At 56.1% G+C, this 55,529-nt stretch carries 61 protein-coding genes and 1 other annotated feature (2 of these 62 only partly in view); of the genes, 36 read left to right on the top strand and 25 right to left on the bottom strand.

Features of this window, described 5'->3' with window-relative positions; translation table 11 throughout:
* Positions 1-1,038 carry the 3' portion of a DNA topoisomerase III gene (locus ACOTY5_RS04715; RefSeq protein WP_421631848.1) on the top strand. 885 nt of this gene lie to the left of the window's left edge, so 1,038 of the gene's 1,923 nt are visible here — the last part of the coding sequence; the start codon falls outside the window, past its left edge; its stop codon occupies positions 1,036-1,038.
* Between the two features lie 113 nt (positions 1,039-1,151).
* Here ACOTY5_RS04715 and gdhA read toward each other — a convergent pair whose 3' ends face one another.
* On the bottom strand, positions 1,152-2,495 hold the full coding sequence (gene gdhA / locus ACOTY5_RS04720; RefSeq protein WP_015570765.1) for an NADP-specific glutamate dehydrogenase: 1,344 nt from the start codon (positions 2,493-2,495) through the stop codon (positions 1,152-1,154).
* A gap of 225 nt (positions 2,496-2,720) precedes the next feature.
* Here gdhA and ACOTY5_RS04725 point away from each other — a divergent pair, with 225 nt between their 5' ends.
* On the top strand, positions 2,721-2,993 hold the full coding sequence (locus ACOTY5_RS04725) for a YnjH family protein (RefSeq protein WP_045141480.1): 273 nt from the start codon (positions 2,721-2,723) through the stop codon (positions 2,991-2,993).
* Here the strand turns inward: ACOTY5_RS04725 and ACOTY5_RS04730 are convergent.
* A complete protein-coding gene (locus ACOTY5_RS04730; protein ID WP_045141481.1) occupies positions 2,953-3,369 on the bottom strand; it encodes a pyrimidine (deoxy)nucleoside triphosphate diphosphatase in 417 nt (138 codons plus the stop codon). The two genes, ACOTY5_RS04725 and ACOTY5_RS04730, sit on opposite strands and share 41 nt — an antisense overlap.
* Before the next feature lie 75 nt (positions 3,370-3,444).
* Between ACOTY5_RS04730 and ACOTY5_RS04735 the strand changes: the two genes are divergently transcribed.
* Positions 3,445-4,017: a carboxymuconolactone decarboxylase family protein gene (locus ACOTY5_RS04735; protein ID WP_062934099.1), complete on the top strand. Its 573-nt coding sequence runs from the start codon at positions 3,445-3,447 to the stop codon at positions 4,015-4,017.
* On the top strand, positions 4,007-4,624 hold the full coding sequence (locus ACOTY5_RS04740) for a CDP-alcohol phosphatidyltransferase family protein (RefSeq protein WP_045141483.1): 618 nt from the start codon (positions 4,007-4,009) through the stop codon (positions 4,622-4,624). Before ACOTY5_RS04735 ends, ACOTY5_RS04740 begins: the two co-directional genes overlap by 11 nt.
* Here ACOTY5_RS04740 and ACOTY5_RS04745 read toward each other — a convergent pair.
* From ACOTY5_RS04745 to xthA, 6 genes are all read right to left on the bottom strand, one after another.
* Entirely contained in the window at positions 4,621-5,928 is a 1,308-nt protein-coding gene (locus tag ACOTY5_RS04745; RefSeq protein WP_045141510.1) for a sulfurtransferase, read from the bottom strand. The genes ACOTY5_RS04740 and ACOTY5_RS04745 overlap by 4 nt on opposite strands.
* 73 nt (positions 5,929-6,001) lie before the next feature.
* Positions 6,002-6,622, bottom strand: coding sequence for an ATP-binding cassette domain-containing protein (locus ACOTY5_RS04750; protein WP_045141484.1), 621 nt, complete (start codon positions 6,620-6,622; stop codon positions 6,002-6,004).
* Positions 6,622-8,151 (bottom strand): thiamine ABC transporter permease, encoded by a 1,530-nt coding sequence (locus ACOTY5_RS04755; RefSeq protein ID WP_421631849.1) that lies wholly within the window; start codon positions 8,149-8,151, stop codon positions 6,622-6,624. Before ACOTY5_RS04755 ends, ACOTY5_RS04750 begins: the two co-directional genes overlap by 1 nt.
* Positions 8,124-9,293 (bottom strand): ABC transporter substrate-binding protein, encoded by a 1,170-nt coding sequence (locus tag ACOTY5_RS04760; RefSeq protein WP_072201891.1) that lies wholly within the window; start codon positions 9,291-9,293, stop codon positions 8,124-8,126. Before ACOTY5_RS04760 ends, ACOTY5_RS04755 begins: the two co-directional genes overlap by 28 nt.
* A gap of 6 nt (positions 9,294-9,299) precedes the next feature.
* The gene (locus ACOTY5_RS04765) at positions 9,300-9,983 is read right to left on the bottom strand and encodes a TVP38/TMEM64 family protein (protein ID WP_039271056.1); all 684 of its coding nucleotides are present in this window, start codon (positions 9,981-9,983) and stop codon (positions 9,300-9,302) included.
* A 6-nt stretch (positions 9,984-9,989) separates the two neighbouring features.
* Complete coding sequence (gene xthA, locus ACOTY5_RS04770) at positions 9,990-10,796, bottom strand: exodeoxyribonuclease III (protein ID WP_015570756.1); 807 nt, start codon at positions 10,794-10,796, stop codon at positions 9,990-9,992.
* Positions 10,797-11,229: 433 nt separating this feature from the next.
* On the opposite strand from xthA, the gene astC reads away from it, so the two are divergent.
* The 7 genes from astC (at position 11,230) to ves (ending at position 18,809) form a co-directional block, all read left to right on the top strand.
* Positions 11,230-12,450 (top strand): succinylornithine/acetylornithine transaminase, encoded by a 1,221-nt coding sequence (gene astC, locus ACOTY5_RS04775; protein ID WP_045141487.1) that lies wholly within the window; start codon positions 11,230-11,232, stop codon positions 12,448-12,450.
* Complete coding sequence (gene astA, locus ACOTY5_RS04780; RefSeq protein ID WP_022650887.1) at positions 12,447-13,481, top strand: arginine N-succinyltransferase; 1,035 nt, start codon at positions 12,447-12,449, stop codon at positions 13,479-13,481. The genes astC and astA overlap by 4 nt, the downstream gene beginning before the upstream one ends.
* A complete protein-coding gene (astD, locus tag ACOTY5_RS04785) occupies positions 13,478-14,965 on the top strand; it encodes a succinylglutamate-semialdehyde dehydrogenase (RefSeq protein ID WP_045141488.1) in 1,488 nt (495 codons plus the stop codon). The genes astA and astD overlap by 4 nt, the downstream gene beginning before the upstream one ends.
* Positions 14,952-16,277 carry an N-succinylarginine dihydrolase gene (astB, locus tag ACOTY5_RS04790; protein WP_032104259.1) on the top strand — a complete coding sequence of 442 codons (1,326 nt, stop codon included), beginning with the start codon at positions 14,952-14,954 and terminating at the stop codon, positions 16,275-16,277. The genes astD and astB overlap by 14 nt, the downstream gene beginning before the upstream one ends.
* Before the next feature lie 9 nt (positions 16,278-16,286).
* The gene (gene astE / locus ACOTY5_RS04795) at positions 16,287-17,252 is read left to right on the top strand and encodes a succinylglutamate desuccinylase (RefSeq protein WP_045141489.1); all 966 of its coding nucleotides are present in this window, start codon (positions 16,287-16,289) and stop codon (positions 17,250-17,252) included.
* Between the two features lie 337 nt (positions 17,253-17,589).
* Positions 17,590-18,084 (top strand): ATP-independent periplasmic protein-refolding chaperone Spy, encoded by a 495-nt coding sequence (spy, locus tag ACOTY5_RS04800; protein ID WP_015570753.1) that lies wholly within the window; start codon positions 17,590-17,592, stop codon positions 18,082-18,084.
* A gap of 167 nt (positions 18,085-18,251) precedes the next feature.
* Entirely contained in the window at positions 18,252-18,809 is a 558-nt protein-coding gene (gene ves / locus ACOTY5_RS04805) for an environmental stress-induced protein Ves (RefSeq protein ID WP_017384666.1), read from the top strand.
* Here the strand turns inward: ves and cho are convergent.
* A complete protein-coding gene (gene cho, locus ACOTY5_RS04810; protein WP_063136382.1) occupies positions 18,787-19,665 on the bottom strand; it encodes an excinuclease Cho in 879 nt (292 codons plus the stop codon). The two genes, ves and cho, sit on opposite strands and share 23 nt — an antisense overlap.
* A 115-nt stretch (positions 19,666-19,780) precedes the next feature.
* Positions 19,781-20,608 carry an ammonia-dependent NAD(+) synthetase gene (gene nadE / locus ACOTY5_RS04815; RefSeq protein ID WP_003857837.1) on the bottom strand — a complete coding sequence of 276 codons (828 nt, stop codon included), beginning with the start codon at positions 20,606-20,608 and terminating at the stop codon, positions 19,781-19,783.
* Between the two features lie 231 nt (positions 20,609-20,839).
* Here nadE and osmE point away from each other — a divergent pair, with 231 nt between their 5' ends.
* The 7 genes from osmE to chbG all read left to right on the top strand — a co-directional run bounded on the left by osmE (position 20,840) and on the right by chbG (position 26,691).
* Complete coding sequence (osmE, locus tag ACOTY5_RS04820; protein WP_003857836.1) at positions 20,840-21,184, top strand: osmotically-inducible lipoprotein OsmE; 345 nt, start codon at positions 20,840-20,842, stop codon at positions 21,182-21,184.
* 281 nt (positions 21,185-21,465) lie between these two features.
* Entirely contained in the window at positions 21,466-21,783 is a 318-nt protein-coding gene (gene chbB / locus ACOTY5_RS04825; RefSeq protein ID WP_015570750.1) for a PTS N,N'-diacetylchitobiose transporter subunit IIB, read from the top strand.
* Positions 21,784-21,863: 80 nt separating this feature from the next.
* Positions 21,864-23,222, top strand: coding sequence for a PTS N,N'-diacetylchitobiose transporter subunit IIC (gene chbC / locus ACOTY5_RS04830; protein WP_017384664.1), 1,359 nt, complete (start codon positions 21,864-21,866; stop codon positions 23,220-23,222).
* A 47-nt stretch (positions 23,223-23,269) separates the two neighbouring features.
* Positions 23,270-23,617 (top strand): PTS N,N'-diacetylchitobiose transporter subunit IIA, encoded by a 348-nt coding sequence (chbA, locus tag ACOTY5_RS04835; RefSeq protein ID WP_003857835.1) that lies wholly within the window; start codon positions 23,270-23,272, stop codon positions 23,615-23,617.
* Positions 23,618-23,646: 29 nt separating this feature from the next.
* Positions 23,647-24,465 carry a transcriptional regulator ChbR gene (gene chbR / locus ACOTY5_RS04840; RefSeq protein WP_017384663.1) on the top strand — a complete coding sequence of 273 codons (819 nt, stop codon included), beginning with the start codon at positions 23,647-23,649 and terminating at the stop codon, positions 24,463-24,465.
* Between the two features lie 109 nt (positions 24,466-24,574).
* Complete coding sequence (locus tag ACOTY5_RS04845) at positions 24,575-25,930, top strand: 6-phospho-beta-glucosidase (protein ID WP_045141490.1); 1,356 nt, start codon at positions 24,575-24,577, stop codon at positions 25,928-25,930.
* Between the two features lie 11 nt (positions 25,931-25,941).
* Positions 25,942-26,691 (top strand): chitin disaccharide deacetylase, encoded by a 750-nt coding sequence (chbG, locus tag ACOTY5_RS04850; protein WP_062934101.1) that lies wholly within the window; start codon positions 25,942-25,944, stop codon positions 26,689-26,691.
* A gap of 89 nt (positions 26,692-26,780) precedes the next feature.
* Here the strand turns inward: chbG and katE are convergent, their stop codons facing one another.
* Positions 26,781-29,030 carry a catalase HPII gene (katE, locus tag ACOTY5_RS04855; RefSeq protein ID WP_421631851.1) on the bottom strand — a complete coding sequence of 750 codons (2,250 nt, stop codon included), beginning with the start codon at positions 29,028-29,030 and terminating at the stop codon, positions 26,781-26,783.
* Positions 29,031-29,216: 186 nt separating this feature from the next.
* Between katE and cedA the strand changes: the two genes are divergently transcribed.
* Positions 29,217-29,471, top strand: coding sequence for a cell division activator CedA (gene cedA / locus ACOTY5_RS04860; RefSeq protein ID WP_071524159.1), 255 nt, complete (start codon positions 29,217-29,219; stop codon positions 29,469-29,471).
* Between the two features lie 48 nt (positions 29,472-29,519).
* Here cedA and tcyP read toward each other — a convergent pair whose 3' ends face one another.
* The 4 genes from tcyP to hxpB form a co-directional block, all read right to left on the bottom strand.
* Positions 29,520-30,911: a cystine/sulfocysteine:cation symporter gene (gene tcyP, locus ACOTY5_RS04865; protein ID WP_015570743.1), complete on the bottom strand. Its 1,392-nt coding sequence runs from the start codon at positions 30,909-30,911 to the stop codon at positions 29,520-29,522.
* 127 nt (positions 30,912-31,038) lie between these two features.
* Entirely contained in the window at positions 31,039-31,629 is a 591-nt protein-coding gene (locus tag ACOTY5_RS04870) for a metal-dependent hydrolase (protein ID WP_015570742.1), read from the bottom strand.
* 95 nt (positions 31,630-31,724) lie between these two features.
* Complete coding sequence (kduD, locus tag ACOTY5_RS04875; RefSeq protein ID WP_058689448.1) at positions 31,725-32,486, bottom strand: 2-dehydro-3-deoxy-D-gluconate 5-dehydrogenase KduD; 762 nt, start codon at positions 32,484-32,486, stop codon at positions 31,725-31,727.
* Between the two features lie 128 nt (positions 32,487-32,614).
* On the bottom strand, positions 32,615-33,286 hold the full coding sequence (gene hxpB / locus ACOTY5_RS04880; protein ID WP_003857825.1) for a hexitol phosphatase HxpB: 672 nt from the start codon (positions 33,284-33,286) through the stop codon (positions 32,615-32,617).
* 141 nt (positions 33,287-33,427) lie between these two features.
* On the opposite strand from hxpB, the gene ACOTY5_RS04885 reads away from it, so the two are divergent.
* Positions 33,428-33,964: a YniB family protein gene (locus ACOTY5_RS04885; protein ID WP_015570741.1), complete on the top strand. Its 537-nt coding sequence runs from the start codon at positions 33,428-33,430 to the stop codon at positions 33,962-33,964.
* A 36-nt stretch (positions 33,965-34,000) separates the two neighbouring features.
* Here the strand turns inward: ACOTY5_RS04885 and ACOTY5_RS04890 are convergent, their stop codons facing one another.
* The 3 genes from ACOTY5_RS04890 to pfkB all read right to left on the bottom strand — a co-directional run bounded on the left by ACOTY5_RS04890 (position 34,001) and on the right by pfkB (position 36,281).
* Positions 34,001-34,861 carry a fructosamine kinase family protein gene (locus ACOTY5_RS04890; protein ID WP_045141493.1) on the bottom strand — a complete coding sequence of 287 codons (861 nt, stop codon included), beginning with the start codon at positions 34,859-34,861 and terminating at the stop codon, positions 34,001-34,003.
* A gap of 105 nt (positions 34,862-34,966) precedes the next feature.
* The gene (ghoS, locus tag ACOTY5_RS04895; protein WP_003857822.1) at positions 34,967-35,257 is read right to left on the bottom strand and encodes a type V toxin-antitoxin system endoribonuclease antitoxin GhoS; all 291 of its coding nucleotides are present in this window, start codon (positions 35,255-35,257) and stop codon (positions 34,967-34,969) included.
* 91 nt (positions 35,258-35,348) lie between these two features.
* On the bottom strand, positions 35,349-36,281 hold the full coding sequence (gene pfkB / locus ACOTY5_RS04900; RefSeq protein ID WP_017693589.1) for a 6-phosphofructokinase II: 933 nt from the start codon (positions 36,279-36,281) through the stop codon (positions 35,349-35,351).
* A 296-nt stretch (positions 36,282-36,577) separates the two neighbouring features.
* On the opposite strand from pfkB, the gene ACOTY5_RS04905 reads away from it, so the two are divergent.
* Positions 36,578-37,336, top strand: a complete 759-nt coding sequence (locus ACOTY5_RS04905) for a DUF481 domain-containing protein (protein ID WP_026080717.1) — start codon at positions 36,578-36,580, stop codon at positions 37,334-37,336.
* Between the two features lie 263 nt (positions 37,337-37,599).
* A complete protein-coding gene (locus ACOTY5_RS04910) occupies positions 37,600-37,833 on the top strand; it encodes a hypothetical protein (protein WP_015570736.1) in 234 nt (77 codons plus the stop codon).
* A 149-nt stretch (positions 37,834-37,982) separates the two neighbouring features.
* On the opposite strand, the gene yniD is transcribed toward ACOTY5_RS04910, so the two are convergent.
* Entirely contained in the window at positions 37,983-38,090 is a 108-nt protein-coding gene (gene yniD, locus ACOTY5_RS04915; RefSeq protein ID WP_003857815.1) for a small membrane protein YniD, read from the bottom strand.
* Positions 38,091-38,188: 98 nt separating this feature from the next.
* A complete protein-coding gene (gene yncL, locus ACOTY5_RS04920) occupies positions 38,189-38,281 on the bottom strand; it encodes a stress response membrane protein YncL (protein WP_071842885.1) in 93 nt (30 codons plus the stop codon).
* 321 nt (positions 38,282-38,602) lie between these two features.
* Between yncL and thrS the strand changes: the two genes are divergently transcribed.
* From thrS to selO, 14 genes are all read left to right on the top strand, one after another.
* Positions 38,603-40,531, top strand: coding sequence for a threonine--tRNA ligase (gene thrS / locus ACOTY5_RS04925; protein ID WP_003857814.1), 1,929 nt, complete (start codon positions 38,603-38,605; stop codon positions 40,529-40,531).
* Between the two features lie 3 nt (positions 40,532-40,534).
* A complete protein-coding gene (gene infC / locus ACOTY5_RS04930; RefSeq protein ID WP_023616141.1) occupies positions 40,535-41,077 on the top strand; it encodes a translation initiation factor IF-3 in 543 nt (180 codons plus the stop codon).
* A gap of 97 nt (positions 41,078-41,174) precedes the next feature.
* Positions 41,175-41,372 carry a 50S ribosomal protein L35 gene (gene rpmI / locus ACOTY5_RS04935; RefSeq protein WP_001124225.1) on the top strand — a complete coding sequence of 66 codons (198 nt, stop codon included), beginning with the start codon at positions 41,175-41,177 and terminating at the stop codon, positions 41,370-41,372.
* A gap of 50 nt (positions 41,373-41,422) precedes the next feature.
* On the top strand, positions 41,423-41,779 hold the full coding sequence (rplT, locus tag ACOTY5_RS04940; RefSeq protein WP_000124850.1) for a 50S ribosomal protein L20: 357 nt from the start codon (positions 41,423-41,425) through the stop codon (positions 41,777-41,779).
* A 117-nt stretch (positions 41,780-41,896) separates the two neighbouring features.
* Positions 41,897-42,021: a sequence feature (Phe leader region), on the top strand.
* Positions 41,902-41,946, top strand: coding sequence for a pheST operon leader peptide PheM (gene pheM, locus ACOTY5_RS04945; RefSeq protein WP_154299526.1), 45 nt, complete (start codon positions 41,902-41,904; stop codon positions 41,944-41,946). Its footprint overlaps the feature before it by 45 nt.
* A gap of 62 nt (positions 42,022-42,083) precedes the next feature.
* Positions 42,084-43,067, top strand: a complete 984-nt coding sequence (gene pheS, locus ACOTY5_RS04950; RefSeq protein WP_003857809.1) for a phenylalanine--tRNA ligase subunit alpha — start codon at positions 42,084-42,086, stop codon at positions 43,065-43,067.
* A gap of 15 nt (positions 43,068-43,082) precedes the next feature.
* Entirely contained in the window at positions 43,083-45,470 is a 2,388-nt protein-coding gene (pheT, locus tag ACOTY5_RS04955) for a phenylalanine--tRNA ligase subunit beta (RefSeq protein ID WP_032648054.1), read from the top strand.
* Positions 45,471-45,474: 4 nt separating this feature from the next.
* Positions 45,475-45,774: an integration host factor subunit alpha gene (gene ihfA / locus ACOTY5_RS04960; protein ID WP_003857805.1), complete on the top strand. Its 300-nt coding sequence runs from the start codon at positions 45,475-45,477 to the stop codon at positions 45,772-45,774.
* 103 nt (positions 45,775-45,877) lie between these two features.
* A complete protein-coding gene (gene btuC, locus ACOTY5_RS04965) occupies positions 45,878-46,858 on the top strand; it encodes a vitamin B12 ABC transporter permease BtuC (protein WP_017693588.1) in 981 nt (326 codons plus the stop codon).
* A gap of 33 nt (positions 46,859-46,891) precedes the next feature.
* On the top strand, positions 46,892-47,443 hold the full coding sequence (locus ACOTY5_RS04970) for a glutathione peroxidase (protein WP_017384653.1): 552 nt from the start codon (positions 46,892-46,894) through the stop codon (positions 47,441-47,443).
* Entirely contained in the window at positions 47,443-48,198 is a 756-nt protein-coding gene (gene btuD / locus ACOTY5_RS04975; RefSeq protein ID WP_045141494.1) for a vitamin B12 ABC transporter ATP-binding protein BtuD, read from the top strand. The genes ACOTY5_RS04970 and btuD overlap by 1 nt, the downstream gene beginning before the upstream one ends.
* A gap of 72 nt (positions 48,199-48,270) precedes the next feature.
* Positions 48,271-48,735: an NlpC/P60 family protein gene (locus ACOTY5_RS04980; RefSeq protein ID WP_015570730.1), complete on the top strand. Its 465-nt coding sequence runs from the start codon at positions 48,271-48,273 to the stop codon at positions 48,733-48,735.
* Positions 48,736-49,027: 292 nt separating this feature from the next.
* Positions 49,028-49,741, top strand: coding sequence for an EAL domain-containing protein (locus tag ACOTY5_RS04985; protein WP_023303526.1), 714 nt, complete (start codon positions 49,028-49,030; stop codon positions 49,739-49,741).
* Between the two features lie 61 nt (positions 49,742-49,802).
* On the top strand, positions 49,803-51,245 hold the full coding sequence (gene selO, locus ACOTY5_RS04990) for a protein adenylyltransferase SelO (RefSeq protein ID WP_045141495.1): 1,443 nt from the start codon (positions 49,803-49,805) through the stop codon (positions 51,243-51,245).
* Here the strand turns inward: selO and ACOTY5_RS04995 are convergent.
* The 5 genes in view from ACOTY5_RS04995 to ACOTY5_RS05015 are tightly spaced (at most 35 nt apart) and all read right to left on the bottom strand, a layout consistent with a single transcriptional unit that may run on beyond the window.
* Positions 51,242-52,021 (bottom strand): heme ABC transporter ATP-binding protein, encoded by a 780-nt coding sequence (locus ACOTY5_RS04995; RefSeq protein ID WP_045141496.1) that lies wholly within the window; start codon positions 52,019-52,021, stop codon positions 51,242-51,244. The two genes, selO and ACOTY5_RS04995, sit on opposite strands and share 4 nt — an antisense overlap.
* Entirely contained in the window at positions 52,014-53,006 is a 993-nt protein-coding gene (locus ACOTY5_RS05000; protein ID WP_045141497.1) for a FecCD family ABC transporter permease, read from the bottom strand. Before ACOTY5_RS05000 ends, ACOTY5_RS04995 begins: the two co-directional genes overlap by 8 nt.
* The gene (locus ACOTY5_RS05005; RefSeq protein WP_017384647.1) at positions 53,006-53,824 is read right to left on the bottom strand and encodes a heme/hemin ABC transporter substrate-binding protein; all 819 of its coding nucleotides are present in this window, start codon (positions 53,822-53,824) and stop codon (positions 53,006-53,008) included. The genes ACOTY5_RS05000 and ACOTY5_RS05005 overlap by 1 nt, the downstream gene beginning before the upstream one ends.
* A complete protein-coding gene (gene chuS / locus ACOTY5_RS05010) occupies positions 53,821-54,849 on the bottom strand; it encodes a hematinate-forming heme oxygenase ChuS (protein ID WP_023296351.1) in 1,029 nt (342 codons plus the stop codon). Before chuS ends, ACOTY5_RS05005 begins: the two co-directional genes overlap by 4 nt.
* A 35-nt stretch (positions 54,850-54,884) precedes the next feature.
* Positions 54,885-55,529 carry the 3' end of a TonB-dependent hemoglobin/transferrin/lactoferrin family receptor gene (locus ACOTY5_RS05015; protein ID WP_017693583.1) on the bottom strand. Its footprint extends 1,338 nt past the window's final position, so 645 of the gene's 1,983 nt are visible here — the last part of the coding sequence; its start codon lies off the right edge, out of view; it ends in the stop codon at positions 54,885-54,887.

Raw genomic sequence — 55,529 nt, forward strand, 5'->3', positions numbered from 1 at the left:
GCGTTGCAGATTGAGGCGGCTAAGCGCTTTGGTCTTAGCGCACAGAACGTGCTCGATATCTGCCAGAAGCTCTACGAAACCCACAAGCTGATCACCTATCCGCGTTCGGACAGCCGCTATCTGCCGGAAGAACACTTCGCCGGACGCCACTCGGTGATGAATGCCATTGGCGTCCATGCGCCGGATCTGTTGCCGCAACCGGCGGTAAACCCGGATACCCATAACCGCTGCTGGGACGATAAAAAAGTCGATGCTCACCACGCGATAATCCCGACGGCGCGCACCAGCAACGTCAACCTGACCGACAACGAAGCAAAGGTCTATAACCTGATCGCACGTCAGTATCTGATGCAGTTCTGCCCGGACGCGGTGTTCCGCAAGTGCGTTATTGAACTGGAGATTGCCAAAGGCAAATTTATCGCCAAAGCGCGTTTCCTCGCGGAAGCGGGCTGGCGCACGCTGCTCGGCAACAAAGAGCGTGACGAAGAGAACGACGGCACGCCGCTGCCGGTCGTGGCCAAAGGCGACGAACTGCTGTGCGAGAAGGGCGAAGTGGTTGAACGACAAACCCAGCCGCCGCGCCATTTCACCGACGCGACGCTGCTGTCGGCCATGACCGGCATCGCCCGTTTTGTGCAGGATAAAGATCTGAAGAAGATCCTGCGCGCCACCGACGGTCTGGGGACGGAGGCGACCCGCGCGGGGATCATCGAACTGCTCTTTAAGCGCGGCTTCCTGGAGAAAAAGGGACGTTACATCCATTCAACAGAACCGGGCCGGGCGCTAATTCATTCGCTGCCGGAGCTGGCCGCCAGGCCGGACATGACCGCGCACTGGGAGTCGGTGCTGACGCAGATCAGCGAAAAGCAGTGCCGTTATCAGGACTTTATGCAGCCGCTGGTAGGGACGCTTTATCAGCTGATTGACCAGGCGCGCAGTACGCCAGTGAAGCGATTCCGGGGAATGGTCGCCCCGGGCGGCGGGGCGAAGAAACCGTTCAAAAAGAAGAAAAGCGCAGCCAAAAATACAACCGCTTAAACCGTAGGCCGGGTAAGGCGAAGCCGCCACCCGGCGAAAGCCCCTCTGCGGCCTGAAAAAAGCCCGGTGGCGCTAACGCTTACCGGGCCTACAAGGGCGAGAATGCAGCGAAACTAAATCACACCCTGTCCGATCATCGCATCGGCCACCTTCACGAACCCGGCGATATTCGCCCCGCGCACGTAGTTAGTTTGCGAGGCCTCGCCGCCGTACTCCACGCAGGCGTGATGAATATCGAGCATGATGTGGTGCAGACGGGCATCCACTTTCTCTGCCTTCCAGCCCATTCTCGCGGCGTTTTGCGCCATTTCCAGACCGGATGTTGCCACGCCGCCAGCGTTCGCCGCCTTGCCTGGCGCAAACAGCACGCCCGCGTCCAGGAACAGGTCGGTCGCTTCAATAGTGGTGGGCATATTTGCCCCTTCCGCTACCGCTTTCACGCCATTGCTAATCAGCGTCCGGGCGGCATCCACGTCCAGTTCGTTTTGCGTCGCGCACGGCAGGGCGATATCCACCGGCACGCCCCACGGCTGTTTACCTTCCAGATAGGTCAGGCCAAATTCACGGGCATAATCCGCTACCCGACCGTCACGGCTGGCTTTGATTTCGCACAGACGCGCCAGTTTTTCTGCCGTAAAGCCAGCTTCATCCACCACGGTACCGCTGGAATCGGAGGCGGTCACCACGCGCGCGCCAAACGCCATCGCTTTCTCGATAGCGTACTGCGCCACGTTGCCGGAGCCGGAGACCGCCACGCGCATCCCCTCGAAGCTCAGCCCGTGACGCTTAAGCATCGCTTCGGTGAAATAGACCAGACCATAACCCGTCGCTTCCGGGCGAATCAGGCTACCGCCAAACGACAGACCTTTGCCGGTAAAGACGCAGGCGCTGTTGTTGGAGAGCTTTTTCATCATCCCGGCCATAAAGCCCACTTCACGCCCCCCCACGCCGATATCCCCGGCAGGAACGTCGGTGTCCGGCCCAAGGTGGCGATAGAGCTCAGTGACCAGCGCCTGGCAGAAACGCATCACTTCGCCTTCGCTCTTGCCTTTCGGATCGAAATCACTCCCGCCTTTACCGCCGCCCATCGGCAGGGTAGTGAGCGCATTTTTAAAGGTCTGCTCGAAGCCGAGGAATTTCAGAATCGACAGGTTCACCGAGGGGTGGAAGCGCATCCCGCCCTTAAACGGCCCAATGGCGGAGTTAAACTGCACGCGCCACGCGCGGTTGACCTGCACCTGATTGCGGTCGTCCACCCACGCCACGCGGAACTGGATGACGCGCTCCGGCTCTACCAGACGTTCAAGCAGCGCCATCTGACGGTAACGCGGATTTTCCTCAAGGAAGGGCCACAGGGTGGTCATGACTTCACGAACGGCCTGGGCAAACTCGCTTTGGTGCGGGTCGCGCTGCTGAACATGGGCAAGAAAGCTTTCCAGAGAGCGTGTCTGATCCATAGATATAAGAACCTCTTATAATAATTGATGCGTGTGGCGTAGATGTTTTGTGTCGTTTTTTTGACTATACCACCCGCACCGCTTTGAGAGGCAAGCAGAAATTTATGCCGCAAGGGAAATTAATGACAGGGCGCGCGTCATAACCAAAAGCGATGACGAGATAAATTAAAGATCCCGTCCGGATCGACCGTTATAGATATAAACGATGCAAAGGAAATAAAGTCTATGAACCGTTACGCAATGGCCGCGTTATGTTTGATGGTGTCCGCCGGGGCACAGGCTGACCGAATGCGCCCGGATGTCGAGGTCAACGTGCCGCCAGAGGTCTTTAGCGCTGGCGGCCAGCGTGCGCAGCCATGTAATCAGTGCTGTATCTATCAGGATCAAAACTTTTCCGAAGGCGCAGTGGTCAGGGCAGATGGCGTGCTGTTGCAGTGCCAGCGTGATGAACGCACCCTCAGTACAAACCCGCTGGTCTGGCGTCGCGTAAAAGAATAAACGCTTCCAGCAGCGGTATATCCGCCGGGGCTAAAGCATACGTGAACGCGTCTTCTGGCGTGCACCATACCAGCGCCGAGTGATAATGCGCCTTCAGCTGACCGCTAAATTCAGGCACATGCCAGGCGTGGAGGTGAATCAGCCGCTGCGACACCTCCCGCTGGTGGCTTGCCACATACTGCGCGGGCACGGCCTCAATGCCGAGCTCTTCGCGCAGTTCGCGGATCAGCGCTTCCGGCTGGGTCTCACCGGCTTCAACCTTCCCGCCTGCAAATTCCCACATTCCTGGCTGAACGGCATGTTCGGGACGCTGCGCCAGCAAAATCTTGCCCTCTTTTTCGAGGATGGCCGCAACCACATCGAGTGTTTTCAGCATGTTCGTCAATAATTAATAGCGAAAAACGACATATTATCGTGCCCTTCCAAAGAGTCCAGTCATCAGGAGAATCAGGTGAAAGAGACATCCGCCTGGGTTGCGCCCATGGAAACCCTTCCCGTCAGTCTCAGCCCCATCGCCGCCATGCAGAAAAAACACTTCGGCGCGGTGCTGAACCCCACGCGCTGGTGGGGGCGTATGCCGCGTCTTTTCTGGCTGGTGGCGCTGTTTGTCGGCTATCTGGAGCGGCGCAAGGCGCGTTTGACGCCGGTTCTGCGATCGCTACTAATGACGCGGGTCTCGCAGATCTGCCACTGCGCATTTTGTATTGATGCCAACAGCCTGCTTCTGGCCGAGCGGAGCGGGGCGCTGGATAAAGTGCAGGCCGTCAGCGACTGGCAAAATTCCACCCTGTTCAGCGAAGAGGAGCGCGCGGCGCTGGCCTATGCGGAAGCGGTCACCGCCACGCCACCTCAGGTGGATGAAAATATCAAAAGTCTGCTGAAGCGCCACTTTACGGAAGAGACCATCACCGAAATGACGGCTCTGATTGCCTTTCAGAATCTTTCCGCCCGCTTTAACGCCGCGCTGGATATCCCGGCTCAGGGGCTGTGCGCCACGTTTAAAGGTAAACCGCATGCTGGATAAACATCTGCACCCCCGACTGAAACCCGGGTTAAATCAGCTGGCCGCCGCGCTGGATAGACCGTTTATCACGCCTGATGGCTTAACGCTCGCCGGGTTTGCGATTGGCGTGCTGGCGTTACCGTTTCTGGCGCTGGGCTGGTATCCGGCGGCGCTGATCGCCATTGTGCTGAACCGGCTGCTGGATGGTCTGGACGGCGCGCTGGCGCGTCGCCGTGGCCTGACGGACGCGGGAGGTTTTCTTGATATCGCCCTCGACTTCCTGTTTTACGCCCTGGTGCCGTTTGGCTTTGCGCTGGCCGCTCCGGCTGATAACGCGATCGCCGCCGCCTGGCTGCTGTTCGCTTTTATGGGGACGGGCAGCAGTTTTCTGGCCTTTGCCGCGCTGGCGGGGAAGCATGATATCGACAACCCCGGCTATGCGCACAAGTCGCTTTATTACATTGGGGGTTTAACGGAAGGAACGGAGACCATCGCGCTGTTTGCGCTGTGCTGCCTGTTTCCGGCGCATTTCGCGCTGTTTGCCTGGACGTTTGGCGCGTTGTGCTGGCTGACCACCACAACGCGCATCTGGAGCGGTTATATCACGCTGAAATCACTTCCCCGCTAGCGTGCGCTCTCCGGTCCGCGCTCCCCGGTGGAGACCGGGTTCTGCGGATGGCTGCTCCATTCGTACCAGCCGCCGTCGTAGACGGCAACGTTCTGCCAGCCCATGGCGCGGGCGTACATAAAGGCTTCAGACGCGCGCCAGCCGGTACCACAGTAAAACGCAACGTGCTGCTCCGGCAGGATATTCCACGTTTTCCACATGGCGGCAATATCATCGGCGCTGCGCATGGTGCCATCCGGATTGTGGAAATCTTCCATGTGGGTCGCGTCGCTGCCCGCATGGCCCCAGCGCGCACCGGCAATTTCACCTTTTGGCTTGATATAGCTGTAGCCGCTGGTTAAACCGATAAACTCTGGCCAGGAACGAATGCTCACCAGCGAGGCGTCCTGACGGTGCAGCATTCCCCGGGCCTGCTCCATATCCACCATCAGCCGGGGCTGGCCCGGGATCGGCGCGCCAAAATCAGGGGCTGGCTTCACCTTTGCAGGCGTTCCGCGCTCAACGGGCAGGCTGGCGTCGGACCACGCCTTCCAGCCGCCATCCAGAATTCGCACATCCTTCACGCCCGCGTAGAGCATGATCTGCGCCACGCGCGCGGCGGCATACACGTCGCGACCGTACAGAATGACGGTGGTATCGTGACGAATCCCGTGCTTCGCCAGCATCGCTTTCAGCTTTTCGTCAGAGACCTTATTCCACAGCGGTTCGCTTTCCACTTCATTGGTGTCGATATAGCCCGCACCGGGAATGTGGCTCAGGAGATAAAGCTTCGGCGCACCCCAGCCAGCCTCGATCACCTCCCATTCTCCGGCTGGTGCGGCGGTAACGGGTTTGCCCTGCTGCAACTGGCGGATCCACTGCGGATAAACCAGCTGTTCGAAATGCGCCAGACGTTGCAGACGGTCGGATTGTTGCAGGGCATCGCTCAGGGTGGAGACGTGGGTAAAGCCCGCTTTCTCCAGCCGCGCTTTGACGGTCTGGTTGCCATCATCGTTGCCATAGAGCGCAACCGGCATGTCTGGCGTAAGCCGATGTTGTTTTGCCCAGCCGCTGAGCTGTTCATCGCTCATTGCCCCAAGCCAGCTGGCAGAGAGATTAAGCGCGGCGGGTTCATGCCCGGACGTTCCGCTCAGGGTCTGCGGCCAGCCGTTAAAGAACGCACTGACGCGCGTATCAATTACCGCGCCGTTTTGCGCCTGGAGCTGGTCCAGCGTGAGGGAGTGGGGCATATCAGCCGCCGTGGAGGAGAGTGAGGCGAGGCCGCAGAGCAGGGCCAGCGCGGTCAGTTGAGAAACACGTTTCATCGAAAAACCTGACGTCATTAAAAGAGGGGGGCATTGTCGTCTCTCCTGAAGCCAAAAACATTGCGTTAGCACATTATTGCCAGCGAGAAATCTCAATCACCTCGCCGCCGGGCGGAATATCGTCCTCATCATGCGTGACCAGCACCACCGGGATCCTGCGCTGGCGAGTAACCTCGAATACCCACGCCCGGAATGAGGCGCGCAGCGTTTTATCCAGTCGACTGAACGGCTCGTCGAGCAGCAATGCCTGCGGCTGGGCGAGAAGAGCGCGCAACAGGCTGACCCGGGCGCGCTCGCCGCCGGACAGGGTCGCCGGATCGCTGGCGTAGTGGTTTGCCAGCCCGGCAGTGTCCAGGGCCTGTTCTACCGCGTTGCGGCGGGCGCGCCCGACGATGTGCGCCGGCAGCGCCAGCATCAGGTTTTGCCCCACGCTGAAGGCGTCAAACAGCAGGGCATCCTGAAACAGAATGCCGATCCCGCGCGTTTCCACGGGGAGCATATCGCAGCGGCGATCGTTCAGCCATAGCTCGCCGTGCGCCTTAAAATCAGCGGATAACGCCCCCACCATCCAGGCGAAAAGGGTCGATTTTCCGCTCCCGGAGGGCCCCATCAGCGTGACAATCTCCCCCGCCGGGACGCGGAAGTTGACCTCACGGAAGAGTGGCGCAATGGTGAGATTTTTCACGTACAGCATTAACGTAATCCTTGTCTGTGACGGCCCACGAGCCGGGAGAGCAGCGCGGCAAGGGCAAATACGCTGCTGGTCAACAGCAACAGACCCAGCGCCCGGCTGGCGAGGATCGGAATGCTGCCGCCGCTGCTGAGGGCGACCGCCTCCGTCGTCAGGGTGGTGAAACGTCCCGCTCCCAGCCAGAGGGTCGGCATGTACTGGGCCATGCTCACGGAAAAGCCGGTGGCAAAGGCCAGCAGGGCCGGACGAATCATAAGGGGGCATTTCACCAACCAGAAAATTTTCGCCTGTCGCCAGCCCAGCGTTGTGGCGGTGAGGATAAGCCGTGGATCGAGCCTGCGCCAGGCCGGTTGCAGCACCAGGAGCATCCACGGGAGAACCCAGAGCATATGGCTCCAGAGCACCGCAGCGTACTGGCCGTCGATGCCCAGCCACAGCGCCACGGCATATTGCCCGGACACGAGGGGCAGCGCCGGGAGGGCGAGCGGCAGCCAGACCCACACCGCGCCGCGCTGGGGTCCCCACTCAAGCCAGAGCATGAGGATGGCCAGCGCTGTCAGGCTGGACAGCAGTCCCAGTGAAAGGCTGTCGCTGACGGGGCCGATGTCGTCCCGGCGTGCCAGCATCAGCAGAACCAGCGCACAGAGCACGCCGCACAGCGGCAGTAACCCGCCCAGCGTCCGTGCGGGCAGCGCAGTATGCGAAGCGCGACGAACTCCGGAGGGGTCACGCTGGGCGCGCCGCCATGCCGTCCAGAAGCCGTATCCCACCGCGGCAAGCGCCGCCAGCAGCAGGAGCAACACCAGACACAGCAGCGTTCCCTTTGTTTGCTGTTGTGCATCGCCCTGGGCGAGCCACTGCCAGGACAGTACCGCCAGCGTAGGCGGGTTGCCTGGCCCGAGCACGATCGCCACATCCACCACGGAAAGCGACCAGGCCAGCACCGCCAGCATGACTGCGCCCAGCGCGGGGGCGATTGCCGGGAGGACGAGCCAGTTGAGCGCCTGCATTCGTCCGTAGCCGAAGGTATGCAGGACGATTTTCTGCTGTGCGAGACGCTTTTCAGGCAGCGCGGCGTAGATTGCCCACAGAACGAACGCGCTCTCTTTGACCGCAAGCGTCAGGCCAAGCCCGATACCGTAGCGGTCAAGCTGCGGCGAACAGACCGTACAGATCCGGTAAAACTGCCCCCCTTCCGCAAACAGCAGCAGCGCGCTGGTGGCGAAGGCGACGTGCGGCACGGCTAACAGCCACGGCAGACGGGTGCTAAGGCGCTGCCAGCCATCACCCGGCCAGAGAAGCGCAAGCAGGATCAGAGCGATAAACAGAGAGCCCAGCGTCGCGATAAGCGTGGAAACCAGCGTGGCGGCCAGCGCCCGCGGCAGCTGCGGATCGGCAAACAGCGTCGCCCAGTTACTGAGTGAAAACGCCGGGGCCAGCAGCATGCCGCTGGCGGGAAGCAGGGGCAGATAGATGACCGCCATTGCCGCCCAGACCAGCCCGCTTAGCGGGTTCCGTAGCGGCGAAGCCATTCCTGCTCCAGGGCGTTAACCCAGGCGGCGTGCGGTTCGGGAAGTACATCAGGCGTGCCTGAGGGGGTAAAGGCGCGAAGCTGTTTTGCCGCTTTCGCAGGCAGTTTTTCGCCATCCAGCACGCTCGGGTCACCCCAGACGGCAGGATTAGCTTTGCGGATCTGCGCCTGCGGTGACAGCAGGAAATTCGCCACCACTTTCGCGCCTGCGCTCGCGCTGGCGTTTGCCGGGATGGCGACAAAATGGACGTTGCCGATCATGCCTTTGAGAAAGCCGAAACTGTAGCTGTCGGCAGGCAGTTCACCGCTCGCCACCTTTTGCATCGCATGGGCGGGGTTAAAGGTGAGCGACAGGTTCAGGCTGCCGCTGGCCAGCAGCGTATCCATGCGCGCAGGCGACGGAGGAAAATCGTTCCCTTCGCGCCACAGCAGGGGGTGCAGCGTATCAAGGTAATCCCACAGCGGCGCGGTGACCTGCGCAAAGGTTCTGTCTGGCGCGTTTTTTAACGCCTCCGGATGGGCGGTCAGCGCCAGCAGTAGCTGCTCAAGAAACGCCGTGCCGGTAAAATCCGGCGGTCGCGGATAGCTCACCTTGCCAGGGTGCTGTCGGGCGTATACCAGCAGCGCGTGGGGATCTGCCGGTGGTGTCGGCGTACTCGCTTTACGGGCGATAAAGGTTAATTGCGCGCCGCCCCACGGGGATTCTGCCCCATCGGTCGGGATGGCAAAATCTTCCGTTACCGGTTTACGGGTATCGACGTAGCGCCAGTTGGGCAGGGTTTGCGCCCAGCCGGTGAGCAGCAGGTTTGCCGCTTTCAGGTTGCGGAAGTTTTCCCCGTTTACCCAGAGCAGATCCACCGACCCGTTACTGCTGCGTCCTGCGGCATGTTCCGTCTGGATCCGCTTCACCGCGTCGGCGGCATCGGCCAGATGAACGATCTTCAGGTTGACGGCGTAGTGCGTTTTCATCTCGCCGCTTACCCAGTCGAGGTAGCGGTTAACGGCCTCGTCACCGCCCCAGGCGTTAAACCAGACGGTCTGCCCGGTGGCCTGTTGCTGAATGGATTGCCAGCTCTCTGCGGCGAAGGCAGAGGTTGCCAGCAGCAGACTCGTCAGAAACGCGCAAAAACGCACCCGGCGCATAATGCCTCACTTTTTAATCGAAGGGATGTAACGGGAAAACAGCCAGCGAGTGACCAGCGGTAATAACCCTAATAGTGTAAAGGCGAACAGCAGTCCCGGCGACAGAATATCGCGCAGCGAGGTGAGTTTCCCCAGCTCGCGTCCGGCGTTCAGATAAATGACGGTGGCAGGTAGCATTGCAAGCTGGCTGACCCACCAGTAGTGACGCACCCTGAGACGGGTTAGCCCCATCAGCAAATTGACCAGAAAGAACGGGAACAACGGCATCAGGCGCAGGGCAAAAAGGTAGCGTGCGCCGTCGCGATCCATCCCCGCATCTATCGTGCTCATCTGTGCGGCAAAGCGCCGTTGCACCCAGTCGCGCAGCAGATAACGGCTGACGAGCATGGCAAGCGTGGCGCCGAGCGTCGAGGCAAATGACACCAACAGCGTCGCCTCCCACAGGCTGAAAAGCGCCCCGCCGAGCAGCGTCAGAAGCGCGGCTCCGGGGATCGACAGCGCGGAGAGCAGAACGTAAACCGCAAAATAGATCAGCGCGCTCTGAAGAGGCGCCTGCTCCACACGATCGATCAACGTTTGCTGGTGCATTTTTAGCGTGTCGAGGGAGAGCATGCCTGGAGGAAGCAAAACAACGGTCAAAACAAATGCGCCCAAAAGGGCGCACAGGAGACTGATTTTTTTAATATTCACTGAAGTTTACAGCTTAAACGTTGCCCATACCGGCGCATGGTCGGACGGTTTTTCCATGCTGCGGATGTCATAGTCGATACCGGTTTCGATGCAGCGTTCGGCCAGGGGGGCGCTCGCCAGCAGCAGATCAATACGCAGGCCCCGGTTGTCATCGAAGCCTTTAGAGCGATAATCAAACCACGAGAAGCGATCCTGCGTCGCCGGGTTAGCCGTGCGGAAAGTATCCACCAGCCCCCAACCCAGCAGGCGCTCCATCCACTCGCGCTCCTCCGGCAGGAAAGAGCATTTGCCGGTGCGCAGCCAGCGCTTACGGTTCTCTTCGCCAATACCGATATCCAGATCCGTCGGGCTGATATTCATGTCGCCCATGATCAGCACCGGGTTTTCTTTTTTGAGTTCGGTTGTCAGGTAGTTTTGCAGATCCTGATAAAACTTCGCTTTGGCCGGGAATTTGGTTTCATGATCGCGGCTTTCACCCTGCGGGAAATAGCCGTTGATGACGGTCACATTGCCGAGCGCGGAAGGAATTTCCGCCATGATGATGCGGCGTTGCGCCTCTTCATCGTCACCCGGGAAGCCACGACGCACCGACACCGGCGTATCTTTGGTCAGCAGCGCAACGCCGTAGTGGCCTTTCTGACCGTGGTAAAAAACGTTATAGCCCAGCTTCGCTACCTCTTCGAGCGGGAACATATCGTCGTGAACTTTTGTCTCCTGCAAGCCGATCACATCTGGCTGATGTTGCTCAACAATCGCTTCAAGCTGGTGAGGGCGGGCACGCAGGCCGTTGATATTAAAAGAGACAAATTTCATAGTCGCTGCCAATGCAAGGTGAATAGTGCAAGGATGGTAGCAGAATTTACGTCGTCTGTTATCCGCTTCGCCCAATTACTGCGACAGATAATGCCGACGGTGCAATATTTGCACCATTTCGGCGCGTTTTGCCCTCGAACAGGGCATAAAGGATCGATAAATTTCGCGAGCGATCACAATTCCAGAATTATATTTGGCCTCTGCATACTCTTTCTTGTTTTCATGCGGCAAAGCGCCGCTTGTCGTAAAAATATTCACTATTTATGCATTAACAGTGAATAACTCCATATTGTAACTCATTGATATTGTGTTACCCCAACCCGTTTATGCATTTTTATCGCTGGCTGGCACGAAGGCTGCAATCTACATTCACAGTGCAAACACTCAATTATTTAACATTTAAACAACCTTTTATTTACCGGATGAGGTCGCTATGTCTCTGTCAGTTACGCGTGAAAATTTCGATGAATGGATGATGCCGGTATACGCTCCGGCGGCTTTTATTCCGGTACGTGGGGAAGGCTCTCGCCTGTGGGATCAGCAGGGCAAAGAGTATATCGACTTTGCGGGTGGGATTGCGGTGAATGCGCTGGGGCATGCAAACCCGGCGCTGCGGCAGGCGCTGAATGACCAGGCAGCGAAATTCTGGCATACCGGCAACGGTTATACCAACGAACCGGCATTGCGTCTGGCGAAGAAGCTGATCGACGCCACTTTCGCAGACAAAGTCTTTTTCTGTAACTCCGGCGCGGAAGCGAACGAAGCGGCGCTAAAGCTGGCGCGAAAATATGCGCACGATAAATTCGGCGCGCACAAGAGCGGCATCGTAGCCTTTAAAAATGCCTTCCATGGCCGCACGCTGTTTACCGTCAGCGCGGGTGGTCAGCCCTCATATTCTCAGGATTTTGCGCCGCTGCCGCCGGATATCCGGCATGCGGCGTATAACGATTTACACTCTGCCAGCGAGCTGATTGACGACACCACCTGTGCGGTGATTGTCGAGCCCATGCAGGGGGAAGGCGGCGTCATGCCCGCCCAGAAAGCGTTCCTGCAAGGGCTGCGCGAGCTGTGCGATCGGCATAACGCGGTCCTGATTTTTGACGAAGTCCAGACCGGCGTGGGCCGCACGGGTGAGCTGTACGCCTACATGCACTATGGCGTGACCCCGGATGTGCTCTCAACAGCCAAAGCGCTCGGCGGCGGTTTCCCGGTGGGGGCGATGCTGACCACCGATAAATTCGCCAGCGTGATGACCGTGGGCACCCATGGCACCACATACGGCGGCAACCCGCTGGCAACCGCTGTCGCCGGACAGGTGCTGGATATCATCAACACCCCTGAGGTGCTGAACGGCGTGAAGCAGCGTCACCAGTGGTTTGTTGAGCGCCTTACTGCCATCAATAACCAGACCGGCTTGTTCAAAGAGATCCGCGGTCTGGGGCTGTTAATAGGCTGTGAGCTTGCCCCTGAGTTTGCCGGCAAAGCGAAGCTGATTTCACAGGAAGCGGCAAAGCAGGGCGTAATGGTGCTGATTGCCGGTGCTAACGTGGTGCGGTTTGCCCCTGCGCTGATCGTCAGCGAGGAAGAGGTCAGAACTGGCTTAGATCGTTTTGCGCTGGCCTGCGAACAGGTGAAGTCCGGGGTGTCATCATGATGGTCATCCGTCCCGTTGCGCACGGCGATCTCGCCGGGCTTATGCAGCTTGCCGGTAAGACAGGGGGCGGGCTGACCTCGCTGCCTGCCGATGAAAAAACGCTGTCGGCGCGCATTGAGCGCGCCCTGCAAACCTGGCAGGGGACGTTGCCAAAAAGCGAACAGGGCTATGTGTTCGTGCTGGAAGATACTGACACGGGAACCGTGGCGGGGATTTGCGCTATCGAGGTGGCCGTCGGGCTTAACGATCCGTGGTACAACTACCGCGTCGGCACGATGGTCCACGCCTCGAAAGAGCTGAACGTTTACAACGCGCTGCCGACGCTCTTCCTCTGTAATGACCATACCGGCGCCAGCGAACTCTGCACCCTGTTTCTCGATCCGGACTGGCGCAAAGAGGGCAACGGTTATCTGCTCTCCAAATCGCGCTTTATGTTTATGGCCGCCTTTCGCGACCGCTTCAACGAAAAAGTGGTCGCGGAGATGCGCGGCGTGATTGATGAGACGGGCTATTCGCCGTTCTGGGAGAGTCTGGGCGAACGCTTCTTCTCCATGGAATTTAGCCGGGCGGATTACCTGTGCGGTACCGGTCAGAAGGCATTTATCGCCGAGCTGATGCCGAAGCATCCTATTTATACCCATTTCTTAACGCCTGAAGCGCAGGCGGTGATCGGCGAAGTTCACCCGCAAACCGCCCCGGCCCGCGCAGTGCTGGAGAAAGAGGGATTTCGCTACCGTAACTACGTCGACATCTTCGACGGCGGCCCGACGCTGGAATGCGACATTGACCGCGTTCGCGCCATCCGTAAAAGCCGCCTGGTTGAGGTTTCAGAAGGCCAGCCCGCGCCGGGCGAGTGGCCAGCCTGCCTGGTCTCGAACGAGAATTACACCAACTTCCGCGCCATGCTGGTGCGAACCAACCCGTCATGCGAGCGTCTGGTACTGACGGCTGCGCAACTGGATGCCCTGAAATGTAACGCTGGCGACACGGTTCGCCTGGTGCGGCTCTGCCCTGAGGAGAAAACAGCATGACTCTATGGATTAACGGTGACTGGGTAACGGGCGAAGGTGACGCGCGGACAAAAACTAACCCGGTCGGCCTGGAGGTGCTCTGGTCGGGGAACGACGCCAGCGCCGGGCAGGTTGAGCAGGCCTGCCAGGCTGCACGGCGCGCGTTTCCGGCATGGGCGAAACGGCCATTCTCCGAGCGCCAGGCGCTGGTTGAGAAATTTGCTGCGCTGCTGGAGGCCAATAAAGCCGAGCTGACCCGCATCATTGCCTGCGAAACCAGTAAGCCGCGCTGGGAGGCAACAACCGAAGTCACGGCAATGATCAACAAAATCGCGATATCGGTGAAGGCGTACCATACCCGCACCGGCGAGCAGCATACCGAGATGCCAGACGGTGCCGCCACGCTGCGCCACCGTCCGCACGGGGTGCTGGCGGTGTTTGGCCCGTATAACTTCCCCGGACATCTGCCGAACGGGCACATTGTGCCTGCGCTGCTGGCGGGGAATACCGTCATCTTCAAGCCGAGTGAGTTAACCCCCTTAACCGGAGAAGCAGTCATAAAACTCTGGGAGCAGGCGGGGCTGCCGCCGGGGGTGGTGAATCTGGTGCAGGGCGGGCGTGAAACAGGTCAGGCGCTGAGTGCGCTGAGCGACATTGACGGTCTGCTGTTCACCGGCAGTGCCGGAACGGGCTATCAGCTGCATCGTCAGCTGGCGGGGCAGCCGGAAAAAATTCTGGCGCTGGAGATGGGCGGCAACAACCCGCTGATTGTGGAAGATCCGGATGATATCGATGCCGCGGTCCATCTGACCATTCAGTCGGCGTTCATTACCGCCGGACAGCGCTGTACCTGCGCCCGCCGCCTGCTGGTTAAACGCGGCGCGCAGGGGGATGCGTTCCTGAAGCGTCTGGTGGAGGTGAGCGCGCGTCTGGTTCCCGCGAAATGGGATGCCGAGCCGCAGCCGTTTATCGGCGGGCTGATCTCCGCGCAGGCGGCGCTGAACGTGCTGAAAGCGTGGCAGGAGCACGTGGCGCGCGGGGCGAAAACCCTGCTGGAGCCGAAGCTGGTTCAGCCGGGCACGTCGCTGCTGACGCCGGGGATTATTGAGATGAGTGCGACGAGCAACGTGCCGGATGAAGAGGTCTTTGGCCCGCTGCTGTGCGTCTGGCGCTATGACGATTTTGAGTCGGCGATCGAGATGGCCAACAACACCCGCTACGGCCTGTCGAGCGGCCTGATATCGCCGCATCGCGAGAAATTCGAACAGCTGCTGCTGGAAGCGCGCGCCGGGATCGTGAACTGGAACAAACCGCTGACCGGTGCGGCGAGCACCGCGCCGTTTGGTGGCGTAGGGGCGTCGGGCAACCATCGCGCCAGCGCCTGGTATGCCGCCGATTACTGCGCGTGGCCGATGGCAAGCCTGGAAACCCCGGCGCTGACGCTGCCGGAGACGCTGAATCCGGGGCTGGATTTTACAGAGGGTGACGCCCATGAAAGCGCGTGAGGTTAACTTTGACGGCCTCGTGGGGCTGACGCACCACTATGCCGGGCTGTCGTTCGGTAATGAAGCCTCGACGAAGCACCGTTTCCAGGTCTCGAACCCGAAGCTGGCGGCGAAGCAGGGTCTGTTGAAAATGAAGGCGCTGTCCGATGCCGGTTTCCCGCAGGCAGTGATCCCGCCTCAGGAGCGACCAAACGTGGACGTGCTGCGCCAGCTGGGGTTCAGCGGTACGGATGAACAGGTGGTGGAAAAAGCAGGCACGCAGACGCCACACCTGCTTTCGGCGGCCAGTTCAGCCTCCTCGATGTGGGTGGCGAATGCCGCCACCGTTGCGCCGTCGGCGGATACGCTGGACGGCAAAGTGCATCTGACCGTTGCTAACCTGAACAACAAATTCCACCGCGCCAGCGAAGCGGAGACCACCGGGCGCGTGCTGCGCGCCATTTTTAATCATGAAGCGCATTTCGAGGTGCATTCGGCGCTGCCGCAGGTCGCGATGTTTGGCGATGAAGGGGCGGCAAACCACAACCGTCTGGGCGGCGACTATGGCGAGCCGGGTTTGCAGCTGTTTATCTATGGACGGGAAGAGGGCGGCCACGCCGCGCCGGTTCGTTATCCGGCGAGACAAACTTTAGCCGCAAGCCAGGCGGTTGCGCGGCTGAACCAGGTTAATCCTTCTCAGGTGATTTTTGCCCAGCAAAATCCGCAGGTGATCGACCAGGGCGTGTTTCATAACGACGTCATTGCCGTTTCCAACCGTCAGGTGCTGTTCTGCCACGAGCAGGCGTTTGCCCATCAGGAAAAGTTGCTGGCCACGCTGCGCGAACGCGTGCCGGGATTTATGCCGATTCAGGTGCCCACGCAGGCGGTAAGCGTACAGGATGCGGTCGAAACGTATCTGTTCAACAGCCAGCTGCTGAGCCGGGATGATGGCAGCATGATGCTGGTGCTGCCGCAGGAGTCCCGCAACCATCAGGGCGTCTGGCGCTATCTCAGCGAACTGGTGCAGGCGGATAACCCGATTGATGAACTGCGCGTGTTTGATCTGCGGGAAAGTATGGCCAACGGCGGGGGACCGGCGTGCCTGCGACTGCGCGTGGTGTTAACGCCGGAGGAGATGCAGGCCGTGAATCCGGCGGTGATGATGAACGACACGCTGTTCAATACCCTCAATGACTGGGTGGACCGCTATTATCGCGACCGTCTGGTTCAGGCCGATCTGGTTGATCCGCAGCTGCTGCGCGAAGGCCGCGAGGCGCTGGATGCATTATCGACCATCCTGCAACTGGGATCGGTTTATCCGTTCCAGCGCTAAGGAGATGATATGGAAAACTTACTGGCGCTGACGCTGGCCGAAGAGACACCGGAGCGGCAAGAGGGGGAAGGCCCCTCGTTCCACTGGCGATGGCTGGGGCGGGGCGTGCTTGAACTGACGCCGACGGGGGAATATGACCTGTCGCTGCTGCTTTCGACCGGCATTCACGGAAACGAAACCGCGCCCGTGGAGATTGTCGATCTTTTGCTGCGCGCGCTGTTTCGCGCAGAGATCACGCTGCACTGCCGTCTGCTGGTAGTGCTGGGAAATCCGCCTGCGCTGGCGCAAAATAAACGGTATCTCGTGAGCGACATCAACCGCATGTTTGGTGGTCGCTGGGCGCAGTTTCCACAGAGTGTTGAGACGACACGCGCGCAATGGCTGGAGAAGGTGGTCACGGCGTTTTTTGCCGGGGCGGGGGAAACACGCTGGCACCTCGATCTGCATACGGCCATTCGCGCCTCGTACCACGTGCGTTTTGGCGTGTTACCGCAGCGTCATCAGCCGTGGGATGAGGCGTTTCTGACCTGGCTTGGCGACGCGGGGCTGGAGGCGCTGGTTTTCCACCAGACGCCAGGCGGCACGTTTACCCACTTCACCTGCGAGAATGTTGGCGCGTTATCCTGCACCCTGGAGCTGGGAAAAGCGCTGCCGTTCGGGCAAAACGACCTGACGCGTTTTGCCCCTACGCATCAGGCGCTTCGGGCGTTGCTCGCCGGGGTTGCGCCGGAACCCTCCCGGGAACCCGTTGTGCGCTATCGGGTCGTGCAGCAGATCACGCGTCAAAGCGAGGCTTTCCAGCTACATATGGCGCCCCATACGCTGAACTTTACGCCGTTTCGCCAGGGCGTCCTGCTGGCGGAAGATGGTGAGACGCGCTATGCGGTACAGAAATCCACGGAATATGTTTTATTTCCTAATCCGTCGGTCGCGTTTGGTTTGCGAGCAGGCCTGATGCTGGAAAAAATGCCCTGATCGTCTCCCCTCGCGCAGACCGGAGGGGAAATGAAGAATAAATTTCTTAGCGTTAAAAGCGCTCTGGTATTGTTTGCGGAATATTCCTGGAGAATTGCTTTATTATTAAACGGCACTTCGCTATACTTCTCCATAATCTCTTTAAAATCATCCTGTTGAATATTTTTGTTTCATCTCTCCACGCTTTTTCCTTAATTTCTCCACAATTGGCGAAAAGTTGTTTTTTACACTTTCATTGTTTTACCGTTGCTCTGACTAATTGACGATAAACCCCGTAAAGTTAATCTCGTCAACACGGCATAGCGCCGAAGAATAACTGAAAGTAAGGAAAGACATTATGCGTAAATTAACTGCACTGTTTGTTGCCTCTACCCTGGCTCTGGGCGCTACCAGCATGGCGTTCGCCGCCGATACCGCGACCACTACCGCCGCGCCGACGGAAGGCAAAATGATGATGCATCATAAAGGCAAGCCGGGTATGCACCATGAGATGATGATGTTTAAAGATCTGAACCTCACCGATGCGCAGAAGCAGCAGATCCGCGACATCATGAAAAGCCAGCGTGACCAGATGAAACGTCCTCCGCTGGAAGAGCGCCGCGCAATGCATGACATCATTGCCAGCGACAGCTTCGATAAAGCAAAAGCGGAAGCGCAGATCGACAAAATGGCCGAGCAGCATAAAGCGCGCATGCTGGCCCACATGGAAACCCAGAACAAGATTTACAACATTCTGACGCCGGAACAGAAAAAGCAATTTAATGCCAATTTTGAGAAGCGTCTGACAGAACGTGCAGCGCCGGAAGGTAAAATGCCTGCACCAACCGAATAATCGGTTCACTCTCTTAAGACCGCCGGGCTCCTGTCTACAAAAGCGAAAACGCTGTGGACAGGACCGGCGGTTTTTCTTTTATCCCATGCCTAAGGTCTGGCCTGACTGCTGCCGATAATACGTCTGTGAAAATGCCCTGGCGCACGGTGCGTCCTTCAGGAGTGGTCATGGAATTCTTTGATATCCGTAAAATGCCGGTCAGTCTCTGGCGTAATGGTGCGGGTGAGACGCGTGAGATTTGCTGTTTTCCTCCCGCGACGCGGGATTTTTTCTGGCGGGCCAGTATTGCCTCCATCGCCAGTAACGGCGAATTTTCCGCGTTCCCGGGCGTTGACCGGGTGATTACGCTGCTGGAGGGCGGCGAGGTGACCCTGGATGCAGGCAGGGCGTTTTGTCATACCCTGAAGCATCATCAGCCTTACCGATTTGCGGGCGATCTGGCGGTGAAAGCCGTGCTCACAGAGGGGCAGATGTCGATGGACTTCAACATCATGACCCGACGGGATTGCTGCCAGGCAAAGGTGCGCGTTGCTACCCGGACGTTCACTACCTTCGCATCACGCGGTGGGGTGGCATTCGTATTAAGCGGCGCCTGGCAACTGGGCGACAAATTACTGACCGCCGATCAGGGCGCCAGCTGGGAAGCGGGCAGTCATACCCTCCGTTTACTGGAAACGAAGGGGTCGCTGCTGTTCAGTGAAATTACCTGGCTGCCGGGTCATTGAGGACGATGATCTCATATTTTCCGGTTAACAGTGGCTTGCAGAGAATTTTGTAACCATCCTGATCGAAACCGGCAGGGGTGCGCAGCAGAGCGGTAGCGTCATCCAGATTTTCAACGGCGCCAAGCCAGAGCCAGTTGCGGATGATGTGATAGTGCGTCATCCCATCGCGGGTTTCTTTCAGCGCCACCGCGCCTTCCCACGGCCAGCAGTTAACGCTGATAGAGGCAAGGCCAGCCATAAACCGGGCATGATGTTCTTCAACGCTCTCTTTTCCACAGCACGCCCCGGCGCAGCGTTTCAGCGCTGAGCGGAAACAGGCGCGACCACGGGTGGTGGCTTCCAGTCCTAACAGGCCGTAACAAAGCTGTAATTCATCAGCCAGGGATTGCAGGGTTTGCAGTGCGGCACGTTTGTTGGCAAACAGACCGTAAAGATTGGGTTCATGCGAAAAATCCACTTCCCGGGCATAAACGACCTGCGGTTTTCCTGCGTTAATCTGCAAGGAACACAGCTGGCGGTTGCGGCGCAGGCGTTTGTTAAACAGCGGCTGCTGTTCCTTGATGAGCCGGGCTTCGAGCAGAAGCGCGCCCAGTTCGCCTGCCGTCTCGATCCAGGTGATCCGCCGGGACTGCCTGAGCATCGATGCTTCATCCGGCGTACGCAGGTGCGACATCACCCGGCTGCGGATATTCACGCTTTTGCCGATATAGAGCGGCATGGTGTCGCTGTCGCCGTGGAAGAAATAGACGCCAGGCTGTTTAGGCAGTGCCTCAAGCCAGGGGCGAAGATGCTCGGGATATTCGTAGATAGCCGCCGCTTCAAACTCAAGACGCGGGGCGGATTGACGCCTGCTCACATACTGCTCCATATACTGTTCAGGCATACAGTGTAGCAGGTGTTCGGTGGTTAAAAAAGAGCCGGGTGGCGGCTACGCCTTACCCGGCCTGCAAAGCGGAGTTACCGTTTTGCTTTTACTTTTTCCAGAAATCATCAAACACCGTAATGGGCGGACGGCGCTTATGCTCGGTTTTCAGATACCAGCCTTCGATAATTTTAGCGGTACCTTCGTCGAGCGTTTTGCCTTCCAGATAATCATCGATGTTGTCATACGTAACGCCCAGCGCCGCTTCATCCGGCAGGGAAGGGCGATCGTCCTCCAGGTCCGCCGTTGGCGCCTTCTTATACAGGTGCTCCGGGCAGCCCAACGCCGCCAGCAGTTGCTTGCCCTGACGCTTGTTCAGACGGAAGAGGGGGTTAATATCCGTGCCGCCATCGCCGTATTTGGTGAAGAAGCCGGTGATGGCTTCCGCGGCGTGGTCGGTGCCGACGACGACCCCTTTGGTCATCCCTGCGATACTGTACTGCGCTTTCATGCGCTCACGGGCTTTCTCGTTGCCGCGGACAAAATCGCTCAGTTCAATACCGGCTTCACGCAGGGCCTGCTCGCTGGCCAGTACCGAACCTTTGATGTTTACGGTAAGAACACGGTCCGGCTGAATAAACGCAATCGCATCCTGACAGTCCTGCTCGTCGGCCTGCACGCCATACGGCAGACGTACGGCAATAAATTGCAGCGCGGTGTCACCGGTCTCGTCACGCAGCTCGGAGATGGCCATCTGGCTCAGCTTACCGGCCAGAGTGGAATCCTGACCGCCGCTGATACCCAGCACCAGCGTCTTCAGGAAAGGGTGTGCAGACAGGTAAGCTTTCAAAAAATCAACGCTACGACGGATCTCTTCATTGGCATCAATCGCAGGTTTCGCGCCCAGCGCCTGAATAATTTCTTGTTGCAGAGCCATTACGCCCTCCCTATGCAGAACCAAACAGAAAGTGTGATCTGTTAAAACTAACCCTTTGTCGGGGAAACGACAAGGATCACAGTTTTGAGTGTACTGTTTTACAGCGATTTAGCAGCTTACCGTTGTTTTATTAGAATTTTCCGAAATTCGTCTGGCGTAACTCGCAAAGTTGAACAATAGTAATTTTTATCCCATGCTTAGTTAACACGCTGATAAACAAGAGGACGGAATATGAACAAGAACGTAGCAGGAATTTTAAGCGCAGCGGCGGTACTGACTATGCTGGCAGGGTGTACAGCTTACGATCGCACTAAAGATCAGTTCACACAGCCAGTGGTAAAAGACGTCAAAAAAGGCATGACGCGTTCCCAGGTTGCAGCCATTGCCGGTAAACCTTCTTCAGAAGTCACTATGATCCACGCGCGTGGTACCTGCCAGACCTATATTCTGGGTCAACGTGATGGTAAGGCAGAGACCTATTTTGTCGCCCTGGATGATACGGGTCACGTGATCAATTCTGGTTACCAGACCTGTGCCGAATACGACACCGACCCACAGGCACCTAAGGCACAGTAAGCCTGCTTGCCTGAGAGCGTTAACAAACCGGCCGGAAGGCCGGTTTTTTTATGCATACGTGAATCTTATTTCTTGGCGCGAATTATTTGCCTGAAATGTGAAGGTAGTCAACAAGCCAGGTCAATGAGAGACAATTTCAGTCTATCCAGAATTATCCCCTCCCTGTACCATTGCGTATACTCACTTCAACGACAAACAATGTTCAGCACACTGCCCGTCAGCCAGGATAGCGAGTCGAGTGATAGCGCGACGGCGGGTAGCCAAACAAGAGGGAAGTTATCATGGAAAAGAAACATATCTATCTGTTTTGCTCTGCGGGCATGTCCACTTCGCTGCTGGTTTCCAAAATGCGCGCGCAGGCCGAAAAATATGAAGTCCCTGTGGTGATTGAGGCGTTTCCGGAAACGCTGGCGGGCGAGAAGGGTCAGACAGCCGACGTTATTTTACTCGGGCCACAAATCGCTTATATGCTGCCAGAAATTCAGCGTCTGCTACCCAATAAGCCGGTCGAAGTGATCGATTCCGTTTTATACGGCAAGATTGATGGTTTAGGTGTATTAAAAGCTGCCGTTGCGGCGATTAAAAAAGCTGCTAATTAATTTTTTATTTTTCCCGTCAAAGAGTTATTTCACACACAATACGCCGTAACGGTCGTTGCGGCATTTAAGGGTATTTTCCTATGAGTAAAGTCATCGCTTCACTTGAAAAGGTACTCCTTCCTTTTGCTGTTAAAATAGGAAAGCAGCCTCACGTTAATGCCATTAAGAACGGCTTTATTAAATTAATGCCGTTGACATTAGCCGGGGCAATGTTCGTTTTAATTAACAACGTTTTTCTGAGCTTTGGAGAAGGTTCCTTTTTTTATTCATTAGGAATTAGGTTAGATGCTTCAACTATTGAAACCCTTAATGGTTTAAAAGCCATTGGCGGCAACGTATACAACGGTACGTTGGGTATTATGTCGCTAATGGCGCCTTTCTTTATCGGAATGGCGCTGGCGGAAGAGCGTAAAGTGGATCCGCTGGCGGCAGGCTTACTGTCCATTGCCGCGTTCATGACCGTCACACCGTACAGCGTGGGTGACGCTTACGCCGTTGGCGCCAACTGGCTGGGTGGGGCAAACATCATTTCCGGTATTATTATCGGACTGGTGGTGGCCGAAATGTTCACCTTCATTATTCGCCGTAACTGGGTTATCCGCTTGCCGGATAGCGTTCCGGCCTCCGTTTCTCGTTCATTTTCCGCGTTGATTCCGGGCTTCATTATTCTCTCCATCATGGGGATTATTGCCTGGGCGCTCTCTCACTGGGGCACAAACTTCCACCAGATCATTATGGACTCTATCTCAACGCCGCTGGCGTCGATGGGTAGCGTGGTCGGTTGGGCGTATGTCATCTTTACCTCCCTGCTGTGGTTCTTTGGCGTGCATGGTTCACTGGCACTGGCGGCGCTGGACAGCGGTATTATGACCCCATGGGCACTGGAAAACGTCGCGCTTTACCAGCAGTACGGCTCCGTCGATGCGGCGCTGGCGGCCGGTAAAACCTTCCATGTGTGGGCGAAGCCGATGCTTGACTCCTATATCTTCCTGGGCGGTACCGGGGCGACGTTGGGTCTGATCATCGCGGTCTTTATTGTCTCTCGCCGCGCCGACCATCGTCAGGTTGCGAAGCTGGCCCTGCCATCAGGCATCTTCCAGATTAACGAGCCGATCCTGTTTGGTCTGCCAATTATCATGAACCCGGTGATGTTCATTCCCTTCATCCTGGTTCAGCCGCTGCTGGCCGCGATTACGCTGACGGCGTACTACCTGGGCATTATCCCGCCGGTGACCAACATTGCGCCGTGGACGATGCCGGCTGGTCTGGGCGCGTTCTTCAACACCAACGGTAGCGTGGCGGCCTTCCTGCTGGCGATATTCAACCTCGGGATTGCAACCCTGCTCTACATGCCGTTCGTGGCGATTGCGAACAAGGCCGCAACGGTTATCGATGAAGAAGAGAGCGAAGAGGATATCGCCCTCGCACTGAAATTCTAAAATTGCACGGCGCGGGGCAACCCGCGCCAGCGGAAAGGAGCTTAAAGATGTTAGATTTAGAGAGTATCGTTGCCGAAGAAACCGCAGAGAACGATCTGGAAGAGGTGGTGATGGGCCTCATCATCAACTCCGGGCAGGCACGCAGCCTGGCGTATGCGGCGCTTAAGCAGGCTAAGCAGGGCGACTTCGTTGCCGCGAAAACCATGATGGAGCAGTCCCGTACAGCGTTAAACGAAGCGCATCTGGTGCAGACGAAGCTCATCGAAAGCGACCAGGGCGAAGGGAAGATGAAAGTGAGTCTGGTGCTGGTACATGCGCAGGATCATCTGATGACCTCCATGCTGGCACGCGAGCTGGTCGCGGAGCTCATCGAGCTTCACGAGAAGATGCAATAAGTCAGTTGAAGTAGCAGGAGGTCAGCACGATGGAAATCAAAACCGCACATGAGCAACAGCTGTTTAATGGCAAAAATTTTCACGTGGTGATTTACAACAAAACGGAGAGCGCCAGCGGTCTGCACCAGCATGACTACTACGAGTTCACGATTGTTCTGACCGGCCGCTACTATCAGGAGATCAACGGTAAGCGCGTCCTGCTTGAGCGTGGCGATTTCGTCTTCCTGCCAATGGGATCTTATCACCAGAGCTTTTATGAGTTTGGTGCGACACGCATTCTGAACGTAGGGGTGAGCAGGCGTTTCTTCGAGAAGCACTATCTGCCGCTGGTGCCGTTCTGCTTTGTGGCGTCACAGGTGTATCGCGTTAAAAATGAGTTTATGACCTGGATTGAAACGGTTATCGCATCGCTGAATTTCCGCGACAATGAATTTGATGAATTTATTGAAACCGTGACGTTCTACGTCATGAATCGCCTCCGCCATCACCGTGAAGAACAGCAGGTGGTGGATGATATTCCTCAGTGGCTGCGCAGTACCGTGGAGCTGATGCACGATAAAGGACAGTTCAGCGATAACGCCCTGGAGAATATGGTGGCGCTGTCGGGTAAATCGCAGGAATATTTGACGCGCGCCACGCAGCGTTATTACCGTAAAACGCCTGTGCAAATCATTAATGAAATCCGCATTAACTTTGCCAAAAAACAGCTGGAAATTACTAATTACTCTGTCACCGATATCGCTTACGAATCGGGTTACAGCAGCCCCAGCCTGTTTATTAAAACCTTTAAAAAATTGACTTCATTCACACCGAACAGTTACCGCAAAAATTTAACGGTAATTAATTAACTTTCGGCGGTTTATCCGCCAGGAACAGTGACGTAATGGCTTGCCCAAATAGCGGGAAGAGTACGCTATACCTTGCAGGCGATTAACCTGATATGCTAAGGGAGATATTATGCAACAGAAATTAAAAGTCGTAACCATTGGTGGCGGCAGCAGCTATACCCCGGAATTACTTGAAGGTTTCCTGAAACGGTATCATGAATTACCGGTCAGCGAATTATGGCTGGTGGATGTTGAAGAAGGTCAGGAGAAGCTGAATATTATTTTTGAACTGTGCAAACGCATGGTTGAAAAAGCGGGCGTGCCCTTAACCGTGCATAAAACGCTGGATCGCCGCCTGGCACTGAAAGATGCTGACTTCGTGACCACGCAGCTGCGCGTCGGCCAGCTGAAGGCGCGTGAGCTGGACGAGCGCATTCCGCTGAGCCACGGTTATCTGGGCCAGGAAACCAATGGGGCAGGTGGCCTGTTTAAAGGCCTGCGTACTATTCCGGTCATTTTTGACATCATTAAAGACGTGGAGGAGATCTGCCCGAACGCCTGGGTGATCAACTTTACCAACCCGGCCGGGATGGTCACCGAGGCAGTCTATCGCCACACCGGTTTCAAACGCTTTATCGGCGTCTGCAATATTCCGATTGGCATGAAGATGTTCATCCGCGATGTACTGGAACTGACCGATAACGATGATCTCTCCATTGATCTGTTCGGCCTGAATCACATGGTCTTTATCAAAGATGTGATAGTGAACGGGCAATCGCGCTTTGCGGAACTGCTCGACGGCGTCGCCTCTGGTCGCCTGACCGCGGCCTCGGTGAAAAACATTTTCGATCTGCCGTTCAGCGAAGGGCTGATCCGCTCCCTGAATCTGCTGCCGTGCTCGTATCTGCTCTACTACTTTAAGCAGAAAGAGATGCTGGCCATTGAAATGGGCGAATACTACAAAGGTGGCGCACGCGCTCAGGTTGTACAGAAAGTAGAGAAGCAGCTTTTTGATTTGTATAAAGATCCGAACCTGAACGTCAAACCGAAAGAGCTGGAGCAGCGCGGCGGGGCATACTATTCGGATGCCGCGTGTGAAGTGATTAACGCCATTTACAATGACAAGCAGGCCGAGCACTATGTAAACGTTCCCCATCACGGGCACATCGACAATATCCCGGCAGACTGGGCCGTTGAGATGACCTGCATCCTTGGGCGCGAGGGTGCAAAACCGCATCGCCGCATTACCCACTTCGACGATAAGGTGATGGGTCTGATTCACACCATCAAAGGCTTTGAAGTGGCGGCGAGCAATGCGGCCCTGAGCGGCGAACTGAATGACGTGCTGCTGGCGCTGAACCTCAGCCCGCTGGTGCATTCTGACCGTGACGCTGAAAAACTCGCGAGTGAGATGATCCTGGCGCATGAAAAATGGCTGCCAAACTTTGCTGCAACGGTTGAGAAACTGAAACTCACACACCGTTAAGAGGAGGCGCGATGGAAAACCTGCTGATCGTCAATGCCGATGATTTTGGCCTGTCAAAAGGGCAGAACTACGGCATTATTGAAGCCTGTCGCCGGGGCGTCGCGACCTCTACAACAGCGCTCATCAACGGTGAGGCGGTGGAACATGCGGCGCAGTTAAGCCGTGAGCTGCCCGAGCTGGGCGTGGGCATGCACTTTGTGCTGACGCTTGGGTTGCCCCTTTCGCCAATGCCGGGCCTGACGCGCGACGGCCAGCTGGGGAAATGGATTTGGGAAATGGCGGAGCAGGGCGCTCTGCCGCTCGATGAGATTGCCCGCGAGCTGGATTGCCAGTTTAACCGCTTTGTGGATGTGTTTGGCCGCGAGCCTACCCATATTGACAGCCATCATCATGTGCATATGATCCCGGCGATTTTCCCGCTTGTGGCAGAGTTTGCGCAACGTAAAGGCGTGGCGATGCGCGTGGATCGTGAGGTGCGCGGGCTGCCGGACGTCGCGGTGACGTCAACGGAGGGGTTCAGCAGCGCATTTTATGGCGACGAGATCGACGAAGCGCTGTTCCTGAAGGTGCTGGATGAGTCCGCCGCGAAAGGGGAGCGCTCGCTTGAGGTAATGGCGCACCCGGCGTTTGTCGATAACATCGTACGTAAGAGCGCCTACTGCTGGCCGCGTCTGGCAGAACTGGATGTGCTGACGTCGGCGTCGTTAAAGTACGCGATTGCCGAGCGTGGGTATCGTCTGGGGACGTTCAGGGATCTTTGAGTTAAAGCCCGGTGGCGGCTTCGCCTTACCGGGCCTACAAAAGCAATCGAAATGTAGGCCGGGTAAGCGCAGCGCCACCCGGCTTTTTTTTACGCCGGTATCTGGTCAATCTTACTGCTGCGCGACCACACGCGGTGCGCAGCAAGCAGGTCAAACAACCGGGTCATAAACGCATCGTCAATGTTATCACCTTCGACAATGCCTTCTTCCCCTTGATCCGGTACCTTCAGCAGAGATTTAAACTTTCGCGCATCGCCTGCCAGGGCGATTGGCTTCAGGTGCTTATAGGCTTCCAGCAGATAATAGGCGGCATCACCGTTACCGAGCAGGCTCTCAACGTCGCCGCACGGCATAATCACCGCGTCAACCGTCAGCGACGGTGCCCCGGCGAAGGTCGCGGCAATTGGCAGGACAGAGCCATCGTCGGCTGTCACTTCACCCATGCGGGAGTAAAGCAGTTTGGCATGTACGCCCTGGGTTTTGAGCGCCTTCATGATCCCCAGCACGTCGCTGGCGCGCGGTTTATCATTCAGCAGGATAGCCACTACGCGGCCTTTAATTGACCCGCCAGGTACCGCGTACAGGCTCAGGGACGGATCCTTCTTCAGCCCGTTCACGTCTTTTGGCGGTGCGGCATGGCATTGCTCGTCAGTCAGCGTGATGCCGAGATTATTCGCCACGCCCTGAGCAAGCTGGATATCAATATGCGCCAGATGGTCGACCACGCGCTCGCGAATGTAGGTACGCACCACTTTGCTCAGCTCAAAGCTGAAACCGCCGATAATGTGCTGCTGTTCAATCGGGGTCTGGCTGTTCCAGAACAGGCGAGGCTGAGCGTAATATTCGCCGAATGACGGGCTGCGCTCGCGAATTTTTGTTCCGTCCACGCGCTCCTGATACGACTCAAATCCGCCACGTTTTGGCCCCGGCGGGGTTTCACGCGGCCAGTTATCGTTAATGGAGTTTGGCTCGTAGTTCGCCGGGTTGGTATCGATATCCTGGCGATGCATCCCGTCACGCTGGAAGTTATGGTACGGGCAGGTCGGACGGTTGATAGGAATTTCGTGGAAGTTCGGTCCACCGAGACGGCTGATCTGCGTATCGGTGTAAGAGAACAGACGGCCCTGTAGCAGCGGATCGTTGGTGAAATCCAGCCCCGGCACAATATGGCCCGGGTGGAACGCAGCCTGCTCATTCTCCGCGAAGAAGTTATCCGGGTTGCGGTTAAGCACCATTTTGCCCACCAGCTGAACCGGCACCAGCTCTTCAGGAATAAGCTTGGTCGGGTCGAGCAGGTCGAAGTCGAATTTGAACTCGTCCTCTTCCGGGATCAGCTGTAATCCCAGCTCGTATTCCGGGAAATCACCGGCTTCAATGGATTCCCACAGTTCGCGACGGTGGAAGTCCGGATCGCGCCCTGTCAGCTTCTGTGCTTCATCCCACACCAGGGATGCTTTCCCCGCGACCGGTTTCCAGTGGAAACGCGCAAACGTCGCTTTACCTTCAGCGTTAATCAGACGGAAGGTATGAATACCAAACCCTTCCATGGTGCGATAGCTGCGTGGGATCCCCCGGTCAGACATCGCCCACATCACGTTGTGAAGGGTTTCCGGTTGCAGGGAGACGTAGTCCCAGAAGGTGTCATGCGCACTTTGTCCCTGCGGTATGGCCCAGTGTGGCTCTGGTTTTACCGCATGGACAAAGTCAGGGAACTTATGCGCATCCTGAATGAAGAAAACCGGGGTGTTATTCCCGACGAGGTCGAAAATGCCCTCTTCGGTATAGAATTTGGTGGCGAAGCCGCGGATATCACGCACCGTATCGGCCGAACCCGCGCCGCCCTGTACGGTAGAGAAGCGCACAAATACCGGTGTGATTTTGTTCGGATCGGAAAGGAAATCCGCCTTCGTGATCGCCTTCAGGCTCTTGTACGGCTGGAAATAGCCGTGCGCCGCGGAGCCGCGAGCGTGAACGATACGCTCAGGAATACGCTCATGGTCGAAATGGGTGATTTTTTCCCGCAGGATGAAATCTTCCAGCAGCGTCGGGCCGCGCGTTCCGGCGCGCAGGGAGTTCTGGTCATCGGCGATACGCACGCCCTGATTGGTGGTCAGCGCATAGCCTTCACCCCCTTTGCGGTGCGGGTCGAGAGATTTTAACTTCTCGTTATCCGCATCGGGCGACTTCACGCTTCCCGGTGCAGTAGGTTGCTCGCCCGGCGCGGACAGGCCCGGCGACGGTTTATGAGAGCCATCCGCAGGGGCGAGTGAGTCCATTCCCGGTTGAGATTCTTCGGTGCCATGAATAGGGGCTTGATGTGGTTTATCATTGTTCGACATTGCACGATTCTCCTTTGTTCGTTCCTGAAAACCCTATTAAGGATAGAACAATGTGATGAATTAGCAGGCGAACTAAGCGTTTTCAGATAAGTGATTAGCGAAAGGAGCCATCTGCCTCACGTCAGGCGCGACGGGTGGGGGGAGAATCGGCTATGATAGAAATTTCCTGCTTAAGAATTTGCTTTAGTGAACCCGTCGCTTATGAAACCTCTTCGTCAACAAAACCGCCAGGTTATTAGCTATGTGCCCCGCGTTGAACCCGCGCCGCCTGACCATGCCCTGAAAGTGGATGGTTTTCGCGATGTCTGGATGTTAAGGGGTAAATACGTTGCCTTCGTGCTGATTGGCGAGCACTTCCGTCGCTCCCCTGCGTTTACGGTGCCGGAATCGGCGCAGCGATGGGCTGTGCAGACCCGCCAGGATGAAGAGGTTGAAGAATAACAGCCATAAAAAAACCGCCCGCAGGCGGTTTTTTTATTTCAGCCGTGATTAACGATGGGCCAGTTCCGCATCTTCTTCACTGTCGAGAATCGTTTTGTCGGTCTGCTTCAGCCACTGGCTGGTCAGGGTACCGGCGGTCATTGAGCCACTCACGTTCAGGGCGGTACGCCCCATATCGATCAGCGGTTCAACAGAGATCAGCAGGGCAACCAGCGTCACCGGCAGTCCCAGCGCAGGCAGAACGATCAGCGCAGCGAAGGTCGCGCCGCCGCCCACGCCCGCAACACCGGCGGAGCTAATGGTCACGATACCCACCAGCGTCGCAATCCAGACCGGATCCAGCGGGTTAATCCCCACGGTTGGGGCAACCATCACGGCCAGCATCGCCGGGTAGAGACCCGCACAGCCGTTCTGCCCGATGGTGGCGCCAAAGGAGGCCGAGAAGCTGGCGATAGACTCCGGTACGCCCAGACGACGGGTCTGTGCTTCCACGTTCAGCGGGATAGATGCCGCGCTGGAACGGCTGGTGAAGGCGAAGGTCAGCACCGGCCAGACTTTGCGGAAATATTTCAGCGGGCTAACGCCGTTCACGCCCAGCAGGATACCGTGCACCACAAACATAATGCCCAGCCCCAGATAAGAGGCGATCACAAAGCTGCCAAGCTTGATGATGTCTTGCAGGTTAGAGCCTGCCACGACTTTGGTCATCAGCGCCAGGACACCGTACGGCGTCAGCTGCATGACCAGACGCACCAGCTTCATCACCCAGCTTTGCAGGGTATCGATGGCTGTCAGAACGCGCTCGCCTTTCGGCGCATCGTCCTTCAGCAGCTTGAGCGCAGCCACGCCCAGGAATGCCGCGAAGATCACCACGCTGATAATGGAGGTTGGGCTTGCACCGGTCAGGTCAGCGAACGGATTCTTCGGAATGAAGGAGAGCACCATCTGCGGAACGGTCAGATCGGCCACTTTACCCACGTAGTTGGTCTCAATCGCCGTCAGACGCGCGGTTTCAGCGCTACCCTGCACCAGACCTTCAGCAGTCAGGCCAAACAGATTGGTTACCAGCACACCCACCAGCGCCGCAATCAGCGTGGTGAAGAGCAGGGTACCAATGGTCAGGAAACTGATTTTACCCAGTTGAGAGGCATTATGCAGGCGGGCTACGGCGCTCAGAATAGAGGCGAATACCAGCGGCATAACGATCATTTGCAGCAGCTGTACATAGCCGTTACCGACAATGTTGAACCACTGAATAGAATCTTTCAGTACCGGGCTATCGGAGCCGTAAATGGCGTGTAAGGCCAGGCCAAACACCACGCCCATGACCAGACCGACCAGTACCTTTTTCGCCAGGCTCCACTGTTTGTGGCGAGCCTGGGCGAGAAGCAATAGCAATACGACGAACACAACAATGTTCGCGATGAGTGGAAAATTCATCCCCGTTCTCCTGATTTATTATACGGTCGGTTTTTACCGAACCTGTTGGCGCAAGGTTATCAGAAGTGTGATGTCGCGCTTATATCCATATGGAATGGTTTATGACAAAAGTGATTATATTGTCGGTTTAATGTTCAATCTGGTGATTAATAAAACGATTGAACTGAAATTGTAGCGAGTTGATCATTTGCGATGACCAGCGCACTGCACCATTTTCGGGCAATGTCTGCGGCATCCACACGGCATACGCAAACAGCGCCATACACAGAACGCGCTCCAGCTGGTTGCCTTTTTGCGGCACGAGGATTGGCAGACGGAAACGCCAGCGGCAGGGCCAGAGCAGCGGTACGCCCGCTGGCGTCAGCATATCGGCGAGGATATGGCTTAAGTAGCCGAGCACCATGCCCTGAATGGCATCCGCCGGGACGATCCAGCTCTCCGGAACCTTCAAATAGAAGAGTGTAAGCAGGCCGAAGACGGCCAGCAGGCTGTGGGTAAACCCGCGATGACCAAAGGCTCTGGCGATGGGTTTTGAAATCCACTTCAGCCGCTGGCCAAGGAATGACTTTGGATGATCTATGTCCGGCAGGAGGCAGGTCAGCACGGCGGAAGGGACAATATGCCACCAGTCCCCCTGTGCCAGCACAGGGGTCAGTTCAGCGTTTTTGGCAAACACTGCACAGGCAAGTGAAAAAAGCAGGTGGCCTTCCGCCGTCATGATAAAACCCGGTAAACTGTCGATTCATACAGTATAGGGTTTTTATACAGTGTGTGAAAGAGGTGACGGTGTAACTCTTTGTCACAAACGCGCGGTTAGCGCGCCAGCCAGCCACCGTCTACGGCGAGGGTATGGCCGTTAACGTAATCAGAGGCCGACGAGGCCAGGAACACCACCGGACCCTGTAAATCCTCCGGCAGACCCCAGCGACCCGCCGGAATACGGTCGAGGATCGCCTGGCTGCGCTGCTCATCATCGCGAAGCTGCCGGGTGTTATTGGTCGCCATATAACCCGGCGCAATAGCATTCACATTAATGCCCAGCGTTGCCCATTCGTTCGCCAGCAGGCGGGTGAGGCCCAGCACGCCGCTTTTGGACGCCGTATAGGAGGGCACCCGGATGCCGCCCTGGAAGGAGAGCATGGAGGCAATGTTAATAATCTTGCCGCCCTGACCCTGCGCGATAAACTGTTTCGCCACTGCCTGAGAGAGGAAAAAGACCGATTTCAGATTGAGATCGATGACCTCGTCCCAGTCCTTCTCGCTAAATTCCAGCGCATCGGCACGGCGGATGGTGCCGGCATTGTTAACCAGAATATCGATGCGGCCCATCTCAGCGACTGCGGTATCCACCACGCTCTGAATACTCTCCTGCTTGCCAAGATCGGCGCGAATCGCGATAAAGTGTCGTCCCAGCGACGTAACGCGCGCTGCCGTTTCGTCAGGAACCTTGCGGTTAACCCCCACGATATCGCATCCTGCCTGGGCGAGGGCAATGGCCATACCTTGCCCCAGACCGGTATCGCACCCGGTCACCATCGCCACTTTTCCTGCCAGAGTAAAAGCATCCAGTATCATACGCGCCTCAGAAGTCAGGTTATTGTCATTCTGCACGTAAGAATAGGAGTCTGGAATGAGAAAAGCAAATAAAGTAAAACGTTGTTTTGATTTGGCGAGACAGGCAGCCGAAGCTGCCTGAAAGAGCGTTACTCCCCGCGCAGATGGCGGGCAGTCAATTCTTCAAGAGACGTCAGCCTGACGTCTGCGAGGGCAAAACGGGGATCGTGTCGGCCTTCTTCAGCCGGCACAACGATGGAGCGCATACGTGCGGCTTTGGACGCCACCATGCCGTTAACCGAATCTTCCAGCGCCACACAGGTAAGTGGATCCAGCCCCAGTTTCGCGGCGCAGTCCATATATACCTGCGGATGTGGCTTGCTGTAAGGAAGCTTTTCGGCCGAGGCCAGCGCGTCGAAGCTGTCGCGCAGCCCGAACATCGTCAGCACTTTTTCCAGCATATGCAGCGGTGAGGCGGAGGCCAGCCCCACTTTCAGCCCTTGCGCCTTGCACAGGGCGATAGCGTCGCGTACGCCCGGTAACAGCGGCTTATACTCCTCTACGAGGGAGATAGCGCGGTTGATAATGCGCGCCGTTACTTCGTCGCGATCCGGGCCAACCCATGGCTGGTGGGCATACCAGAGGTCAACCACCATATCGATGCGCAGCCCCAGGGTATCGGGAAGCTCGTTACGACGACTGATATCGACGCCGAGGCTGGCCATCACGTCCAGTTCAGCCCGATCCCACAGGGGTTCGGAATCAATCAGCAATCCATCCATGTCAAAAATAGCGGCAAGTATCTGGCGCGGGGTCGACATTACAACATCTCCTTATCTTGGGGGTAAGACAAACGGTGCTAAGCACAAGCAATTTAGCATATTGCATTCAAAGAGCGGGCGAAAATGACCGACAGCAGGTAGACTTAGGCACAAATAACGCGTCTTTATGAAGAGGAACTAATGACGTATCAACAAGCTGGACGCATCGCGGTCTTAAAACGTATTGCTGGTTGGGTTATTTTCATTCCCGCCCTGATTTCAACGCTGATCTCCGTACTCAAATTTATGTACGATCACAGCGAAAAACAGCCGGGCATCAATGCCGTCATGCTTGATTTTGCGCACGTCATGATTGAGATGATGCGGTTTAATACCCCGTTCCTGAACGTCTTCTGGTTCAACTCGCCCACGCCGGATTTTCACCACCAGCTGAATGTCGGTTTCTGGATAATCTATGCGTTGATATTTATCGCGATGGCGTTGCAGGCCTCCGGCGCGCGCATGAGTCGCCAGACCCGCTTTTTGCGCGAAGGGGTGGAAGACCAGCTGATCCTTGAGAAGGCGAAAGGCCCTGACGGGATGAGCCGCGAGCAGATCGAATCGCGCATTGTCGTTCCGCGTCATACCATTTTTGTGCAGTTTTTCCCGCTCTACATCCTGCCGGTCATTATCATTGTGGCCGGGTATTTCTTCTTTACGCTGCTTGGCTTCCTGTAAATCCTAAGGGAAGGGGCGTGAAGCCGCCCCCTCCCGCTATACCGCCAGAATGCGGTCCAGCGCCCGCTGGGCATTGACCAGATGACTCCCGCCAAACAAAATAGCCCGGTTTATCAAGGTGTACAGCTGATAAACCGGCTGACGATCAAGGAAACCCGCAGGTAACGGCGAGACAGACTGATAGCCATCATAAATTTGCGGCGGCTGTTCAGGGTGCAACGGCAGCATTGCGAGGTCACATTCTCTGTCGCCCCAGTAGCAGGCCGGGTCAAATATATAGGGACCATCAGGCCCAAGTGCACAGTTGTTTGACCATAAATCTCCGTGCAGAAGGGAAGCCTGAGGCTGATGCGAAGCCAGACGCTGCTGAATGTGTTCAACAATCGCGTCGATGTTGCCGAACGCTAATCCCTTTTCAGCGGCCAGCTCCAGCTGCCAACCGATGCGCTGCTCGGCGAAAAAGGTCGACCAGCGGCGCTGCCATGCGTTTGGCTGTGGGGTAGTGGAGAGGTCGTTATCAAAATCGAGCCCGAACTGAGGTTGATCGCTCCACTGGTGCAAACGGGCGATCTGTTGCCCGAGAATAAAGGCGTTGTGCGCATCCAGAGGGCGCGCGGGGAGATAGTTCATCACCAGAAAGCTATAGTCACGATCGCTACCGACGGCTAAAACCTGCGGAACGGTGACTGTTTTACTGCGCGATAACAACTCAAGCTGATCGGCTTCGGCAGTAAAAATGGGGAGCAATTCACGCTCATCACATTTAACGAAAAGATCGCGCCCGGCGTAACGTAAATGCCATGCGGCATGGATCTCTCCGCCTGGCAGTTCGTTACGCAGTTCAATTTCACCTTCACCCAGCTGCTCACTTAAAAGATGACTGATAGCCTGCCACATGATGTCTCTCCCATGTTGTCTGCCAGATCATAAAGTTAGCGCAAAACGGCTATAAAAAAACAGGAACTAACGCACAACTGAGCGGTTTAATTTTGTACAGGGCACTTATTGTTCTTTTTTATGCCAGTTTTCCCAGCTATCCACATCAATTTCCGTGGCTTTGTCAGTCACGCTTTCCACCAGACTACTGGCCAGCGCCTTCACCTCTTCCTGACTCAGCGGGCTTATCAGGCCAAATGCCAGTGAGCCGAGATCGTGAATATTGCCCTCATCGTCCGTCAGCGTGAGCAGAAAATTGGCGCGCGTGAACGCGTTGTTGAGTTCATTCAGTTCGGTCAGCGACGCCTCATGAATATTCACGGTTACGACGTAGCGGGTGATATCACCACTGCTCATAATTCACCTCGTTGTTATCCTGAAAGTTTTCTTAGCATAGTCGATATGCCCTGTTTAGCGACTTCCCCCTCCATGGGAAGGGGAAGCAGGTTCAGCTTCTCGCCAGGTAATCGACAATTTTCTGGGTATCCGCAAGCGAACACAGACGCGTTCCCTGGTTTATGGTGGCTGCACTCCCTGCCGCGACGCCATAGCGTGCCATCTCCAGAAGCGAAGCGCCCTGCGCTAGCTTCAGCACCATCGCGCCAACCATACTGTCACCGGCACCCACGGTGCTCTGGCTTTTCATCGGCGGTGGCACAACCTGTACAAAGCCCGTCTTGTCGACGGCCAGCGCACCCTGAGGACCGAGAGAGACCACAACGCGATGCGCTTTGCCCGTACGTACCAGCTCTTCTGCGGCAGTACGAACGTCATCAGGCTGGCTGAGTTCTCGATTAACCAGGGCACTGAGCTCTTTCTGGTTAGGTTTAACGAGTTCAAGTTGTCCGGGTTCTAACGCCGCCTTCAGGGCTTCGCCCGAGCTATCGACAATGCAGCGGATGCCGCGCTGGAGCGCCGCCTGAACCAGCGCCGTCAGTTTTTCTGTTTTGACGCCCGGCGGCAGGCTACCGCTGATCACCAGTAATGAGCCGCTTTCAATGGTCAGCACTTTCTCTTCCAGTTGACGAAACTCATCATCGCTTAATTTCGCCCCCGGCATCACAAAACGATATTGCTCGCCGCTGGATTCAACATGGACATGCAGGTTCTGCCGGGTCCAGTCTTTAGCATCGACGGTGTCTACGGCCACCTGTTCATCTGCCAGCAACGCAACCAGATGTTCTCCCGTGGCGCCGCCAGCGGGGAAGATGGCGGTGGCTTTTCCGCCGAGATGGGTAATAGCGCGCGCCACGTTGATGCCGCCGCCGCCCGGCTCAAACACCGGCGCGCTACAGCGCAGCTTACCTTCCGGGTAGATTTGCGGCGTCATGGTCGCGGAGTCGAGGGAAGGGGAGAGTGTCAGCGTATAAATCGAAGCCATCATGACCTCCTTTTATCATGGGTTCTTTTAAGCCTGGCACCGTTTGGCAGGAAGGCAACGTAAATAACAGTATGATTTTAAATATGAATGCTGACAAATAACCTGCGCCGGGCATATAAAATAAAACACGTTTTGGGATCGTTCTTATTCAAAAAATGAAAGAAGAAAATATTGCTATGTTATTTGCGGCTTTTTATAATTTGTTACCTTTCTATGGTCGCCTTGTCATTGATCCGCAAGAAAGTTTCCGAGACCGTGACGGTCTCTTTTTATGTTGTACGGACTCCTTAAATAAAATGAAGCTTTTGAAGACAGTACCCGCAGCACTGATGCTGGCGGGTGGCGTATTTGCGTCACTGAATGCAACCGCCGATGATACCGTTTTTACTGTCATGGACGATCCCTCCACTGCCAAAAAACCCTTTGAAGGTAACGTGAATGCCGGGTATCTGGCGCAATCCGGTAATACGAAAAGCTCCTCCCTGACCGCAGACAGCACCCTGACCTGGTACGGCAACACCACGGCCTGGTCGCTGTGGGGAAATGCCAGCAACACCTCTGCTAACGATCAACGCTCATCGGAGAAATACGCGGTAGGCGGACGTAGCCGATACAACATGACCGATTATGACTACCTGTTCGGGCAGGCGAGTTGGCTGACTGACCGCTACAACGGCTATCGCCAGCGTGATGTCGTAACTGCGGGTTATGGTCGTCAGTTCCTCAATGGGCCGGTGCACAGCCTGCGTTTTGAATTCGGTCCGGGTGTCCGTTACGACGAGTACACCAACGGCGAAGATGAAACCCAGCCGCTGGGTTATGCATCGGGCACCTATGCATGGCAGATGACGGACAACGCAAAATTCACCCAGGGTGTGTCGGTGTTTGGTGCTGAAGATACAACGCTGAACTCAGAAAGTGCGTTGAATGTGGCCATCAACGAACACTTTGGACTCAAGGTGGCGTACAACGTAACCTGGAACTCATCCCCACCTGATTCTGCGCCGGAACATACCGATCGCCGAACCACGATTTCTTTAGGTTATAAAATGTAATATCGTCGGGCCGGGATTATTCTCGGCCCGTTTTTTATTTTCTGAAACTGTGCTTATTTATATTAAACGGCGTTTTAAAATAATGGGTCTGGTTTCATCTTCATAATTTCTCCATAATTAGCCGACCAGGGCTTATTCAGTTTATTTGACACGAATTGATAAATAATTTGACTAGGCAAGAATGTGATCCAGATCTACACTTACGGCACAGGCGAAAAACTCGCCTCAGGCATATCGCATTAAATAAGTATGAGAATAAAATTATGAAAAAAATCAAAACCGCTACAGCAGCGATGGTGCTTTCCGCACTTTCATTTGGCGTATTTGCTGCTGATAATATGACGCAACCTGCCAGTGACGTTAACAGCCCAATCGGGATCGCTAAAGCCTCGGATGTAGAAGCAGGCTCCAACATTGCCCCTGGCTCTCAGTCTACCGGCCAGTCAATGAATGATGCATTTGATGTACACAAGCTGGTGGCGGGTGAGTGGTCCTGATATTTCAACTGCCACGTGTGACGGAATATATACGCTGTCACAGCCTGTCGAAAACCGGATTATGACGTACCGGTTTTGGACCATAAATTATCGTAAAGATAGTTAAGATTTATTCAGTAAATTCACGGCACGTTTTCGCTGACAAAATATTAGCCCCAGATCATTGCGGCCCAGCGCAGCAGCAACATCGCGCCGCAAATAGCAATTAACACCACGACCATTTTCCAGTGCTTCACGGCAAATCTTTTTGTTGGCATAACCTAATCCTTGTCAGTTGATACCCTTAGTCTACCAAAATCTGCGCCAGAAAGCGCTCAACCCTGGACAACAGGTTATGCCGGAACACCGGTTCGGCTTAAAACCAATGGAATCTGTCAGCCAGAATCAATACCAGGCAAGCAGCGGAAAGTAGATTCAATATCACAACGGTTCTGCTGGATACATTCATGTGATACCCCTTCGATGTTTAAGGACCAAGTCAAGAATAGCTCAGCACTTTCGGATTGCGAGCCTCCGTCAGCAAAAGTTCATGAACGCAGACAAAAGGATGAACGGTTCAGACGGTCGCAGAAGGTGCATTCGCCCTTTCAATAGTGTTACCATTACCCTGCTTGCCGTAAATTCGCATTTATCTGAATCGGCAGGTGCATGATGACGAACCAATTTGACGATTGTTGGTCAGATGGTTTCGTAATCTACTGTTTAATCACGATTATTTTCTTTGTATATGCTCTTATGTGTGGGGCATCACTGCAAATAAGGATATAAAATGCCTGTAATTACTCTTCCTGATGGCAGCCAACGCCATTTCGACCATGCTGTTAGCCCAATGGATGTTGCCCTGGATATCGGTCCTGGACTCGCAAAAGCAACCATCGCAGGTCGCGTAAACGGCGAGCTGGTAGACGCGTCCGATCTGATTGAAAGCGATGCAACGCTTGCGATCATCACCGCGAAAGACGAAGAAGGTCTGGAGATCATTCGTCACTCCTGTGCGCACCTGTTAGGCCATGCTATCAAGCAGCTGTGGCCAAACACCAAAATGGCAATCGGCCCGGTTATCGACAACGGTTTCTACTACGACGTTGACCTTGACCACACCCTGACTCAGGAAGATATCGACGCGCTCGAGAAACGAATGCACGAGCTCGCCGAAACCAACTATGACGTCATTAAGAAGAAAGTCAGCTGGCACGAAGCGCGTGAAACCTTCGTGAAGCGCGGCGAGAGCTACAAAGTCTCGATTCTTGATGAAAACATCGCTCATGATGACAAGCCTGGCTTGTACCATCACCAGGAATACGTCGACATGTGCCGTGGACCGCACGTGCCGAACATGCGCTTCTGTCATCACTTCAAACTGATGAAAATCGCAGGCGCTTACTGGCGTGGCGACAGCAACAACAAAATGTTGCAGCGTATTTATGGTACCGCGTGGGCCGATAAGAAGGCCCTGAACGCGTACCTGCAACGCCTGGAAGAGGCGGCTAAGCGTGACCACCGTAAAATCGGTAAGCAGCTTGACCTGTATCATATGCAGGAAGAAGCGCCGGGGATGGTGTTCTGGCATAACGACGGCTGGACTATCTTCCGTGAACTGGAAACGTTCGTGCGCTCCAAGCTGAAAGAGTACCAGTATCAGGAAGTGAAAGGCCCGTTCATGATGGACCGTGTGCTGTGGGAAAAGACCGGCCACTGGGACAACTACAAAGATGCAATGTTCACCACTTCGTCTGAGAACCGTGAATACTGCATCAAGCCAATGAACTGCCCGGGCCACGTTCAGATCTTCAACCAGGGTCTGAAATCCTACCGCGATCTGCCGCTGCGTATGGCGGAGTTCGGTAGCTGCCATCGTAACGAGCCATCAGGTGCGCTGCACGGTCTGATGCGTGTTCGTGGCTTTACTCAGGATGATGCGCATATCTTCTGTACTGAAGATCAGGTCCGTGAAGAAGTTAACGCCTGTATTCGTATGGTCTACGATATGTACAGCACCTTTGGCTTCGAGAAGATCGTGGTCAAACTCTCAACGCGTCCGGAAAAACGTATCGGCAGCGATGAGACATGGGATCGCGCAGAGGCGGATCTCGCCGTCGCGCTGGAAGAGAACGGTATTCCGTTCGAATACCAGCTGGGCGAGGGCGCATTCTACGGTCCGAAAATTGAATTTACCCTGTATGACTGCCTCGATCGCGCATGGCAGTGCGGAACGGTACAGCTGGACTTCTCCCTGCCGCAGCGTTTAAGCGCCTCTTATGTTGGCGAAGACAACGAGCGTCAGGTGCCGGTTATGATTCACCGTGCGATTCTCGGTTCACTGGAGCGCTTCATCGGCATCCTGACCGAAGAGTTCGCGGGCTTCTTCCCAACCTGGCTTGCGCCAGTGCAGGTAGTGGTGATGAACATTACCGATTCTCAGGCGGATTACGTTAAAGAATTGACGCAGAAACTACAAAATGCGGGCATTCGCGTAAAAGCAGACTTGAGAAATGAGAAGATTGGCTTTAAAATCCGCGAGCACACTTTACGTCGTGTCCCGTATATGTTGGTCTGTGGTGATAAAGAGGTGGAAGCAGGCAAAGTTGCCGTTCGCACCCGCCGTGGTAAAGACCTGGGGAGCCTGGACGTAAGTGAAGTGATTGAGAAGCTGCAACAAGAGATTCGCAGCCGCAGTCTTCAACAACTGGAGGAATAAGGTATTAAAGGCGGAAAACGAGTTCAAACGGCACGTCCGAATCGTATCAATGGCGAGATTCGCGCCCAGGAAGTTCGCTTAACAGGTCTGGAAGGCGAGCAGCTGGGGATTGTGAGTCTGAGAGAAGCGATCGAAAAGGCTGAAGAAGCTGGAGTAGATTTAGTTGAAATCAGCCCTAACGCCGAACCGCCAGTTTGTCGTATCATGGACTACGGCAAGTTCCTTTATGAAAAGAGTAAGTCTTCTAAGGAACAGAAGAAGAAGCAAAAAGTTATCCAGGTTAAGGAAATTAAATTCCGTCCTGGTACCGACGATGGCGATTATCAGGTAAAACTCCGCAGCCTGATTCGCTTTCTGGAAGATGGCGATAAGGCCAAGATCACGCTGCGTTTCCGCGGTCGTGAGATGGCCCACCAACAGATTGGTATGGAAGTGCTTAACCGCGTCCGTGACGATCTGAGTGAACTGGCAGTAGTCGAATCCTTCCCTACGAAGATCGAAGGCCGCCAGATGATCATGGTGCTCGCTCCTAAGAAGAAACAGTAAGGCCTTCAAGCAGCAAAATCTGTGGAGCCTTCGGGCCCCATAGGTTTTGTTCGCCTATGTTTCGTTTATTTAACAATGCGAAGTGGAAGTTATTAAAATGCCAAAAATTAAGACCGTACGCGGTGCTGCTAAGCGCTTCAAAAAAACCGGTAAAGGTGGTTTTAAGCACAAGCACGCTAACCTGCGTCACATTCTGACTAAGAAAGCTACCAAGCGTAAACGTCACCTGCGTCCAAAAGCCATGGTTTCTAAAGGCGATCTGGGCCTGGTCATCGCGTGCCTGCCGTACGCATAAGTCGTTAACGTTTAACTTTTTTAATTTAGAATAGATACAGGAGAGCACACATGGCTCGCGTAAAACGTGGTGTAATTGCACGTGCACGTCACAAGAAAATTTTGAAACAAGCTAAAGGCTACTACGGTGCGCGTTCACGCGTATACCGCGTTGCCTTCCAGGCTGTTATCAAAGCAGGTCAGTACGCTTACCGTGACCGTCGTCAGCGTAAGCGTCAGTTCCGTCAACTGTGGATTGCGCGTATCAACGCAGCAGCACGTCAGAACGGTATTTCTTACAGCAAATTCATCAACGGCCTGAAAAAAGCCTCTGTTGAAATCGACCGTAAGATCCTGGCTGACATCGCAGTATTCGACAAAGTAGCGTTCACCGCTCTGGTCGAAAAAGCGAAAGCAGCACTGGCATAAGCCAGTTGAGAGAGGGGGCTTTGCCTCCTCTTTTCATTTAACACCATCAGAAGATTGACATTTATCCGTGCAGGCTTTTCAATAAGGTCTTAACGGTTTTTACCCTACAAGGTAACGCAAGCATGAATGCTGCTTTTTTCCGCTTCTTCTTTTACTTTAGCACCTGACTTCAGGAGGCTAGCGCGTGAAAGATGAAACGAAAAACAGCGCCAGATAAGCCTCCCGATGGAGGCTTTTTTTGTGCCTGAAGTTAAGAGAATACGTCCAACAATTCGGTGTCTGCACCGACATAATGAGGAAAACCATGTCACATCTCGCAGAGCTGGTTGCCAGTGCAACGGCCGCCATTAACCAGGCCTCAGATGTTGCCGCGTTAGACAATGTCCGCGTCGAATATCTGGGCAAGAAAGGGCATTTGACCCTTCAGATGACTACCCTGCGTGAACTGCCAGCAGAGGAGCGCCCGGCAGCCGGTGCAGTGATTAACGAAGCCAAAGAGCAGGTACAGCAGGCGCTGAACGCGCGTAAAGCCGAGCTGGAAAGCGCAGTACTGAATGCGCGTCTGGCGGCAGAAACGATTGACGTTTCTCTGCCGGGTCGTCGTATTGAAAACGGCGGTCTGCATCCGGTGACTCGTACTATCGATCGTATTGAAAGTTTCTTCGGTGAGCTCGGCTTTACCGTGGCGACTGGCCCGGAAATTGAAGATGATTACCACAACTTCGATGCCCTGAACATTCCTGGCCATCATCCGGCACGTGCTGACCACGACACTTTCTGGTTTGACGCTACCCGTCTGCTGCGTACTCAGACTTCCGGCGTTCAGATCCGTACCATGAAGGAGCAGGAGCCGCCAATCCGCATCATCGCGCCGGGTCGCGTATACCGTAACGACTACGATCAGACCCACACCCCAATGTTCCACCAGATGGAAGGTCTGATTGTTGATAAAAACATCAGCTTTACCAACCTGAAAGGCACGCTGCACGATTTCCTGAACAACTTCTTTGAGGAAGATTTGCAGGTTCGCTTCCGCCCGTCCTACTTCCCGTTCACCGAACCGTCTGCGGAAGTTGACGTGATGGGTAAAAACGGCAAATGGCTGGAAGTGCTGGGCTGCGGCATGGTGCATCCAAACGTGCTGCGCAACGTGGGTATCGATCCGGAAGTGTATTCCGGCTTTGCGTTCGGTATGGGTATGGAGCGTCTGACCATGCTGCGCTACGGCGTAACCGACTTACGTGCGTTCTTCGAAAACGATCTGCGTTTCCTCAAACAGTTTAAATAAGGGCAGGACAGAACAATGAAATTCAGTGAACTGTGGTTACGCGAATGGGTGAACACCACGCTGGACAGCGACGCGCTTTCCAACCAGATCACCATGGCGGGTCTGGAAGTTGACGGTGTAGAGCCGGTTTCTGGCGCCTTCACCGGCGTGGTCGTGGGTGAAGTGGTTGAATGCGGTCAGCACCCTAACGCTGACAAACTGCGCGTAACAAAAGTCAACGTGGGCGGTGACCGTCTGCTGGATATCGTCTGCGGTGCGCCAAACTGCCGTCAGGGCCTGAAAGTGGCCGTGGCGACCGTCGGTGCGGTGCTGCCGGGCGATTTCAAAATCAAAGCGGCTAAGCTGCGCGGTGAGCCGTCTGAAGGCATGCTGTGCTCCTTCTCCGAACTGGGTATTTCCGACGATCACTCCGGCATTATTGAACTGCCGCAGGATGCGCCAGTTGGTACCGATATCCGCGAATACCTGACGCTTGATGACAACACCATCGAAATCAGCGTAACGCCAAACCGTGCTGACTGTTTAGGCATCATCGGTGTGGCCCGCGACGTGGCCGTGCTGAACCAGACTGAACTGAACGTGCCGGAGATCGCTCCGGTTGAGGCAACCATCAGTGACGTGCTGCCGATACAGGTAGACGCGCCTGAGGCCTGCCCACGCTACCTCGGTCGTGTGGTGAAAGGTATTAACGTTAAAGCGCCAACCCCGCTGTGGATGAAAGAGAAACTGCGTCGCTGCGGTATCCGTTCTATCGATGCGGTCGTCGACGTCACCAACTATGTTCTGCTGGAGCTGGGCCAGCCAATGCACGCCTTTGATAAAGATCGTATCGAAGGTGGGATCGTCGTGCGCATGGCGAAAGAGGGCGAAACCCTGGTTCTGCTGGACGGCAGCGAAGCGAAACTGAACGCTGACACCCTGGTGATTGCCGATCACAACAAAGCGCTGGCGATGGGCGGGATCTTCGGCGGCGAGCACTCTGGCGTTAACGACGAGACGCAAAACGTCCTGCTGGAATGCGCGTTCTTCAGCCCGCTCTCCATCACCGGCCGCGCACGCCGTCACGGTCTGCACACTGATGCTTCTCACCGCTACGAGCGTGGCGTGGATCCTGCGCTGCAATACAAAGCGATGGAGCGTGCGACTCGCCTGCTGATCGACATCTGCGGCGGCGAAGCGGGTCCGGTTATCGATGTGACCAACGAAGCGACGCTGCCGAAGCGTGCGACCATTACCCTGCGCCGCAGCAAACTGGATCGTCTGATTGGTCACCACGTTGCCGATGCGCAGGTGACCGACATTCTGACGCGTCTGGGCTGCGAAGTTACTGAGGGTCAGGACGAGTGGAAAGCCGTTGCGCCGTCCTGGCGTTTTGACATGGAGATCGAGGAAGATCTGGTGGAAGAAGTGGCCCGCGTTTACGGCTACAACAACATCCCTGACGAGCCGGTGCAGGCGGGTCTGGTGATGGGCAGCCATCGCGAGGCCGATCTGTCTCTGAAGCGTGTGAAAACCATGCTGAACGACAAAGGCTACCAGGAAGTGATCACCTACAGCTTCGTTGATCCTAAGCTGCAACAGCTGATCCACCCGGGTCAGGAAGCGCTGATTTTGCCAAGCCCGATTTCCAGCGAGATGTCAGCGATGCGTCTGTCCCTGTGGACGGGACTGCTGGGTACTATCGTTTATAACCAGAACCGTCAGCAAAACCGCGTGCGTATTTTCGAAAGCGGTTTGCGCTTTGTACCGGATACTCAGGCGAATTTAGGCATCCGTCAGGATCTCATGCTGGCCGGCGCCATCAGCGGTAACCGCTTTGAAGAGCACTGGGACCTGGCAAAAGGGACGGTTGATTTCTACGATATGAAGGGCGATCTGGAAGCGATTCTCGATCTGACCGGTAAATTATCCGAAATTGAATTCCGCGCAGAAGCGATTCCAGCCCTGCATCCGGGTCAGAGTGCGGCGATCTATTTAGACGGCAAACGTGTTGGTTTCATTGGGGTTGTTCACCCGGAACTGGAACGTAAGCTGGATCTGAATGGCCGTACCATCGTATTCGAACTGGAGTGGAACCCGGTTGCAGACCGCGTCATTCCTCAGGCGCAGGACGTCTCCCGCTTCCCGGCAAACCGCCGTGATATCGCGGTTGTGGTCGCTGAAAATGTGCCCGCAGCAGATATTTTGGCCGAATGTAAGAAAGTTGGCGTAAATCAGGTAGTTGGCGTAAACTTATTTGACGTGTACCGCGGCAAGGGCGTAGCAGAAGGTTTCAAGAGCCTCGCTATTAGCCTTATCCTTCAGGATACCAGCCGTACACTCGAAGAAGAGGAGATTGCCGCTACCGTCGCCAAATGTGTAGAGGCATTAAAAGAGCGATTCCAGGCATCATTGAGGGATTGAACCTATGGCGCTTACAAAAGCTGAAATGTCAGAATATCTGTTTGATAAGCTTGGGCTTAGCAAACGGGATGCCAAAGAGCTGGTAGAGCTGTTTTTCGAAGAGATCCGTCGTGCTCTGGAAAATGGTGAGCAGGTTAAACTCTCCGGCTTTGGCAATTTTGATTTGCGAGACAAAAACCAACGTCCGGGCCGTAACCCGAAGACGGGGGAAGATATTCCCATTACAGCCCGCCGCGTGGTGACCTTCAGACCCGGACAGAAGTTAAAAAGCCGTGTCGAAAACGCAACGCCCAAAGCAGAGTAATATGAACTAACTAAAAAGGCCGCTCACGCGGCCTTTTTTCTTTGCGCTATTTGCTAAACCCGCCGTAAAATCAATGATATCTCAACCGGATAACCTATCGTCTATGCTTGATCTTGCCCGCCGCCAGCACCGCTCCGATCTTCGCCGCCTGTGTCTGCTCGGGGTGCTGTTGATTGTCGCCACCACCGTCAGCCTGTGTGCGGGCGATCGGTGGCTGGGGCCGGAAAGCTGGTTTACGCCTGAAGGACAGCTCTTTGTCTGGCAGATCCGCCTGCCGCGGACGTTGGCTGTCCTTTTAGTCGGCGCTGCGCTGGCGCTGTGCGGCACGATCATGCAGGCATTATTTGAAAACCCTCTGGCGGAACCCGGGCTTCTCGGGGTCTCGAATGGCGCAGGCGTCGGGCTTATCGCCGCCGTGATGCTGGGGGGAGGCGAGCTCTCCGGCTGGGGGATTAGCCTCAGCGCCATCCTTGGCGCGCTGTTGATAACCCTTATCCTTCTGCGCTTTGCCCGCCGCCACTTATCCACCAGTCGGCTGCTGCTTGCCGGGGTAGCGTTGGGGATCATCTGTAGTGCGCTGATGACCTGGGCCGTCTACTTCTCCACCTCCTTCGATCTGCGCCAGTTAATGTACTGGATGATGGGGGGATTTGGGGGTGTTGACTGGCGTCAGGGGTGGCTGATGGTGCTCCTGATCCCGGTCATCCTGTGGACGGCGTTCCAGGCGCAGCCTCTTAATATTCTCGCGCTGGGCGAAACGTCTGCTCGCCAGCTCGGGATGCCGATTGGATTCTGGCGCAACGTGCTGGTTATCGCCATTGGCTGGATGGTAGGCGTAAGCGTGGCGCTGGCGGGGGCGATTGGCTTTATTGGGCTGGTGATCCCGCATATGCTGCGCCTGTGCGGCATTACGGACCACCGAACCCTGCTCCCGGCCTCGGCGGTTGCCGGGGCGGCAACGCTGCTGGTTGCCGATATCATCGCCCGGCTCGCCCTGACGGCCGCTGAGTTGCCCATAGGCGTGGTGACCGCAACACTGGGCGCGCCGGTCTTTATCTGGCTACTATTAAAAGCTGGACGTTAAAACACAACCTGTAAGTCAACCTGAGGGAATGCTATGCAGTCTGATATTCTGAATACCGAAGTGACGACCATTGACGGCGAGAAAACCACGCTGGAAGGCTACAAGGGCAAGGTGCTGCTCATCGTGAACGTGGCGTCGAAATGTGGCCTTACGCCGCAGTATGAACAGCTGGAAAACATTCATAAAGCCTGGGAAAAAGACGGCTTTACCGTACTCGGCTTCCCGTGCAACCAGTTCCTGGGCCAGGAGCCGGGTAGCGAAGAGGAGATTAAGACCTTTTGCAGCACAACCTATGGCGTGACGTTCCCGATGTTCAGCAAAATTGATGTGAACGGGGAAAATCGTCATCCGCTGTATGCCAAACTGGTGGCCGCGGCGCCGACCGCCGTTGCGCCTGAAGAGAGTGGTTTCTATGAGCGTATGGCAAGTAAAGGCCGTGCGCCGCTCTATCCCGATGATATTCTGTGGAACTTCGAAAAATTCCTGATTGGCCGTGACGGTGAGGTTGTGCAGCGTTTTTCGCCTGACATGACGCCTGAAGATCCTATCGTGATGGAATCAATCAAGCTGGCGCTGGCGAAATAATGACGCTGCTGATGCAGCTCACGGACGTTGCCGGGAAGGGACGTCTTGAGCCTGTGACTGCCGCAGTCAACGCAGGTGAAATCCTTCACCTGGTTGGGCCAAACGGCGCCGGAAAAAGCACGCTGCTGGCGCGCATGGCGGGGCTGACCACCGGGGAAGGAGAGATTACCTTTCTCGGGCAATCGCTCGTCGACTGGCTACCCGCTACACTCGCCTCCCGTCGAAGCTATCTGGTTCAGCAGCAGGTTCCGCCCTTTGCGATGCCCGTCTGGCACTACCTGACGCTGCATCTGCCTGACAAAAATCAGGTGGGATTGCTCAACGAGGTTGCTGCTGCGCTCGGGTTAGACGACAAGCTTACCCGGCAGGCAAATCAGCTTTCCGGCGGCGAGTGGCAGCGCGTGCGTCTGGCCGCCGTTATCCTTCAGATCCATCCGGCGGGAAATCCTCACGGGCGGTTGTTGCTGCTGGACGAGCCGATGAGCGGGCTGGACGTTGCCCAGCAGGCAGCGCTGGATACCCTGCTCAGCGCGCTGTGTCGCAAGGGGATCGCCATTGTGATGAGCAGCCATGATTTGAACCATACGTTGCGCCACGCGCATCGGGTGTGGTTGCTGGCGCGTGGCAAGCTGATTGCCAGCGGAACGCGCGACAGCGTGCTGACGGCCGCCAATCTTGCGAGCGCTTACCACATGTCGTTCCGGAGGCTGGATATTGAAGGCCACAAGATGCTCATTTCCACGGCGCAGGAATAACCTTTCTTGCACAGCTGCATAGATGCACGCTAAATTACCGAAAGAACAAAAAAAGCAGAGGATTCGTCTGAAATGCGATTCTGGTTTCTCCTTGTTGCGGCGCTCTTTCTTGCAGGATGCAGCAGCCATCGTGCACCTCCGCCCAACCCACGGCTTTCCGATTCCATTACGGTCATTGCCAGCCTGAACGATCAGCTCAGCAACTGGCGCGGCACACCTTATCGCTACGGCGGCATGAGCCGGGGCGGGGTGGATTGCTCGGGATTCGTGCTGATGACCTTCCGCGATAAATTTGACCTCCAGCTTCCGCGTGAAACGCGTATGCAGGCGAAAATCGGCACTGAAATTGATAAAGACGAGCTCCTGCCCGGCGATCTGGTCTTTTTTAAAACGGGCTCCGGTGAAAGCGGCCTTCATGTCGGCATCTATGATACCGATAATCAGTTCATTCACGCCTCGACCAGTCGTGGCGTGATGCGCTCCTCTCTGGATAATGTTTACTGGCGTAAAAACTTCTGGCAGGCCAGACGTATTTAACCGCTGCATAAAAATGCAGTGCGGAGGGCCTGGCGGTGAAAATAGACGTCAGGCTTTTCTTGCGGGTTGATTAAAGTTAAATTTTTGCCCAATTATTTATGTCCGCATGTGCCTGTTTTATCTAAAACTGGCTATTATTCAATAACCAGGATAAAATTAATTTAGATTCAGGGAAAAATCTGAAAATTAATACGGAAAGAATGAAATTAATCTTATTAAAATCAAGACAGTGGAATTGTGCCTGCAATTGCTCCAGGATGTTCTCTCTCATCTTTAATGCAGGACAAGCGCGATGATTATTACGCTAGATAATGCTTACCAGTCTGAACTTTTACTCCTTCCGGCGCGTGATAGTGCAGGTTTGCTTAAAGGTTTAGAGATTTTGGTTAACTTTACTGGCGTGGGTGCGGACGTACGGATCCCGACTGAACTGGTTATCCCACATCTTTCTCAGGAAGATGAATTAGCGCTGTTTCAGGAGAAACTGCAATTACTCGATACCTGTAAGCTATTTTTTATTCAGCATCAGTTAATTGCATGGATCAATATTACACCTGCAATTGTTGAGTTTTTATTAACTAATGAGAACGCTGTTTCAATCCTCGAGCGTTATCCGTTTCTTGAGTTTACTGTTAATGAGAACTATCCAGGTTTAAATAACGGGAAAGACGATCCCTGTCTGGCAAGAATGGCGATCCATTTCCCCTTAGTATTGGCTAACTTTGGTGCAGGGGCATCTTCCCTTAAACCGGTTTATGATGGTCTGTTCAAACGGGTGATTCTGGATAAAAACTTTATCCAGCAGCGCGCGTCGGCACTCTCGTTTGAGCCTTTTATGCGCGCCATTCTCTGGCAGATCGCGCCGCATTGTCAGTCGGTCATGGTCTCGGGAATTGACGATCACGGCATCTTACAACGCGTGCTGCCCTTCAATTTTGGTGCAATGCAGGGAAGCCTGTGGCCTGCCGTCCCGGCAGAGCGAGTCACGACTCTCGTTCAGCAATAACCCCTTTCTTCGCCCGTGTTTACGTCCAGGGAAACCCTCTACACTTAAAGCAGGAGGACTTATGACCCTGTCTTTTACTGCTCACTGGCACGATGAATTACCCGGCTTTTACACCGCGCTTAAGCCAACGCCATTACAGAACGCGCGTCTTATCTGGCATAACGATGCATTAGCGGATTCGCTTGGCATCCCTTCGACGCTTTTTCAGCCAGAAAAAGGCGCCGGCGTCTGGGGCGGCGAAACGCTGCTCCCGGGCATGAAGCCGCTGGCTCAGGTCTACAGCGGACATCAGTTTGGCGTCTGGGCGGGACAGCTCGGCGATGGCCGCGGCATCCTGCTGGGTGAACAACTTCTGCCGAATGGCGAAACGCTTGACTGGCACCTGAAAGGGGCAGGGCTAACCCCGTACTCACGCATGGGGGATGGCCGCGCGGTGCTGCGTTCAACCATCCGTGAAGGTCTGGCTTCCGAGGCGATGCATGCCCTGGGGATCCCCACCTCACGCGCGCTGTCCATTGTCACCAGCGACACGCCGGTGGCCCGTGAAACGATGGAGCAGGGAGCGATGCTGGTCCGCGTTGCGGAAAGCCATCTGCGTTTCGGTCATTTTGAACACTTCTACTATCGCCGCGAGCCGGATAAGGTCCGCCAGCTTGCCGATTACGCCCTTCGCCGTCACTGGCCGCACCTGCAAAACGAGCCGGACCGCTATGTTCTCTGGTTCCGTGATATTGTCGCGCGCACTGCCGCAATGATTGCCCGCTGGCAGGCCGTCGGCTTTGCCCACGGGGTGATGAATACCGACAACATGTCCCTGTTAGGGCTGACGTTTGACTACGGTCCGTACGGCTTTCTTGATGACTATCAGCCGGGTTACATCTGTAACCATTCAGACTATCAGGGGCGTTACCGTTTCGACAACCAGCCTGCGGTGGGGCTGTGGAACCTTCAGCGGCTTGCGCAAAGCCTGTCGCCGTTTATCGACGTCGATGCCCTGAACGATGCGCTGGACAGCTATCAGGAGATCCTGCTGCGGGAATATGGTGTGTTAATGCGCAACAAGCTGGGGCTGATGACGCAGGAAAAAGGCGATAACGCGCTGTTGAATGGGCTGTTTGCCATCATGGCGCGTGAAGGCAGCGACTATACCCGAACCTTCCGTATGCTGAGCCAGACCGCGCAGCAGAGCGCCGCGTCACCGCTGCGCGACGAGTTCATCGATCGTCAGGCGTTTGATGACTGGTTTGCCGTTTACCGGACGCGTTTACAGCAGGAACAGATTGATGACGATACCCGCCAGGCGCGGATGAAGGCGGTTAACCCGGCGATGGTGTTGCGCAACTGGCTGGCGCAGCGGGCCATTGAGCAGGCAGAGCAGGGGGATTATACCGAGCTGCATCGGCTGCATATCGCCCTGCGCACGCCGTTTGCCGACCGGGAGGATGACTATGTCAGCCGCCCGCCGGACTGGGGCAAGCGGCTGGAAGTGAGCTGCTCAAGCTAAGGGGCGAGAAAAACCTGCGGTGCGGCGTGCGCCGGATGTCTGCCGACGTGCACCTGCGCACCGTACCAGCGTGCCAGCGCGTCGGCCTGCAAAACCGTCTCCGGTATGCCCTGAGAAACAATCCTGCCGTTGTGTAACAGTAGGATCCGGTCCGACCATAATGCGGCAAGATTGAGATCGTGCAGCACCACGCAGGCGTGAAGATGGCCCTGACGGGTCAGCGATTTCAACAGGCGCAGCAGATGCTGCTGGTGGTAGAGATCCAGCGCTGAAGTGGGTTCGTCGAGAAACAGCCAGCCGCGCGGCGTTCCGTCACGCCACAGCTGCGCCAGCGCGCGGGCGAGCTGGACGCGCTGCTGCTCGCCGCCGGAGAGGGCATGATAACGCCTGCCGGCCAGCGGCAGGCAACCGGTCAGCTGCAACACCTCACGCACAATCGACGGTTCCGGGTGACGCGTCCAGGGCGCACGCCCCATGCCAACAATCTCCTCCACCTGCCAGTCAAATCCAGGCTGAGACTGCTGGCGCATCACTGCCCGATAGCGGGACAGCATCTGCGGATGCCATTCCTCCAGCGCTTTTCCCGCCAGCGAACAGCCGCCGCTGTCGGGTTTCAGGTAGCCGGTCAGCAGCCGCAGCAGCGTGGATTTCCCCGCGCCGTTGGGGCCGATCAATGTAACCAGCTCTCCCTGCGACAGTGACAGCGAAACGTTATCTGTCAGCGTGCGGCCAGATCGGGTAAAAGTAAGATTTTCAGCCGTATAACGTTCAGCCATGCTGTTCTCCACGACGAAAAATGAGCCATAAGAACCAGGGAGCGCCAAGGATACTGGTGAGCAGGCCGACCGGCATTTCTGCCGGAGCGACCAGGGTGCGCGCGACCGTATCCGCCACCAGCAGCAGTAAAGCGCCCGCGAGTACCGTGCCGGGGAGGGTTGCCCGGTGATCGGCGCCCAGCCACATGCGCATCAGGTGCGGCACCACGAGTCCGACAAAGCCAATCACGCCGCTGACGGCGACAGCCGCAGCGACCAGCAGGGCGCTGCATAACAGTAATATTCGCTGTACAAAGGCAACGTCCACGCCAAGGTAATGCGCTTCCTCCTCACCCAGTTGCAGTAAATTTAATGCGCTGGCACAACGCCAGATCGTCAGAACGGCAGGCACCATCAGCGAGGTCACGGCGAGCAGCGTTGACCACTGTGCCTGACCAAGACTTCCCATTCCCCAGAGTGAAAGCTGACGCAGCTGGGCGTCATTGCTGACCCACGAAAGCACACCCACTGCCGCACCGCACAGGGCATTGATGGCGATACCCACCAGCAACAGACGAGACAGAGAGGGGTCACGCTGCTTGCTGAGCAGGAAGATCACGCCAGTGGCTGCCAGCGCCCCAAGAAATGCCGCCAGCATAGGGGCGTAAAGCATCACCAGCGCGGGCAGCGAGAGCGGGAGCACCACCCACAGGGCGACGGCCAGCGCCGCACCGCTGCTGATCCCGAGCAGGCCCGGGTCGGCCAGTGGATTGCGGAACAGCCCCTGCATGACGCAGCCGGCGAGCGCCAGCGATCCGCCAATCACCAGCGCCAGCAGTACGCGGGGCAGACGGATGGTAAGCCAGATCTGGCGTAGTGTCTCATCGCTGCCGCTCCACAGCACGTTCACCGGCAGGCGTAACGCCCCAAAACCGGTGGCCATGAACGTCATGACGGTAAGCAACCCCGCCAGAAGCCATAACGATAACGTGATGCGCCGGGACATCAGGGCAGTTGCTCCGCTCTGGCACGCAGCTGTTGTATGGCTTTCGGCGTGCGGACGCTGAAGCCCAGCAGGGCCATGTCATCAATAGCCAGCACCTGCTTGCTTCGTCCCGCTGGCGTTTGCGCCAGGCCGGGCAGTTTCCACAGATTTTCTTCGCCGCCCAGCGCGTTAAGACCGTCCTGCGAAATCACCACCAGATCCGGCTGGCTGGCCATCACCCCCTCCTGGGAAAGCGGCTGATAGCGGGTAAAGCCCTGCATGGCGTTCTGCAACCCGGCGGCGCGTATTGCCGCATCCGCGCCGGTCTGTTGCCCGGCCGCCATTGCGGTCATTCCGCCGTGGCTGAGGATAAACAGCACCCGCTTGTTGAGCGGTGTTGAGGGCAGTGCCGCCAGCGCCTGACGCAGCGAGTTGCGCAGGGTTTCCCCTTGCGCCTCATGATGCGTCGCCTGAGCTATCACCCGTACTTTTTCGTCAATCGCGCGCAGGTCAGGCGTGCCGGGAACGGTAACCACCCGGACGTGGCTCTGTTCAACCTGTTTCAGCGCCAGAGAGGGCTGCGCCTGGTCGCTTGCCAGCACCAGCGTCGGGCGTACGGACAAAATCCCCTCCGCATTCAGCTGGCGAAGATACCCCACGTCAGGCAGCGCGTTTGTCGCCTGCGGCCACTGGCTGGTACTGTCGCGCGCAACCAGAGAAGACTCCGCGCCGAGGGCGTAGACGATCTCCGTCACGTCGCCGCCGAGGGCGACAATTCTCTCCGGCGCGGCGACGGCGACCAGCGGCAGGGCGCAGAGCAGGGCGAACCAGTTTTTCATGCGGCCAGCCCTTCTGGCGTCAGGGCGTCAATCTGGCGGCGCCACTGGCTCTGCTCAGGCTCGCCTTCGGTACGCTGCCCGTAGAGCTGGGCGATCTGAGTGCCGTCCGCAGCAAACAGCTCCAGGCTGGTAACGTGTCCGTCCGCCGTAGGCTTGCGCGTTACCCACGTCTCGGCGATAGTCTCCTCCAGCAGATGCAGGGTAAAGGTTGGGTTGAAGATGTTCAGCCAGCCCTTCATGGGCGTCAGTTTTTCCACCACACCGGTGAAGATCTGCACGCAGCCGCGGTTGCCGACGAAGATCATGATTTCGTTTCCGTCCTGTCGCGCCGTCTCCAGCAGCTGTGCCAGCGCGCTGTTATCCACTTTACAGGCCAGATCGTCACTCACCAGACGAAACGCCTGCTGGCGGCTCAGGTTATGGCGCTTCAGTAAGCTAAAGAACTGATGCACATCGGTCATGGCGCGCCACTCTTTCTCCACCGAGCCTGCATCAGCACCGTCGGAATGCGCAGGGGCATCGACAGCCTTCAGTGCCAGAGTGGGGTTATCGGCAATGATAAAACGGGTCAGCACGTCGCCCCAGGCGGCAACGTCGGTGTGATCCGTGGTGTAGACCTTCAGTAAAGCGTCGCCCTGATGATCGAAGAACTGAATGCTCTGACGTTCGCCGCGGGAGGTCGTTTCACTTATGTGAAACGCGCTCGCCCACTGGTTGAGGAACAAACGCAGATCCAGCGCGCGCGGATTCAGCACCAGCCCGGCGTGGCCGCCGAGGTGCTGGTTAGTAAACGCCCCGACCTGCTCGTGAACGGCATATTCGTTACGGCAGATGCATTTGGTTTCCCCCACCGACTCCAGCGCTGCCAGAATCTCACGGATTTCACCGCGCAGCCGCCAGGCGTCGTGTCCAACGCGCGCAAATGCCAGCTCTGCTTCGCTGATGTGCATTAATCCGGCGATATCACGGGCGTACTTACCCGGATGTTCTTCTTTAAGCTCAAGCCAGCGTGTGTAGTGACCCATAATCTTATCCTTCTGAATCGTTGCCCCGAAGGGAATTACCATTGATAACTGACGAAGATCTTGCCGTTGCGGCCATCCTGCGGGATGCCTTGTGGTGACCAGTAGGCTTTGTCGAAGGCGTTCCCCAGCACGAGGGTGGTGGTGATGCCTTTGAACTGCTGCTGACCTTTATAGCTGACGTAGAAATCATTCACTGCGTAGCCAGGCTGCTCGCTGTAGCTGCTGCTGATGTGCGTTGAACGTTCGACGAAGGTGCCGATCCAGCCCACGGAGAAGCCGCTTTGCGCCACGGGGATATCCAGCTTGCTGGTGACGGTGTCCGGGTTGATGCTGGAGATGTATTCGCCCGTGTCGGTATCTTTCCCGCGTGTGCGGTTGTAGGCCACGTCCAGGTTGAACAGACTGGTCGCGTAGGTCGCCATCATGTCCCAGCCCCAGATTTTGGCATTTGGTACGTTATAGGACATGGTGGTGGCCGCCGCAAAATCGACGGTAGTGGAGATGTAATCTTTCGCTTTGGTGTCGAAGTAGCTGGCTTTGAACTCCAGCGCGTCGTTGGCGAGCAGCAGATCGTCAAAACGTAGCCCAAAACCGAACTCCTGGGTTTCGTTAGTTTCCGGACGCAGGTTCGGGTTCGGCACCCAGTAGTTGGTGTAGAAGCTGCCGATAGAGAAGTGCTT

Source organism: Enterobacter cloacae complex sp. SHL018 (assembly GCF_049237905.1).
Classification (GTDB): domain Bacteria; phylum Pseudomonadota; class Gammaproteobacteria; order Enterobacterales; family Enterobacteriaceae; genus Enterobacter; species Enterobacter hormaechei_C.

Bases quoted from the DNA above. Each gene is read 5' to 3' on its own strand.
- ACOTY5_RS04745 (WP_045141510.1), bottom strand. From the start codon at position 5,928: ATGAAACGTGTTTCTCAACTGACCGCGCTGGCCCTGCTCTGCGGCCTC.
- spy (WP_015570753.1), top strand. From the start codon at position 17,590: ATGCGTAAATTAACTGCACTGTTTGTTGCCTCTACCCTGGCTCTGGGC.
- xthA (WP_015570756.1), bottom strand. From the start codon at position 10,796: ATGAAATTTGTCTCTTTTAATATCAACGGCCTGCGTGCCCGCCCTCAC.
- ACOTY5_RS04910 (WP_015570736.1), top strand. From the start codon at position 37,600: ATGAAAAAAATCAAAACCGCTACAGCAGCGATGGTGCTTTCCGCACTT.
- gdhA (WP_015570765.1), bottom strand. From the start codon at position 2,495: ATGGATCAGACACGCTCTCTGGAAAGCTTTCTTGCCCATGTTCAGCAG.
- astD (WP_045141488.1), top strand. From the start codon at position 13,478: ATGACTCTATGGATTAACGGTGACTGGGTAACGGGCGAAGGTGACGCG.
- chbC (WP_017384664.1), top strand. From the start codon at position 21,864: ATGAGTAAAGTCATCGCTTCACTTGAAAAGGTACTCCTTCCTTTTGCT.
- btuC (WP_017693588.1), top strand. From the start codon at position 45,878: ATGCTTGATCTTGCCCGCCGCCAGCACCGCTCCGATCTTCGCCGCCTG.
- chbR (WP_017384663.1), top strand. From the start codon at position 23,647: ATGGAAATCAAAACCGCACATGAGCAACAGCTGTTTAATGGCAAAAAT.
- ACOTY5_RS04755 (WP_421631849.1), bottom strand. From the start codon at position 8,151: ATGGCTTCGCCGCTACGGAACCCGCTAAGCGGGCTGGTCTGGGCGGCA.
- ACOTY5_RS04845 (WP_045141490.1), top strand. From the start codon at position 24,575: ATGCAACAGAAATTAAAAGTCGTAACCATTGGTGGCGGCAGCAGCTAT.
- ACOTY5_RS04730 (WP_045141481.1), bottom strand. From the start codon at position 3,369: ATGCTGAAAACACTCGATGTGGTTGCGGCCATCCTCGAAAAAGAGGGC.
- astA (WP_022650887.1), top strand. From the start codon at position 12,447: ATGATGGTCATCCGTCCCGTTGCGCACGGCGATCTCGCCGGGCTTATG.
- astE (WP_045141489.1), top strand. From the start codon at position 16,287: ATGGAAAACTTACTGGCGCTGACGCTGGCCGAAGAGACACCGGAGCGG.
- ihfA (WP_003857805.1), top strand. From the start codon at position 45,475: ATGGCGCTTACAAAAGCTGAAATGTCAGAATATCTGTTTGATAAGCTT.
- yncL (WP_071842885.1), bottom strand. From the start codon at position 38,281: ATGAATGTATCCAGCAGAACCGTTGTGATATTGAATCTACTTTCCGCT.
- thrS (WP_003857814.1), top strand. From the start codon at position 38,603: ATGCCTGTAATTACTCTTCCTGATGGCAGCCAACGCCATTTCGACCAT.
- tcyP (WP_015570743.1), bottom strand. From the start codon at position 30,911: ATGAATTTTCCACTCATCGCGAACATTGTTGTGTTCGTCGTATTGCTA.
- ACOTY5_RS04970 (WP_017384653.1), top strand. From the start codon at position 46,892: ATGCAGTCTGATATTCTGAATACCGAAGTGACGACCATTGACGGCGAG.
- ACOTY5_RS04740 (WP_045141483.1), top strand. From the start codon at position 4,007: ATGCTGGATAAACATCTGCACCCCCGACTGAAACCCGGGTTAAATCAG.
- pfkB (WP_017693589.1), bottom strand. From the start codon at position 36,281: ATGGCTTCGATTTATACGCTGACACTCTCCCCTTCCCTCGACTCCGCG.
- ghoS (WP_003857822.1), bottom strand. From the start codon at position 35,257: ATGAGCAGTGGTGATATCACCCGCTACGTCGTAACCGTGAATATTCAT.
- astB (WP_032104259.1), top strand. From the start codon at position 14,952: ATGAAAGCGCGTGAGGTTAACTTTGACGGCCTCGTGGGGCTGACGCAC.
- ACOTY5_RS04725 (WP_045141480.1), top strand. From the start codon at position 2,721: ATGAACCGTTACGCAATGGCCGCGTTATGTTTGATGGTGTCCGCCGGG.
- chuS (WP_023296351.1), bottom strand. From the start codon at position 54,849: ATGGGTCACTACACACGCTGGCTTGAGCTTAAAGAAGAACATCCGGGT.
- ACOTY5_RS04870 (WP_015570742.1), bottom strand. From the start codon at position 31,629: ATGACGGCGGAAGGCCACCTGCTTTTTTCACTTGCCTGTGCAGTGTTT.
- ves (WP_017384666.1), top strand. From the start codon at position 18,252: ATGGAATTCTTTGATATCCGTAAAATGCCGGTCAGTCTCTGGCGTAAT.
- pheS (WP_003857809.1), top strand. From the start codon at position 42,084: ATGTCACATCTCGCAGAGCTGGTTGCCAGTGCAACGGCCGCCATTAAC.
- selO (WP_045141495.1), top strand. From the start codon at position 49,803: ATGACCCTGTCTTTTACTGCTCACTGGCACGATGAATTACCCGGCTTT.
- ACOTY5_RS05005 (WP_017384647.1), bottom strand. From the start codon at position 53,824: ATGAAAAACTGGTTCGCCCTGCTCTGCGCCCTGCCGCTGGTCGCCGTC.
- hxpB (WP_003857825.1), bottom strand. From the start codon at position 33,286: ATGTCGACCCCGCGCCAGATACTTGCCGCTATTTTTGACATGGATGGA.
- ACOTY5_RS04985 (WP_023303526.1), top strand. From the start codon at position 49,028: ATGATTATTACGCTAGATAATGCTTACCAGTCTGAACTTTTACTCCTT.
- btuD (WP_045141494.1), top strand. From the start codon at position 47,443: ATGACGCTGCTGATGCAGCTCACGGACGTTGCCGGGAAGGGACGTCTT.
- chbB (WP_015570750.1), top strand. From the start codon at position 21,466: ATGGAAAAGAAACATATCTATCTGTTTTGCTCTGCGGGCATGTCCACT.
- chbG (WP_062934101.1), top strand. From the start codon at position 25,942: ATGGAAAACCTGCTGATCGTCAATGCCGATGATTTTGGCCTGTCAAAA.
- pheT (WP_032648054.1), top strand. From the start codon at position 43,083: ATGAAATTCAGTGAACTGTGGTTACGCGAATGGGTGAACACCACGCTG.
- ACOTY5_RS04750 (WP_045141484.1), bottom strand. From the start codon at position 6,622: ATGCTGTACGTGAAAAATCTCACCATTGCGCCACTCTTCCGTGAGGTC.
- ACOTY5_RS04995 (WP_045141496.1), bottom strand. From the start codon at position 52,021: ATGGCTGAACGTTATACGGCTGAAAATCTTACTTTTACCCGATCTGGC.
- kduD (WP_058689448.1), bottom strand. From the start codon at position 32,486: ATGATACTGGATGCTTTTACTCTGGCAGGAAAAGTGGCGATGGTGACC.
- rpmI (WP_001124225.1), top strand. From the start codon at position 41,175: ATGCCAAAAATTAAGACCGTACGCGGTGCTGCTAAGCGCTTCAAAAAA.
- yniD (WP_003857815.1), bottom strand. From the start codon at position 38,090: ATGCCAACAAAAAGATTTGCCGTGAAGCACTGGAAAATGGTCGTGGTG.
- ACOTY5_RS04890 (WP_045141493.1), bottom strand. From the start codon at position 34,861: ATGTGGCAGGCTATCAGTCATCTTTTAAGTGAGCAGCTGGGTGAAGGT.
- ACOTY5_RS04980 (WP_015570730.1), top strand. From the start codon at position 48,271: ATGCGATTCTGGTTTCTCCTTGTTGCGGCGCTCTTTCTTGCAGGATGC.
- ACOTY5_RS04885 (WP_015570741.1), top strand. From the start codon at position 33,428: ATGACGTATCAACAAGCTGGACGCATCGCGGTCTTAAAACGTATTGCT.
- nadE (WP_003857837.1), bottom strand. From the start codon at position 20,608: ATGGCTCTGCAACAAGAAATTATTCAGGCGCTGGGCGCGAAACCTGCG.
- katE (WP_421631851.1), bottom strand. From the start codon at position 29,030: ATGTCGAACAATGATAAACCACATCAAGCCCCTATTCATGGCACCGAA.
- ACOTY5_RS05000 (WP_045141497.1), bottom strand. From the start codon at position 53,006: ATGTCCCGGCGCATCACGTTATCGTTATGGCTTCTGGCGGGGTTGCTT.
- ACOTY5_RS04905 (WP_026080717.1), top strand. From the start codon at position 36,578: ATGAAGCTTTTGAAGACAGTACCCGCAGCACTGATGCTGGCGGGTGGC.
- astC (WP_045141487.1), top strand. From the start codon at position 11,230: ATGTCTCTGTCAGTTACGCGTGAAAATTTCGATGAATGGATGATGCCG.
- chbA (WP_003857835.1), top strand. From the start codon at position 23,270: ATGTTAGATTTAGAGAGTATCGTTGCCGAAGAAACCGCAGAGAACGAT.
- rplT (WP_000124850.1), top strand. From the start codon at position 41,423: ATGGCTCGCGTAAAACGTGGTGTAATTGCACGTGCACGTCACAAGAAA.
- ACOTY5_RS04760 (WP_072201891.1), bottom strand. From the start codon at position 9,293: ATGCGCCGGGTGCGTTTTTGCGCGTTTCTGACGAGTCTGCTGCTGGCA.
- osmE (WP_003857836.1), top strand. From the start codon at position 20,840: ATGAACAAGAACGTAGCAGGAATTTTAAGCGCAGCGGCGGTACTGACT.